The sequence below is a fragment of the Helicobacter muridarum genome, from assembly GCF_000765805.2.
GTDB classification, from domain to species: domain Bacteria; phylum Campylobacterota; class Campylobacteria; order Campylobacterales; family Helicobacteraceae; genus Helicobacter_A; species Helicobacter_A muridarum.
On the sequence record NZ_JRPD02000002.1, the window covers coordinates 1 to 57671 of the forward strand.

At 31.6% G+C, this 57671-nt stretch carries 53 protein-coding genes and 1 pseudogene (1 of these 54 running past the window's edge); 30 read left to right on the top strand and 24 right to left on the bottom strand.

From position 1 onward, the window contains the following. Nucleotides 1-655: 655 nt before the first annotated feature. From LS73_RS00980 to LS73_RS00990, 3 genes are all read right to left on the bottom strand, one after another. Entirely contained in the window at nucleotides 656-1300 is a 645-nt protein-coding gene (locus LS73_RS00980) for a C39 family peptidase (protein WP_233708915.1), read from the bottom strand. A gap of 68 nt (nucleotides 1301-1368) precedes the next feature. Further along, nucleotides 1369-2265, bottom strand: a complete 897-nt coding sequence (locus tag LS73_RS00985) for a hypothetical protein (protein ID WP_034559780.1) — start codon at nucleotides 2263-2265, stop codon at nucleotides 1369-1371. 45 nt (nucleotides 2266-2310) lie between these two features. Continuing rightward, the gene (locus tag LS73_RS00990; protein ID WP_052090016.1) at nucleotides 2311-3021 is read right to left on the bottom strand and encodes a hypothetical protein; all 711 of its coding nucleotides are present in this window, start codon (nucleotides 3019-3021) and stop codon (nucleotides 2311-2313) included. A 689-nt stretch (nucleotides 3022-3710) separates the two neighbouring features. On the opposite strand from LS73_RS00990, the gene LS73_RS00995 reads away from it, so the two are divergent. Continuing rightward, entirely contained in the window at nucleotides 3711-4760 is a 1050-nt protein-coding gene (locus LS73_RS00995) for a dehypoxanthine futalosine cyclase (protein ID WP_034559166.1), read from the top strand. 394 nt (nucleotides 4761-5154) lie between these two features. On the opposite strand, the gene LS73_RS01000 is transcribed toward LS73_RS00995, so the two are convergent. After that, a complete protein-coding gene (locus LS73_RS01000; RefSeq protein ID WP_034559164.1) occupies nucleotides 5155-5781 on the bottom strand; it encodes a hypothetical protein in 627 nt (208 codons plus the stop codon). A 355-nt stretch (nucleotides 5782-6136) separates the two neighbouring features. Then, a complete protein-coding gene (locus LS73_RS01005) occupies nucleotides 6137-7681 on the bottom strand; it encodes a flagellin A (RefSeq protein ID WP_034559162.1) in 1545 nt (514 codons plus the stop codon). A gap of 188 nt (nucleotides 7682-7869) precedes the next feature. Between LS73_RS01005 and tolB the strand changes: the two genes are divergently transcribed. The 4 genes from tolB to LS73_RS01025 all read left to right on the top strand — a co-directional run bounded on the left by tolB (nucleotide 7870) and on the right by LS73_RS01025 (nucleotide 11638). Then, the gene (gene tolB, locus LS73_RS01010) at nucleotides 7870-9159 is read left to right on the top strand and encodes a Tol-Pal system protein TolB (protein ID WP_052089904.1); all 1290 of its coding nucleotides are present in this window, start codon (nucleotides 7870-7872) and stop codon (nucleotides 9157-9159) included. Between the two features lie 49 nt (nucleotides 9160-9208). Continuing rightward, nucleotides 9209-9871: an OmpA family protein gene (locus tag LS73_RS01015; protein WP_034559160.1), complete on the top strand. Its 663-nt coding sequence runs from the start codon at nucleotides 9209-9211 to the stop codon at nucleotides 9869-9871. Between the two features lie 240 nt (nucleotides 9872-10111). Continuing rightward, a complete protein-coding gene (locus tag LS73_RS01020; RefSeq protein ID WP_052089902.1) occupies nucleotides 10112-11077 on the top strand; it encodes a tetratricopeptide repeat protein in 966 nt (321 codons plus the stop codon). A 9-nt stretch (nucleotides 11078-11086) separates the two neighbouring features. Then, the gene (locus LS73_RS01025) at nucleotides 11087-11638 is read left to right on the top strand and encodes an FKBP-type peptidyl-prolyl cis-trans isomerase (RefSeq protein WP_034559158.1); all 552 of its coding nucleotides are present in this window, start codon (nucleotides 11087-11089) and stop codon (nucleotides 11636-11638) included. 371 nt (nucleotides 11639-12009) lie between these two features. On the opposite strand, the gene LS73_RS01030 is transcribed toward LS73_RS01025, so the two are convergent. From LS73_RS01030 to LS73_RS01050, 5 genes are all read right to left on the bottom strand, one after another. After that, nucleotides 12010-13023 (bottom strand): outer membrane beta-barrel protein, encoded by a 1014-nt coding sequence (locus LS73_RS01030; RefSeq protein WP_052089901.1) that lies wholly within the window; start codon nucleotides 13021-13023, stop codon nucleotides 12010-12012. An 8-nt stretch (nucleotides 13024-13031) separates the two neighbouring features. Continuing rightward, nucleotides 13032-13736, bottom strand: a complete 705-nt coding sequence (locus LS73_RS01035) for a hypothetical protein (protein WP_034559156.1) — start codon at nucleotides 13734-13736, stop codon at nucleotides 13032-13034. After that, a complete protein-coding gene (locus tag LS73_RS01040) occupies nucleotides 13726-14520 on the bottom strand; it encodes a hypothetical protein (protein WP_034559154.1) in 795 nt (264 codons plus the stop codon). Before LS73_RS01040 ends, LS73_RS01035 begins: the two co-directional genes overlap by 11 nt. Further along, on the bottom strand, nucleotides 14510-15334 hold the full coding sequence (locus LS73_RS01045; protein ID WP_052089898.1) for a hypothetical protein: 825 nt from the start codon (nucleotides 15332-15334) through the stop codon (nucleotides 14510-14512). Before LS73_RS01045 ends, LS73_RS01040 begins: the two co-directional genes overlap by 11 nt. A gap of 121 nt (nucleotides 15335-15455) precedes the next feature. Beyond that, nucleotides 15456-16223: a TSUP family transporter gene (locus LS73_RS01050; RefSeq protein WP_034559152.1), complete on the bottom strand. Its 768-nt coding sequence runs from the start codon at nucleotides 16221-16223 to the stop codon at nucleotides 15456-15458. Between the two features lie 107 nt (nucleotides 16224-16330). Here LS73_RS01050 and LS73_RS01055 point away from each other — a divergent pair, with 107 nt between their 5' ends. Next, nucleotides 16331-16888, top strand: coding sequence for a hypothetical protein (locus LS73_RS01055; RefSeq protein ID WP_052089896.1), 558 nt, complete (start codon nucleotides 16331-16333; stop codon nucleotides 16886-16888). 162 nt (nucleotides 16889-17050) lie between these two features. Here LS73_RS01055 and LS73_RS01060 read toward each other — a convergent pair whose 3' ends face one another. Both LS73_RS01060 and LS73_RS01065 read right to left on the bottom strand, forming a co-directional pair. Next, entirely contained in the window at nucleotides 17051-18253 is a 1203-nt protein-coding gene (locus LS73_RS01060; RefSeq protein ID WP_034559150.1) for a glycosyltransferase, read from the bottom strand. Further along, nucleotides 18250-18696: a thioesterase gene (locus LS73_RS01065; RefSeq protein ID WP_034559148.1), complete on the bottom strand. Its 447-nt coding sequence runs from the start codon at nucleotides 18694-18696 to the stop codon at nucleotides 18250-18252. Before LS73_RS01065 ends, LS73_RS01060 begins: the two co-directional genes overlap by 4 nt. A 110-nt stretch (nucleotides 18697-18806) precedes the next feature. On the opposite strand from LS73_RS01065, the gene LS73_RS01070 reads away from it, so the two are divergent. The 5 genes from LS73_RS01070 to LS73_RS01090 all read left to right on the top strand — a co-directional run bounded on the left by LS73_RS01070 (nucleotide 18807) and on the right by LS73_RS01090 (nucleotide 22647). Then, the gene (locus tag LS73_RS01070) at nucleotides 18807-19430 is read left to right on the top strand and encodes an IMPACT family protein (protein WP_052089893.1); all 624 of its coding nucleotides are present in this window, start codon (nucleotides 18807-18809) and stop codon (nucleotides 19428-19430) included. A 239-nt stretch (nucleotides 19431-19669) separates the two neighbouring features. Beyond that, complete coding sequence (gene rpsB, locus LS73_RS01075) at nucleotides 19670-20497, top strand: 30S ribosomal protein S2 (RefSeq protein WP_034559146.1); 828 nt, start codon at nucleotides 19670-19672, stop codon at nucleotides 20495-20497. Nucleotides 20498-20512: 15 nt separating this feature from the next. Next, entirely contained in the window at nucleotides 20513-21691 is a 1179-nt protein-coding gene (tsf, locus tag LS73_RS01080; protein WP_081955647.1) for a translation elongation factor Ts, read from the top strand. 152 nt (nucleotides 21692-21843) lie between these two features. Continuing rightward, complete coding sequence (cutA, locus tag LS73_RS01085) at nucleotides 21844-22173, top strand: divalent-cation tolerance protein CutA (RefSeq protein WP_034559144.1); 330 nt, start codon at nucleotides 21844-21846, stop codon at nucleotides 22171-22173. A 213-nt stretch (nucleotides 22174-22386) separates the two neighbouring features. Next, nucleotides 22387-22647, top strand: coding sequence for a hypothetical protein (locus LS73_RS01090; protein ID WP_034559141.1), 261 nt, complete (start codon nucleotides 22387-22389; stop codon nucleotides 22645-22647). A gap of 366 nt (nucleotides 22648-23013) precedes the next feature. On the opposite strand, the gene LS73_RS01095 is transcribed toward LS73_RS01090, so the two are convergent. The 4 genes from LS73_RS01095 to LS73_RS01110 all read right to left on the bottom strand — a co-directional run bounded on the left by LS73_RS01095 (nucleotide 23014) and on the right by LS73_RS01110 (nucleotide 27060). Next, nucleotides 23014-23925, bottom strand: coding sequence for an AEC family transporter (locus LS73_RS01095; protein ID WP_034559139.1), 912 nt, complete (start codon nucleotides 23923-23925; stop codon nucleotides 23014-23016). A 273-nt stretch (nucleotides 23926-24198) separates the two neighbouring features. Further along, nucleotides 24199-25302, bottom strand: coding sequence for a cytochrome-c peroxidase (locus LS73_RS01100; protein WP_233708851.1), 1104 nt, complete (start codon nucleotides 25300-25302; stop codon nucleotides 24199-24201). After that, nucleotides 25299-26513, bottom strand: a complete 1215-nt coding sequence (gene carA, locus LS73_RS01105; RefSeq protein ID WP_052089890.1) for a glutamine-hydrolyzing carbamoyl-phosphate synthase small subunit — start codon at nucleotides 26511-26513, stop codon at nucleotides 25299-25301. The genes LS73_RS01100 and carA overlap by 4 nt, the downstream gene beginning before the upstream one ends. 1 nt (nucleotide 26514) lies before the next feature. Then, a complete protein-coding gene (locus LS73_RS01110; protein ID WP_034559136.1) occupies nucleotides 26515-27060 on the bottom strand; it encodes a DUF507 family protein in 546 nt (181 codons plus the stop codon). Nucleotides 27061-27241: 181 nt separating this feature from the next. On the opposite strand from LS73_RS01110, the gene LS73_RS01115 reads away from it, so the two are divergent. Beyond that, nucleotides 27242-28966 carry a proline--tRNA ligase gene (locus LS73_RS01115; protein WP_034559133.1) on the top strand — a complete coding sequence of 575 codons (1725 nt, stop codon included), beginning with the start codon at nucleotides 27242-27244 and terminating at the stop codon, nucleotides 28964-28966. Nucleotides 28967-29090: 124 nt separating this feature from the next. On the opposite strand, the gene LS73_RS01120 is transcribed toward LS73_RS01115, so the two are convergent. Then, the gene (locus tag LS73_RS01120; protein ID WP_034559131.1) at nucleotides 29091-30611 is read right to left on the bottom strand and encodes an OmpP1/FadL family transporter; all 1521 of its coding nucleotides are present in this window, start codon (nucleotides 30609-30611) and stop codon (nucleotides 29091-29093) included. A 237-nt stretch (nucleotides 30612-30848) separates the two neighbouring features. On the opposite strand from LS73_RS01120, the gene LS73_RS01125 reads away from it, so the two are divergent. The 3 genes from LS73_RS01125 to LS73_RS01135 are packed head-to-tail and all read left to right on the top strand — an operon-like array spanning nucleotide 30849 to nucleotide 33383. Then, complete coding sequence (locus tag LS73_RS01125; protein WP_034559128.1) at nucleotides 30849-32045, top strand: acetyl-CoA C-acetyltransferase; 1197 nt, start codon at nucleotides 30849-30851, stop codon at nucleotides 32043-32045. Between the two features lie 14 nt (nucleotides 32046-32059). Continuing rightward, nucleotides 32060-32749, top strand: a complete 690-nt coding sequence (locus LS73_RS01130; RefSeq protein ID WP_034559126.1) for a CoA transferase subunit A — start codon at nucleotides 32060-32062, stop codon at nucleotides 32747-32749. A 1-nt stretch (nucleotide 32750) separates the two neighbouring features. Continuing rightward, complete coding sequence (locus LS73_RS01135) at nucleotides 32751-33383, top strand: 3-oxoacid CoA-transferase subunit B (RefSeq protein ID WP_034559124.1); 633 nt, start codon at nucleotides 32751-32753, stop codon at nucleotides 33381-33383. A gap of 394 nt (nucleotides 33384-33777) precedes the next feature. Here LS73_RS01135 and LS73_RS01140 read toward each other — a convergent pair whose 3' ends face one another. The 3 genes and pseudogenes from LS73_RS01140 to LS73_RS10490 all read right to left on the bottom strand — a co-directional run. Further along, the gene (locus LS73_RS01140) at nucleotides 33778-34194 is read right to left on the bottom strand and encodes a flagellar FliJ family protein (protein ID WP_034559122.1); all 417 of its coding nucleotides are present in this window, start codon (nucleotides 34192-34194) and stop codon (nucleotides 33778-33780) included. Between the two features lie 57 nt (nucleotides 34195-34251). Continuing rightward, nucleotides 34252-34728 carry a CZB domain-containing protein gene (locus LS73_RS10580; protein WP_407918761.1) on the bottom strand — a complete coding sequence of 159 codons (477 nt, stop codon included), beginning with the start codon at nucleotides 34726-34728 and terminating at the stop codon, nucleotides 34252-34254. Beyond that, nucleotides 34714-35571: pseudogene (locus tag LS73_RS10490) on the bottom strand (methyl-accepting chemotaxis protein); the annotation flags it as partial. The gene LS73_RS10580 and the pseudogene LS73_RS10490, both read right to left, overlap by 15 nt. A gap of 243 nt (nucleotides 35572-35814) precedes the next feature. Here LS73_RS10490 and fur point away from each other — a divergent pair. The 12 genes from fur (at nucleotide 35815) to lptE (ending at nucleotide 46342) form a co-directional block, all read left to right on the top strand. After that, a complete protein-coding gene (gene fur, locus LS73_RS01150) occupies nucleotides 35815-36294 on the top strand; it encodes a ferric iron uptake transcriptional regulator (protein ID WP_034559118.1) in 480 nt (159 codons plus the stop codon). Further along, nucleotides 36287-36874 (top strand): hypothetical protein, encoded by a 588-nt coding sequence (locus LS73_RS01155; RefSeq protein ID WP_034559115.1) that lies wholly within the window; start codon nucleotides 36287-36289, stop codon nucleotides 36872-36874. The genes fur and LS73_RS01155 overlap by 8 nt, the downstream gene beginning before the upstream one ends. Further along, nucleotides 36864-37343 carry a hypothetical protein gene (locus LS73_RS01160; protein WP_034559113.1) on the top strand — a complete coding sequence of 160 codons (480 nt, stop codon included), beginning with the start codon at nucleotides 36864-36866 and terminating at the stop codon, nucleotides 37341-37343. Before LS73_RS01155 ends, LS73_RS01160 begins: the two co-directional genes overlap by 11 nt. A 63-nt stretch (nucleotides 37344-37406) precedes the next feature. Further along, nucleotides 37407-38042, top strand: a complete 636-nt coding sequence (locus LS73_RS01165; protein WP_034559111.1) for a MarC family protein — start codon at nucleotides 37407-37409, stop codon at nucleotides 38040-38042. 125 nt (nucleotides 38043-38167) lie between these two features. Continuing rightward, nucleotides 38168-39484, top strand: a complete 1317-nt coding sequence (gene dnaA / locus LS73_RS01170) for a chromosomal replication initiator protein DnaA (protein ID WP_034559109.1) — start codon at nucleotides 38168-38170, stop codon at nucleotides 39482-39484. Between the two features lie 217 nt (nucleotides 39485-39701). After that, nucleotides 39702-40820, top strand: a complete 1119-nt coding sequence (gene dnaN, locus LS73_RS01175; protein ID WP_034559107.1) for a DNA polymerase III subunit beta — start codon at nucleotides 39702-39704, stop codon at nucleotides 40818-40820. A gap of 41 nt (nucleotides 40821-40861) precedes the next feature. Beyond that, complete coding sequence (gyrB, locus tag LS73_RS01180; RefSeq protein ID WP_034559172.1) at nucleotides 40862-43201, top strand: DNA topoisomerase (ATP-hydrolyzing) subunit B; 2340 nt, start codon at nucleotides 40862-40864, stop codon at nucleotides 43199-43201. Between the two features lie 85 nt (nucleotides 43202-43286). Further along, a complete protein-coding gene (locus LS73_RS01185; protein WP_034559105.1) occupies nucleotides 43287-43751 on the top strand; it encodes a type II secretion system protein in 465 nt (154 codons plus the stop codon). A gap of 40 nt (nucleotides 43752-43791) precedes the next feature. Next, the gene (locus tag LS73_RS01190) at nucleotides 43792-44697 is read left to right on the top strand and encodes an LPP20 family lipoprotein (RefSeq protein WP_138069969.1); all 906 of its coding nucleotides are present in this window, start codon (nucleotides 43792-43794) and stop codon (nucleotides 44695-44697) included. 101 nt (nucleotides 44698-44798) lie between these two features. Continuing rightward, nucleotides 44799-45509, top strand: coding sequence for a 3-deoxy-manno-octulosonate cytidylyltransferase (gene kdsB, locus LS73_RS01195; protein ID WP_034559101.1), 711 nt, complete (start codon nucleotides 44799-44801; stop codon nucleotides 45507-45509). Nucleotides 45510-45540: 31 nt separating this feature from the next. Beyond that, a complete protein-coding gene (locus tag LS73_RS09915) occupies nucleotides 45541-45771 on the top strand; it encodes a hypothetical protein (RefSeq protein ID WP_034559099.1) in 231 nt (76 codons plus the stop codon). Between the two features lie 55 nt (nucleotides 45772-45826). Further along, nucleotides 45827-46342, top strand: coding sequence for an LPS assembly lipoprotein LptE (gene lptE / locus LS73_RS01205; RefSeq protein ID WP_034559170.1), 516 nt, complete (start codon nucleotides 45827-45829; stop codon nucleotides 46340-46342). 116 nt (nucleotides 46343-46458) lie between these two features. Here the strand turns inward: lptE and LS73_RS01210 are convergent, their stop codons facing one another. Next, nucleotides 46459-48174 carry a cation:proton antiporter gene (locus LS73_RS01210; protein WP_034559168.1) on the bottom strand — a complete coding sequence of 572 codons (1716 nt, stop codon included), beginning with the start codon at nucleotides 48172-48174 and terminating at the stop codon, nucleotides 46459-46461. Between the two features lie 292 nt (nucleotides 48175-48466). Beyond that, complete coding sequence (ilvA, locus tag LS73_RS01215) at nucleotides 48467-49702, bottom strand: threonine ammonia-lyase (RefSeq protein ID WP_034559097.1); 1236 nt, start codon at nucleotides 49700-49702, stop codon at nucleotides 48467-48469. Nucleotides 49703-49828: 126 nt separating this feature from the next. On the opposite strand from ilvA, the gene argC reads away from it, so the two are divergent. Next, a complete protein-coding gene (gene argC / locus LS73_RS01220) occupies nucleotides 49829-50884 on the top strand; it encodes an N-acetyl-gamma-glutamyl-phosphate reductase (RefSeq protein WP_233708865.1) in 1056 nt (351 codons plus the stop codon). Between the two features lie 41 nt (nucleotides 50885-50925). Here argC and LS73_RS01225 read toward each other — a convergent pair whose 3' ends face one another. Then, nucleotides 50926-53052: an RNA degradosome polyphosphate kinase gene (locus LS73_RS01225; protein ID WP_034559093.1), complete on the bottom strand. Its 2127-nt coding sequence runs from the start codon at nucleotides 53050-53052 to the stop codon at nucleotides 50926-50928. A 139-nt stretch (nucleotides 53053-53191) separates the two neighbouring features. Here LS73_RS01225 and LS73_RS01230 point away from each other — a divergent pair, with 139 nt between their 5' ends. Then, nucleotides 53192-54706, top strand: coding sequence for a M28 family peptidase (locus LS73_RS01230; RefSeq protein WP_034559091.1), 1515 nt, complete (start codon nucleotides 53192-53194; stop codon nucleotides 54704-54706). 10 nt (nucleotides 54707-54716) lie between these two features. Continuing rightward, nucleotides 54717-56354 carry a phospholipase D family protein gene (locus LS73_RS01235; protein WP_034559090.1) on the top strand — a complete coding sequence of 546 codons (1638 nt, stop codon included), beginning with the start codon at nucleotides 54717-54719 and terminating at the stop codon, nucleotides 56352-56354. A gap of 194 nt (nucleotides 56355-56548) precedes the next feature. On the opposite strand, the gene LS73_RS01240 is transcribed toward LS73_RS01235, so the two are convergent. Continuing rightward, nucleotides 56549-57671, bottom strand: partial view of an N-6 DNA methylase gene (locus LS73_RS01240; protein WP_034559089.1) — the 3' portion only. 563 nt of this gene lie beyond the right edge of the window; 1123 of the gene's 1686 nt are visible here — the last part of the coding sequence; the start codon falls outside the window, past its right edge; its stop codon occupies nucleotides 56549-56551.

Here is a 57671-nt window from a genome sequence, read left to right on the forward strand (position 1 = left end):
TCCTTTTGTCTCTCTCATCTCTTGGCTATCAAGCAAGACTACATTAACCTCATTTGGATTGTTAAATAGAAAGTCCATATCGCTTTGTGAAATAGAGGACACTTTATTTGTAGCAATCTGTGCTTCAAAGCCATCTTATATATTTTTAGCTTGTGCAAAACTTAAACTTAAAATTGAATTAATAATAATTTTCATTCAAATTCTCCTATGTGCTAATATCAAATTAAATAATTTAGATTTAGTGCCTAAAAACGATGTCAATTATTTATGAAACAAATAATTGATTAAGACTTAAAATTATCAAGTCTTACTTTATGCTAACATACGATTTTTTCAGAGTCAAGTATTTTTTAAATTTATATAAAAAAGTTATATTAAATCTAAAAATGTATAGAAATACTTTACATTTTTGTAGTTTTTAATGAATAGATGATAATTTTTTTAAATGGATTCTTAATTATTGGGAATAATGCAAATGAATGATAAAAGAGATATTTAACCCTTGAAAATGCCAAATATAATAAGTTATCAATATGTATTGTTATTGAGATAGTAAAGAATCTATATTTGCTTTACCATTGTTAGGTTTTATATAAGCGCAATTGCGTCAGTAGTAAAATAGCAATTAGTTAATTATTAATCAAGCATAAAAGAGCTATTTCCCTATGGTATCTTTGATGATTTTATAAATAAACTCCACATCGTTTTTGCCTTTCATAAAGCCATCATCTCCTTTTATTCTCATGTCATTTGGCACAATAGCCAAAACCTTGCCCGGATAATTCAAATCTTTTCGTTGGTAAAACATTTCTTTAAACTTCGCAAGACTAACCCTAATATTTCCAAAACTAGGATCAGCAAGATAGACAAAATGCTTATCACTTCCCTTATACACAGTAAAATGCTCATTGTCTCTTATCTTGACATAAATAATAACAGGAGTTTTAAGCATGAATAGAGATTGCATATCTAGGGCTAAGCCTATAGCCCTCATGCCCTTAGTCTTTACAAACTCGTCTATATCAAAAAACGAAAAAACTATTTCTTTTCGCAGTTCTTCATTTTTCTCAATCTCTTCTTTCATATCACTAGTAATACCCTTTGATAAGAATATGGCATCTAGTATTTCTTTCTCGCTTGTTTCTATATGGTAATAATAAGCAAGAATAGTGGCAAGAGACGCACTCCCACAACTATAGTCATATTCTTGTCTGATAAGATTCTTGTCTCTAATTTGTATCCAAGATACTATGGGCTTTTGCACATTTATAGAATCAGTGCTAATAAAAACTTCTGCCAAACATATCCGCAAACCCAATGTGAATATAAAAAGGATAAAAAACATAAAGTGAAAAAAGACAGAATTCATTAGATTCTATATGAGAAAGAAATATTTACTGAATTGCTTATATAGCTACTAGTATCAAGTCTCTCGGCACTGGTAAATAGGATTAGATTCTGCTTTATCTCATAAGCTATGCCAAAATTATATCCAAAGGACGAACCAAGTGCTGCCACTACACGTCCATTTACAAAGTCCTGTGTGTTATATTGATATTTTATACCAAAGTTAAGCGAAATATATGGATTAACAGCAAAGTATATTGTAGGATTAAGAGAAAATATCTCGCCATTATTTATACTCAATGTCTTGAAAGAATTTTGTAGATTGATTCTAATATTGGCTTGAATGAGAAAAACTATCGGATCTACAGTATAAAAACTTGTGAGAAATATAGAATATCCCTTGAAATATTGCAAGGAATTACTAGAGTCGTTAAATGTAGCCACATTCATAATATCTGTGCTAGCACCAACAAGTAGAGCTGGTGCTTTACCCTCTTTCTTAGCTTCTACTAGGAAGCCTAGATTCCAAGCTCCAAAATTACCGCTAGATTCATTAGAAAAACTATCGCTAATATTGCGTCTGCTACGCTGATAAAAGGCATTAAGCGTGCTAAATAACTCCACTCTGTTATACACGCCATAGCGAACCATCAAAGAGAAATCAAAATAATCTTGATTAAGATTATTATAGCCACTTACAACAGGAGCATTAATAACGCTATTATTGGGCAGCATAATAGGAATGGAGGTTAAAAGCGGATTGCTGCTTTTTATATTGATATAGGTTAAAGTTGGCAATAGGCGCAACTGCCCATTCTTGCTTAGAATCTCATCAACGCCTACTGACTTTGACTGCGCTATGCCAAGCATAGCAAGAAGTAATATAAAGATAATACCTAACTTAAAATTCAGACGCATTATAAACCATATCATTAAGCCAGAATGCTATCAAGATAGCTTAAATTAGAAGCTAATTCCAAATTCAAGATTCCCACTCCATACTTTAGACTTTGGAAAGATATCTGCAGCACCTAGCATATAATATTTGCCTATGGCTTTAGTATAAAATGCAATTTTGTCGCTTAGATTTATAAGCATTCCCAAGCTAGCATGAGCGATATGTCCATTACTAAGCTTATATGGTGTATTATCAATATTATAAGAACCGCTAAATACCCAAGAGTATCCACCACCATATGTAAGCTTCATAGAGCCAAGTGGCAGCTTCCCATCTAGCTCTGCCCCAACTGTAGCTAAATGTCTACCTACACCCTTATTTCTTATAGTAAACTGATTGTCATATCCAATTATAATATTTACAAATAATGGGATATTTGTAGATAAGGTGTTAAAACCAAACTTAAATAAAAGATCAAGATAGATTGAGCTAGCATTTGGCTTATTCATAAAGCTATTTTTATTATACCCATATCCAGCTTTGATATCCACACCACCTTGCAATCTATCGAAAAACACATCAACGCCACCAAGCGATAAATATCCCCCCGAATATGATAGCTTGGCATTATCACCATTGCTTGTATTATAAAATCCTCCAATACCAACATAGCTATCTATAGCATAATTTTCAGTTATCTGCATAGCATTGGAACTTGTTATCATAGCTCCTAACAATGCAAGGCTAAAAGATATTTTTAATGGTATTTTAAACATAATGAATCCCTCCTCCTAGTTTATTTAAACCATTTATTAAAAATTCCATTGCTCAACCAATTTCCAAAACCTGCTGCAACAGGAACACCAAAAGCTAAGGCTAAGGCTGGCCAAAACTATCCTTTTGTCTCTCTCATCTCTTGGCTATCAAGCAAGACTACATTAACCTCATTTGGATTGTTAAATAGAAAGTCCATATCGCTTTGTGAAATAGAGGACACTTTATTTGTAGCAATCTGTGCTTCAAAGCCATCTTATATATTTTTAGCTTGTGCAAAACTTAAACTTAAAATTGAATTAATAATAATTTTCATTCAAATTCTCCTATGTGCTAATATCAAATTAAATAATTTAGATTTAGTGCCTAAAAACGATGTCAATTATTTATGAAACAAATAATTGATTAAGACTTAAAATTATCAAGTCTTACTTTATGCTAACATACGATTTTTTCAGAGTCAAGTATTTTTTAAATTTATATAAAAAAGTTATATTAAATCTAAAAATGTATAGAAATACTTTACATTTTTGTAGTTTTTAATGAATAATGATAATTTTTTAAAGGATTTTTAATATCATAGACTTTATATTTTTAGATTAAAGCAAAACATAAATATAGTCCCTAGCAAAATTAAGCAGCTATAATTTATGCCATAAGAATCACACAATACACAATATAAGGGATCTTTATGAAAAGATATAATGATATAGAAATCCTTGACATAATGCAAAATATGCCGCTAAAAGAGCTAGGTAGATTAGCAAATGCCAAAAAAGCCGAGCTTCATCCAGATAAAATTACATCATTTATAGTTGATAGGAATATCAACTATACAAATATTTGCTGGGTTGATTGTAAATTTTGCGCATTCAAGAGGAAACTAGGAGAAGATGGGGAATATATTCTAAGTTTTAACGAAATAGATTCAAAGATTGAGGAATTAATAGCCATTGGAGGCACACAGATTTTATTTCAAGGGGGAGTGCATCCAAAACTAAAAATTGATTATTACGAGAATTTGGTAGCCCATATAGCCAATAAATATCCACAAATAACTATCCACGGGTTTTCTGCTATAGAAATAAATTTCATAGCAAAGATATCAAAACTAGATATAAAGGAAGTTTTATTGCGATTACAAAAAGCTGGATTGTCCTCTATTCCTGGTGCTGGAGCAGAGATATTAAGCGATTCTGTAAGAGATTTGATCGCACCAAAAAAGCTTTCTAGTGATGAGTGGATTAGCATACATAAGCAAGCACATGAAATAGATATGAAAAGCACGGCTACAATGATGTTTGGTAGCCTCGAGAATGACTGCGACATAGTAGAGCATTGGAGAAGAGTAAGAGATCTGCAAGATGAAACAGGGGGATTTAGAGCTTTTATATTATGGAGTTTCCAACCCGATAATACCCCCCTAAAGGCACAATATCCAAATATTCAAAAATCAAGCTCTAATCGTTATCTACGATTATTGGCATGTTCTAGGCTATATCTTGATAATATTAGGAATATTCAAAGTAGCTGGGTTACACAAGGTAGTCATATAGGACAACTAGCACTTTTATTTGGTGCAAATGACTTAGGCAGCACAATGATGGAAGAAAATGTAGTCTCATCTGCTGGAGCTTGCAATTCTATGAATCAAGATGAGATGATAGCACTAATCAAAGATATAAATGAAATCCCAGCAAAACGAAATACAGCATACAATATACTAGAAACTTTTGCTTGAGTGCGCGCTTGTCTATGTTTATGCTCAAATAATTTCATGTATAAAAATAGACAATCTAATAAGATATTTAGTCTTTTCAAAGGCTCAATACAATAAAGCGGATTATCAAGTTTAAATTATATAACCTATTAGTTTGATAATAGTCTGCTTATCAGAGTGATATAGCCAAATATATACTAAATAGATTAGATTAAAAGGATTAATTGCCTCTTTTTCAGCTTCAAATTAACAATGTCTATAGCCTATAACAAAACCCCACTTGTTAGCATAGGCAAAATTAAGACTAAAAACTGATACTAGAACAAGTTAATATTAGAGCAATAGCTATAGCATATTTACGATATATGCTTATCAAAAATATGTAGTAGATATTTATTCTAATTTAAGTATATTACTAGAATACAAAATCTAGATTAATACCAACTTGAGCTGAAGTGCTAGTACTTAAAGATCCATTATATGTAATATTACCAAATGAAAAGCTGCCTTTCAAATCATGGTATTTAGAGGAGAATAGATACTTCCCTGCTAGCTCTATACGAAATCTTTCGTTAATTGTCCATGAAAATCCAAGATTAAGATATGGCGATCCACGCTTTGGATCTTTGGCAGACTTAACAAAGTCTCCAAAGGCATAATTATATCCGCCTCCAATAAAAAGCCCAAACACATTGCCAAAATTATGCAAAAAGTCAAGTCCACCACCTGCTGTCATATGTGAAAAACCACCGTTATTAACTGTAAAAGTACCTCGATTGAAATCAGCATATAATCTAAAGGCATTCTTTGGACTTAGTGCAGCTATATACCCAAGCCTAGCACCATACATATATTGACCCTTAGATTCTGTAGAGCTAGCTTTGCTAGAGGAACTGCCATTGGTTATACTTGCCTCTTGTTTAACTGTATTAAAATTAAAACCACCCGTAACTCCGACAAAAAGCCCACCCTTTTGTCCAGCATAAGCAAGATTAAGCCCTAAGGCTGATACTAGGGCAGCAGATACAATATATTTTTTCATTATATATCCTTCATTAAGGTAAAATTAATATTTAGTGTTTAATAAAACACTAAATATATTTTAATAACTAAATCGGAAACAAAGTCCAAAATTTAATAAATAAAACTATATCAAAAGAATAAAACTATATAAAGTTACAAATTTATAAAGCAATATGGCTAAATATCATTTCGAAATTTAAGGTTTTAAGGCGGATTCTTATTGCAAAAAGCCTATTCAAATTGGCATTAATGCAATTGAAACAATCATTCAGAAATATTTGATACCAAATGTATATAGCATGCTAAGTATTGCACAATCTAGCCATACTTAAGCTAGCTTAAGTATGGTAGGAGGCTTTAAAGATATATTTATATTACTGCAATAATCTCAAGACATTTTGTTGCACAGCATTTGCTTGAGCCATCGCAAAGCTTCCAGATTGAGCTAAAATATTGTGTTTAGAGAATGTTGCAGATTCTTGTGCGAAGTCTACATCTCTAATTTGACTTTCAGCTGCTTTCACATTGACTTGTGTAATAGAGATGTTATTAATTGTAGCTACAAGTTGCATTTGCACAGAACCCATATCAGCTCGGATTTTATCAAGTTGTTTAATAGCTGATTCTGCCATATCCATAACAACCATAGCTCCCCTCAATGATGTAACACCTGCGCCAATGCCAGCTAGATTTTGCTCGGCTTGAGCCACATTTGCATTTGCCCCACTCGCACTTGCAATATTTGCGTCCATATTTCCACGCACAGAACGCAAATTCACTGTGTATTCTGCAATACCTTGTGCAGAATGGAATCCAACATTGCTAAAGTTAATTCCACTTATGATAATATCTCTAGCATCAGTTCTAACAAGACTTAAACGACCCACAATAGCATGATCCTTACCATCTATACCTTTGAAGCTACCGCCACCAAATACATTACCTGTTTTACCATCTGTCTGAATAGAAATTGCACGACCATCTACACTTTTTAAATTTAATCTACCCTCAATATCTACATACGCCTCTACACCTGTCCTTTCTTTTATAGAGTTAAAAGCATTAATTAGCCTACCGTCAGCATCATTTTTACGCACATCATTTATCGTTCCAATGGTAGTTCCATTTACAACTAGCCCATTTACTGTTCCAGACTGAATTGGTATTTCGCCTGTCCCCAATACAGTAGCATAAGCACGCACTCCAAGCTTATCAGAGAATTTATTAATTGTATCAGCCAAAACACCTATGCCTGTCCCAGCACTAGTAGAAACTACAGCTGTTTCTAGTTTATAGTCTTTCTTGCCGTCTACTTGTTTAAACTTTAAGGCTATTTCTTTTAGGTTTTTTGCACCAGCACTAGCCAACATACCCTTTCCAGACACAGAGGAGCTCTCTAACCTAACATGCCCTATCTTGTCGGAGCTTGTTGGACTAATAGAAGCCTTTACCGTTGTATTTGAATAAGCACCAATTTGGAATTCTTTATTTGAAAATGCACCAGAAAGCATTTGCTGTCCATTGTAACTTGTAGTATTGGCTATATTATCTAGTTCCTCCAAAAGTCTTACAATGTCATTTTGCAATGCTCTCCTTGATTCTGTCGTTTGTCCATCTTGCGCTGCTTGAATTGCTTTCACCTTTACGGTGTCAAGAATCTTTAGTTGCTCATCCATTGCTTTATCTGCTATCTGAATCATACCAATAGCATCATTAGCATTTCCTATTGCTTGCCCAAGAGAGCTTGCCTGACTTCGTAAACTATCTGCGATTGACATACCAGAGGCATCATCTGCCGCTTTATTAATACGTAACCCAGAGCTTAATTTCTCTAAAGAATTAGCTATTGCTCTATTGTTCTGCACACCAATAGTATGTGCATTGAGTGCTGCAATATTTGTATTTATCCTAAAACTCATGTTTGCATCCTTTGCGAAAAATTTGAATACATGAGGCTCGAAGCAAAGTTTGTTCCTAAATATAAGATTCTTTGAAAATACAAAGATTACAAATGACTAAATTTTGTTACATTAAGGTACTTGCTTGTAAAATTACTAATATATCGCTATTATTCTAAGGTATTTTTAAGACTAACCAAAGGATTATAATGGAATCAATTTGCTGTGTATTAAGAGTGCTTTTCCTTTATGGCTTATTGCAGCTTATTAGCTTTTCTTACGCAAATGATAAAACCATTACAATTACCGCTCAAATACAAAACACTCCGAATATACAAGTGGTAAGCAGCGATAATAATGAAAACACCATAAAAATATATAAAATGTTAATCCAAGACCTTAGGGTATTGGGGCATTTCAATACGTATTACGATGACACTGTAAAAACTAATGTTTTGAAATATGATATATCAATACAAGATTATAAGGCTAAAAACATACACTTTATAGCACAAGTATCTCATAAGAAAGATGGAAACAAATTTATTGGAATTTTAACTTTAAGAGATTTAGTTACAGATAGAGAAGAGACTACAGAATATATCCAAGAAGACAAAGAGGCTTATCCATTCATATCCCATACTATGGCTGTATATCTAAGCAAATACATTAAAGCAGATAATGCAGATTGGATAAATAGATATGTAATATTTTCAAAGCAAATAGATTCTACAAAAACCGAAATTGCAATAGCCGATTATACATTTACTTACCAAAAGACATTAATCTCTAATGGAATAAATGTCTTTCCAAAATGGGCAAACAAAGAACAAAGTGAGTTTTATTACACGTCCATAAACAACGAAGCAACAATATACAGGTACAATCTAAGCAATAGCAAGAATCAAAGAGTCCTATCTTCTCAAGGCATGGCAATAGTGTCTGACGTATCAAGAGATGGCTCTAAGGTTCTTATGAGTCTTTCTCCCGTTGGGCTAAGTGATATATTTTTGTATGATGTGAAAGCTAGGAAAGTAGTCCAACTTACCACTTATTCTGGAATAGACGTAAATGCTGGTTTTATCAATAACGATAAATCATTTGCTTTTGTTTCAGATAGGCTTGGCTATCCAAATATATTTGTGCAAGATCTATATGATAACGGATATTCTAGGGTATCTCAAGCCGTATTTAGAGGCAGAAATAATAGCATGTTAGCAACATTCCAAGATTATATAGTTTTCTCTAGCAGAGAAACCAACCCAGACACAGGATCAATAGGTTTCAACCTATACCTCATATCATCACAAAGCGATTATATGCGAAAGCTAAGTAAAACAGGAGTAAATCGAATGCCTAGATTCTCTTATGATGGAGATTCAATCATGTTTTTAAAGCAATCGGGCGGAGAAAGTGCAATAGGCATTATCAGACTATCTATTAACAAAAGTTTCTTATTTCCACTAAAAAGCCTAAAAATTCAAGCATTTGATTGGTAAAACACATAATTTTTTGATAGAATCAATACATTAAAATAGAGGAGATTCTATGAAATATCTAATGTTATCAGGTATTTTATTGTCGCTATTTCTTACTGTTGGTTGCGGGTCAAAAAGCGTTGATTCGTCTGGAGGCGGCGGTAGGCAAATAACACAACAAGATTCAGATGGAGAAGTTGCTGACGAATCTGAAAAAATGGCACAAAATGATGGCGGTTTTATGCCCGTTCCAGGTCCAGATTCTCAAGGTTTATCTGGGGTAGAAGTTATAGATCCAAAAGATGTAACAAGAAATGTTGATAACGGAGAAAAAGATGCCTATACAGATAATAAAGAATCAAATATTTATGGAGATGATGATTATGCACAAGTTGTGCCCGCTGATTCTCTATACACCATTTACTTTGACTTTGATAGATATAATATCAGAAACAATATGAAGCCATATATAAAAGCTGATGCTGAATATATAAGAGAAAAAAATATTAAATCTATAGTTTTGCAAGGAAACACGGATGAACTTGGCACAGATGAATATAACTTTGCATTAGGACAAAAAAGGGCATTATCAGTAAGAGATGCTCTAGTGTTACAAGGGATTCCAAAGGATATATTTTCAACCGTCTCATTTGGCTCTAGCAAACCTGTATGTAGAGAAAAGACAGAGCAGTGTCATGCAAAGAATAGGCGCACAGAAGTTATTGAAAAATAAGAAACAAAGCAAAACATAGATTAAATAAATATTGTGCGTATAGGTTGTTGATATAGTTAGGATATCTTTCGGTATGTAAAATGGCTATAAAGTCGGCTATAGATTAATTATCAGCAAGATTAGATATTTATATTAAATTTAAACATTAAAGCAGACTTGTATAAGCATAAATTTATGTTAAGTTATAAAAAGAACCAATCTAAAAACTAACATACTTGAATTGGGGGATATTAAGATTCCATGAGGTTTATACTTATTAGTATTATTAGATTCTGGATTTTTCCTATATTCTCAATACTTGTTTTGCATAAGCTTTATGCAGAGCCATCTGCCTTTGAAATGCAAGGTAGTGCTACAAAAAAGGATATGAGAGACTTAAAAGAACTCGCAGATTTTACTCGCTCAATGATTTCTGATTTCCACTCTAAGATAGCAGATCTTGAGCAAGCAGTAGAGGGGCTAAAGACTGTTTATGATGGGATTGGTCTTACTTCAAGACAAGACACATTACTAATCAAATCCCAAATGGATAAGATATCTAATCTACAAGATGCTATAGAACATATACGCTCTTCCCAGAAATTCGATTTAGATGCTAAACAAAAACTAGAAGCACAAATAGAAGCAAATGCTCAAAATATAGTTCAAATCAATCAAAAAATAGACAAATTGTCTGAAGCATTCTTACAAGCCAATTCAGAGATTTTAAAACAAATAGAAGTATTAAGCCAGCAAGCCATAGCTCTCCAAAGCAGCATTCAATCAATACAAATCCAACCACAAGAAGCTCCAGAGCAAGAAACTGTTATAGAAGATTCTAATGTAAACAAAAAATATAATTTCTCAGACGACAATGAAGAGAACCTTAAAACAGCAAAAAAACTACTTAGAGATAAAAACTATGACGATTCTAAAGCGTATTTTGAATATCTGATTAGTAAAAAATATGCTGTAGCAGAATCAAACTACTATTTAGGTGAAATATATTACGCATATAAGCAATACAATGAAGCCCTACCATATTATAAAATTAGTGTAGGATTAGACAGTAAAGCAAAATATATGTCAGTCTTATTATGGCATACAGCCTGGTCGTTTAAATATTTAGGCGATAATGAAAATTATAGGAAATTTTTACAAACTTTGGTTACCTTGTTCCCAAATAGTGAGCAAGGACGTAAAGCCAAAGATATACTTAGCAAATAGGAGATAATTATGATAGAACATAATAAGGTAGTAGCAATTAACTATGAAGTAATTGACGCCCTAACAAATGAAACAGTAGATAGCAATAAAGATAGCAAGCCTTTAGAATTTATAGTCGGACATTCACAAGTTATAGAGGGGCTAGAAAAACAAATTATAGGTGCTAATGTTGGAGATTCTCTAAATTTTGATGTAGACCCGGAACATGGCTATGGAATAAGAAATCCAGAATTATTACAAGAAGTAGATAGAGAGCAATTTGGCAATATAGAGTTAGAAAGAGGCATGACATTGTTTGGGCAAGCTGAAAATGGTATGCCTGTGCAAGTAATCGTAGCTGACTTCAATGACAATACAGTTATAGTTGACTATAATCATCCACTAGCAGGAAAAACACTAAACTTTAAAGTAGATGTGCTAGATATAAGAGATGCTACACCTGATGAAATTATGGCTGGTATGGGAGGAGGTTGTGGCTGCTCTAGTGGTGGCGGACATAGGCACTCTCATGGAGGTGGGGGCTGCTGCGGTGGAGGTGGTGGAGGTTGTGGCTGTCATTAACTAACATATACAACAGGCTGCCTAAACAAAATTAATGCCACTTTTTCACCTTTTAACTAATCTTTTTATAAAACACTCTTGTTAAATTATCATTCTTCATCTATAGATGAAGAATGTATATTGACACTTTTTCTGTTATATCAAGGGCATTATTGTAATTTCTAAGATAACTTACAAATGAAATGCTAATATTGCTTAAGAATCTTATCACCCTAGAAAAGTATATATGCACTTAAGGAATACTTAGTCTCATATTCGTCCATACAAAAGAATTACAAAACATAACTTTTTAGTAAAATATAAAATTCTAAATAAAGTAAAAATCTAGAATATTTACCAAAGACCTTATTTTTACTTAAATATGGCATAAACTAGAATTTAAACATAAAGTGATAGTTAAGGGACATAAGCGCACTACGCCATAATTCTGCTCGAACTATATTTTTATCCTCAACCGCAAAGCCTGGTAAATCAAGATAGGCAAACGGCACATTCAAGCCTATCTCAAATCTATGAATATTAGCAATTGTTAAGTTTACCCCTAGATTAAATGAGTAATCAACCTTTAAAGCATAATCCCATATATATGGTGAAGCCATTAACTTATTATTAGACGAAAGATATGTGCGATAATACATCATGCCAACATTAATACCTGCAAAACCACCTATGTAATTACGAAACTTACTATCAATAGGGACTTCAAAAAGCAAATCCACGCTTAGATGTCCTAGAGCATAAAAGGCTTTCAAATCACTTCTAGGGGTGCTTGCACCATCACGCAAATCAACATCACCAACAGGAGTAAAAAGCAACAATGGTATAAAGATTCCTCCATATATACGTGCACCTATATGGTGATTAAAAAATCGCTGATACCCACCTCTAAAGGAATATACAAAAGGCGAAGAACGCGTAGCAATGGGGGTTTGAATAATGTCGTTGTTATTTGTTGCTGGATTTCTTATCGTTTGGGTTCTAGTTCCACTTGCGAAAACATCTAGAAATCCTATCCCAGCACCAGCAAAAAAACCCGTTTTTGCAAATCCATCAGCATAAGCTTGAGCAAGAGCATTAAATCTAATGGCACTATCATTGTCACTAATATATTCACCATATGGGAGATTAGTTTGTATATCAACATTCTTGTCTAAAATTTTACTTCGTAAATTAAATACTTCATATCGTAAGTCTTCTAAATATTCTAGCTTTTGCTCATAGGTATTAAGATTGCTAGGAGCAACAAAATCATATAAATCATCAGTATCATCTTCTTGTTCTGCATTGTCTATTTGTTCTTTTTTTGACATACTATTCATCTCATGTATAGCATCCGATCTTGCTAATCCAACAAAAATAAATAAAAATAAGATGACCTTCTTCATATTCCTGCCTAAAATATAAAGGAATAACTTAGCATATAGGAGTTTTTATAATCAAGTTTATTATTGCTTAGCAAAAATATACGTTCAATCTCTATTCTATGCTTATTGTGAATAGTATATGCTACCCCTATATGTGGCACTCCGCCGACTTTTATATCAGAATTAAAAACACTAAGTCCAAAACCAAACCCCAAGAATAAACCAAAGGAATCAGAGCCAAAAACTTCAATATCATGCATGAATGAAAAACGTGAACCAAAGAATATTTGGGTTTGCTTATCTAATATAGGTATAGGCTCTATACCAAATAGTTCAGCTCTAATTCCAAAATTGTTATTAAAATACTTAAGATAACCAAGTCTAAGAAAAAATGCCATATTTATATTATCTATTTTAACTTCACGTCCACTAGAACTATTGACAAAGTCGAGCATATATCCTAAGCCTAGGATTGCCCCACTTCGTTTAGGATTAATTAACCATGTGCTTTTGCGCTTTTGCGCTTCTCTTATCTGTCCTCTTAGAAAATATATTTCCTTAGATAATTCATGAATTCTAGAATCTATATCTTCATATTCTTCTTTATAGTCAAATTCTACACTACCATCTAATATATGTATTTCCTTTTTAAACTCATACTTCTGCTTTGATTTACTTGCACTATAAGCTATAGATATTATAATAATAAATAATGCAAAGATTCTAAAAAACATAATGAAACCCCATTACAATGCTAACAGGTCTAGCAAAATTAGAAGATTCAATTAATGTAGTAATATTGCCTAGCTTGCGTTGCACATATATTCCATAGTGATAGAAGAATGTCTTAAATCCTAACTCTATTTTATATCTTTCTTTATATGAGAAATAATTAGTTAATGATATATTCGTGGAAAATCCATTTAGACTATCCCAAAATAAATCTTCATAAGTCATATAGCCAATGCCATATCCAGCTGAAATTCCATAATTCCACCTACCATTAATTGGCACTTCATACAATAGCGCAGTCCCCACTCCCACAAAGGAAAATGTTGTATCTACAAAATCATCAAAAGCACTTGTCTTTAATGATTTAAGCGCATTTGTTGCAATCAAAGAATCAACAAAGATTCTAAAACCTAATTGATGGGATAAAATTCCAAGAAAATTTTGATAACCAACATTAACGCTTAGGGTCGGAAGCGAATTAATATTGCTATCAACAGCACTAAATGTAACTCCTGCTTGGATTGCTAAGTATAGATGAGACTTATATGCTTTCCTAATCACGATATTGTTAGAATTGTCTATTTCTTCTTGTGTCTTAGCATTATTAAAACCTCTTTGTAGCTCTTCTCTGCTTAGTTTTTGTGGTGCTTGAGTATTTTTCTGCTCCCTTTCATAAATATATTTCGCATGTGCCTTCATGCTGTTTTCTTCTTTGCTATCTATCTCCTCTGCAGGACAAAGATAAAAAGACAACATAGCAACAGATATTATTATCCTAAAAAACATAGTCATATCCTAATATCCATGTAGCACCTATATATCCAGTCTCTAGACCCTGTATAATTTGCATTTTAAGGCTAAAGTTATGATTTTTAGATATGAATAAGTGTAAAAACTCTATATTTAGTTTATATGCTAACTCAAATACGCTATCTTTATCCGATAAGCCTGTAATCCTAGAACTCCCAACCCCAATGCCAAAACCAAAACCAAGCCAAATATTAGGGTTGGTTAATGCAAAATCAAATAATAAATCTACATTTGCGCCTGTAAAAACAACGCCACTTTGCAAAAAACTGCTTAACAAGTCAGTATAAACAGAAAAACCCATAAAATTTACTGGCAACATTGTTGATAAATAGTTTTGATATCCTATGCGACCATAAATTAACGAATAGTTGTAACTAGACATTATTAAAGAACTCTGAATACTAGATGAGCTAAAAAATGATAAGCCTATATTGACATTACCACCATAGCCAAGTCCTATAAAAAAACCCGTTTTATTTTCTGCATTATCTACTGATTTTATAACCTTTGCAATATCCAAGTCATAATACTTCTTGCTAGCTATTATATGAGGATAATATTTTTTATCCAAGCTAAGATAATCTATCTTATCATCTATCAATACAGAATCTTTACTTACAGCCTCTTTAGATATATTGTTCGAATCTGATATGGAATCTTTAGCGATACAAATAACAACAAACAACAAAAATATAATGCCGCAAGAAAGCTTTTTATATTCAATACTTACAATAAATATTCTATAAAAATTCCAGCAAGACAACAAAAAAAAATAATGAAATATCCCCACTCTTTATCCCCACAAGCTAGATACTGCAAAAATGATTCTAACTGAAAAAAGTCTTAATTGTGATATTATTTCAGACATTTATTATAATTTAATACAAACTAAATATAAATATCATCTTAATCTAAGTAAAAAATAATAACTTAACGCACATAACTAAAGAAACAATAACAACTAACGGCTTTATGATTTTAACCCCATAGCGAATAGCAAGTCTTGACCCAATATTTGCCCCTAAGAATTGTCCAACGCCCATAGTAATGCCTAATATCCATAATACTTGTCCACCTAAAGCAAATATTAGCAATGAAGCAAAATTGGATATGAAATTATATAGTTTGGCATGTGCTAGGGAGCTTGTAATATTAAAACCGCCTAGCAAGATTCCAGCTAACATAAAAAATGAACCAGTACCAGGACCAAAAAATCCATCATAAAAACCAATTATGCCAAATACGATTCCAAGCAAAAACCTATTCGACCTAGGCTTACTCTCTTGATTAGAAACTTTGGGAGAAAAAAGAAAGTAAAACGCAAATATAATTAGTAAAAAAGGAATGCACTTAGATAAAAATTCTGCATCAAAGGCTCTAACCAACAATGCCCCAAGAGAAGCAAAAATAAATACAGATATAACGAATGCTAGATTATTCTTAAGATTTAAAAAGCCCTTCTTATAAAAATGCAATGCTGCGCTAAAGCTACCAAAACAGCTTTGTAATTTATTTGTGCCTAAAGCTATATGTGGTGGTATTCCAGCAAGCCATAATGACGGAATAGTAATCATTCCGCCTCCCCCAGCAATAGAATCAATTAGCCCAGCAACAAATGCTACTAATACAAGTATGCCCAATGTATCTATGCTAATATCGCCTATAACTACATCTATCATTTTTTACCCTTATGTATTGGTAAAATAAATTATAAATAATTATTAATAGATAAGACATTAAATCTTATTTGACAAGGCAAAAATAATACTAAAGATAAGGATAAAATATGAAATATATTGTAATAATTGGGATTTGTGCCTTGCAATATATGTTTGCTATAAATGAGACAGATGATTTTATTGAGCTTAGAGAAAAGTTTTTTAAGGAATCTTTTGCTCAACAATATGATCTGGCAAAAATTCAGAAAGATTCTAAGACCAAACTAGAATTCATTGATTTTTGTGCGTACCCACCTGATAGAAGTCTAGTATTTGGAGCATTAGATAATGGCAGATTCAAAGGAGAAAAAATTAAAGACTTACCTTTTGAGTGCAATCAAAATAGTGGTGCAAAGAAATTCTTTATAAAAAATTCCGATATTCAATTAGCTTATAACATCTTCCGTTTAACTATACCGCTTGCTAGCTTTTTGCAAGAAAAAATGCCAACGGGAAATAAGAAAATTGCACTACAAAATGGTTCAATATCATACATTTGGCAGAAAAGTCACAAAGGCATCACAAGATTATGGGTAATCTATGATAGCACTACAGAAATGCGCACCATTATATTTACCCAAAATGGGACAACTACAGAATCTATATTGCAATACTTGACTAGATAATGAACATGTCAATTTATTAAAATACTCAAATGATAAATATAGTTCCATACAAACAAAATAAAATCTTGCAAAGTAGAGCCTTAAGATACTTCTACAATATCAAGTTTTACTCAATATAATTGAGTTAAAGTTATTGATATAACAAAACGAGGATTACATAAACTAACAAAGCGGATTAAATGTATCAAAAAGCTTTGGATTGCTACTAAAATCTTCTATTGCTTCTTTATATACCTCAATAATTTTATCAATGCTCTTATCAAGAGCATAATTTTGTGCAGACTGCTTATATTTAATCTTCATTTCTTCTAGCTGATCTTTATTTTCTATCCAATAATCAATCTTGGCACTCAAATCAGATATATCATTAGTGATAAATAAACTTCGAGAATCAAGGGCAAATTGATTTGTAGCACTAACCTTAGAATCAGCAATAACAGGCACTACCCCAGCAGAAACAGCCTCCAAACAAGCTATAGCCTCGCTTTCAACTTGTGCAGGATGCACATATAAATTCATATACTTTAGCTTATTAATTAACAAAGAATTCTCTATGAATCCAAATTCTGGACTATTATGTAATAGTCTACTACAAAGCTCTTGTAGATATTCTTGCCTTGGACCAATACCATGCAAATGAAGTTTGATAATCTCTGAATATTTACTTCGTGCAATAGCTTTAATCAAAATATCCTGCCTTTTCTCCTTAGAGAATCTACCAACAGAAGCAATATGAAAAAAAGAATCATTAAAGCAATCAGCCTCTAATATTGATTGGCTAACATTAAACTGAAATCCATTGCTTATTACATACTTTTTGCCTCCATAACCCTCTCTTTGTATCTCTGCTTCCATAAGTTTGCTTGGACAATGAATATGATGTATATAGCCATAAAATTGCTTATAAAATCTTCTAAATATAAAACTATTAAACCAATCAAAATTCATATTCATATTGTAGCTAATATGTTGAGGTTGAAGATGAAAAGCCCCTATATAAGGCACTTTCAGCCTTCTGCAAATCTTCACTCCCATAATCTCCAATGCAAAGGGTAAATAAAAATGAACAATATCACAACCCTTAATAGCTAACTCTAAGACTTTAGAATCTGGATAACCAAATATCATATGTTGTTTATGCGAAATCTCTGTAACAAGCGGAATATATCTCTCTTTAACAAAATATAGCTTCTCTCCTTCACTACCTATTACTACATCTTTATCCTGTTCCATATCTGATGGTTTGGTAGCTACTATACGAAGATCATGACCCCTGCGTATTAACTCACGAGCAAAACGAAATGCAGTCATAGAAGTCCCGTTGCTTCTATCATTATAACTATCTACAACAATGGCTATTATCATCTATCAAGTTTTAATTTAAATATTTTCTTGTCAAACACTGCGACAAAGAATATGCCATAAAAAATTTTAATATCCAGCAAAAATCCCTCCACCTTTACCTCGCATTTCTTGGTGTCATCTTGCAGGGCTTCAGCTTGAAAAACAACTTCATGTCCAAGTTCTATTGGAGCTAAAAACTTTATATCTGCTCCAATTATTAGGCTATTTTTTTTATTAAGAGCAGTTAGGGCAGCATGAGCAGCTGCACTAAACACAAATCCGCTATGAATAAGCCTAGAATCAACGCACATTTCTGAAGTAGGAGTAAAGACCACTTTAGATAAATTTCTTGCTAGTCCAACAAGCTCGCCTGAAAGCTTAAAATTCAAATCTCTAGCAATGCTCCTATCTTCCAAGTGATTTGTAAGTTGCGTCTCTTGCGAAATACTTTCATCTGTATCCACAAATCCTCCCTTTTAAGCTAGAATATTTGATAGTGCAAATGCCAATTAGAGTCTAGCACAAAAAATAATATCATATCCATAATAACTATATGTTTTTTAAGGAAATTTTAATGTATTGTTTAACTGCATTGAATAAAGATTTTACATTTCCTATCGCTAAAGCTATATACGAAGTAAAACAATCAAAGTTTATTGCCTATCTTTATGTATTTTCAGAAACAATAAACCATACAGCAGAAACAAAAGATTGTATTATCTCTAACCTACGAACAGAACACAAAAAAGCTAACCATTTTGTGTTTGCATCTCGCATAATCAATGCAAACACACAAATAGTAGAATCTAGCTCTGATGATAAAGAACCAAAGGGAAGCGCAGGAACTCCTATGTTAGTAGTTTTACGTGGAGAAGAAATAATTGATGTTTTATGTATATGCGTACGTTATTTTGGCGGCATAAAGCTTGGTGTTGGAGGGCTTGTACGTGCATATACGCAAGCTTGTTTAGATGTCATAGCAAAAGCTAGAAACGAATCTCTATTAGAATTATATGTTCCTAAACAAACAATTACTATTACAAACTCTATTACACAATGTGATTATATTGGATACTTAATCAGAATCAACAATCTAGAAATCTTACATAAGGAGTTTTTAGGAGATACATTTGAATTTACCCTACATGGAAAAGCACCAGATATAGATAAGCTTCTAGCTACTATTAAAGCTAGGTAAAAGAGCAAAATACTAAAATTACAGAATCTATAGATTAAGCCAAAGCACAACTTGTAGCAGATGACTTTAAAATTATCCAAAAATATCAAAAAATAATATAGAATAAAAGACTGTGAAAATTCACACATGCTAGTCCTTATTTGGTTGCCTTACCGCTTTTATAAATCAAATGGATATTTGTTAGGTAGGGTTAAGGAGCATGGCGGCAAAACCAAAATTAAAAATATCAAGGAGAATTTATGGTTAGTATGAAAGACCTATTAGAATGCGGTGTGCATTTTGGACATCAAACAAGAAGATGGAATCCAAAGATGAAGAAATTTATCTTTGGCGTTAGAAAGAATATTCATATTATTGACTTGCAAAAAACATTGCGTTATTTCCGCTACACATATAGTGTAGTTAGGGACGCGGCAAGCGAGGGAAAAGTTATAATGTTTGTTGGAACAAAGAAACAAGCAAGCGACACACTTAAAGAATTTGCAGAAAAAATAGATGTGCCATATGTGAACTATCGTTGGCTAGGAGGAATGCTTACAAACTTTAGCACCATTAAAAAATCTGTGCGCAAACTAGAAATAATAGAAGAGATGGAAACTAGCGGACAAATGGAGTTATTAACAAAAAAAGAAAAACTAATGCTACTTAGAAAAAAAGAAAAACTAAACAAATATTTAGGCGGCATAAGACATCTAAAAAAAGCTCCAGATATGATATTTGTAATAGACACCCTTAAAGAAAAGATAGCAGTAGGTGAGGCTAGGAGGCTAGGGATTCCAGTTGTAGCACCACTTGATACTAATTGCGACCCAGACCTAATTGACTATCCAATACCAGGCAATGATGATGCGATTCGATCTATACAGCTTTTCTGTAAAGAAATTAGCGATGCCATTATAGAAGGCAGACAAATGAATGGAATCGAAAATGAAAATAATGCAGAGGAGCAAAGCGAACTTGGAGATCAAAAAGAACTTATACAAGAAGAAAAACAAGAGATTTTTGAAGAGTTAAAAAAAGAAATGCTAGCAGATGATAAAAATACAGAATCTACACAAGAAATATAAGTAAAGGAATAAAATATGAGAGATTCAACTAAAGAAGCAATAGATAATGCAAAAAAGGCAGCAAGTATGCTAGGGGAACAATTAAAAGAAGAGGCAAAAGATTTAGCAAAGGAAGTTGGTGCAAAAACTCAAGAAATCTCTGCTAAGCTTGTAAAGCAGCTAAGGGATAAAACTGATGCCGGCATTATGGAATGCAAAAATGCACTTAAGGAATGTGCGGGCAACATTGAAGAAGCAATTGAATATTTACGCAAAAAAGGCTTAAGCAAAGCTGCAAAAAAAGCTGATAGAATAGCAGCAGAAGGTGTAATAGCATTACAGTTATCTAAGGATAATGAGAAAGCTACTTTGGTAGAAGTAAACTCTGAAACAGATTTTGTAGCAAAAAATGAAGCATTCCAAGAACTAGTAGAAAACATACTTGAGCTATCATTTAAACGAGTTTTGAATGATACAGACAGTCTAATGCAGCTAACCATTCAAAATCAAACATTTGAAGAATATTTAAAGCAAAAGATTGCAATTATTGGTGAAAACATTGTCGTTAGACGAGCTAATACCATAGTATGTAAGCCAAATCAAATAGTTGGTGGGTATTTGCACCATAATAAAAAAATTGGCTCTATTGTGCTTATTGAATGTGATGATTCTAAAAATTTAGAAAAGCTTAAAGATTTAGTAAAATCCCTTAGTATGCAAGTAGCTTCAATGAAGCCTAAGGTAGTAAGCTACAAAGATATTAATATCGATTTTGTAACAAAAGAAAAAGTAGCAATCATAGCAGAGTTAGACAAGGAGAATGAAGAATTAAAAAGACTTGGAAAACCACTAAATCGTATTCCCGAATATGTAAGTCAATTAGAACTAAGCGAAAGCGTAATAGAAAAAAAGAAAGATGAGCTCTTAGGGCAACTTAAAAAAGACGGTAAGCCTGAAGCTGTATGGGATAAGATATTATCTGGTCAAATTGATAGATTTATAATGGATAATACTATTCTAGACCAGAGGCTAACTCTCCTAGCGCAACCATATGCGTTTGATGATAAAAAAACAGTGGAGCAAATAATATCCCAAAAAAGCAAAGAAATAGGCGATAGCATAAGGGTTGTAAAGTTTATAAGTTTTGAGCTTGGTGAAGGTATTGAAAAAAAAGTTGATAATTTTGCTGCAGAAGTTGCCGCGCAGATGAAGTAAATTATAAGATTTGTTTGTTGCTTTTTGGTTTCATACTAATTTAGGCAAAAGGCATATAAATAAGAACCATATAGGGTAGAGTTTAAATATTAAATACTAAATATTAAAATATACAAACTCAATCTCTTAGCCCATTCTTAAGGAGCAATATAATGCTAGTGCTTTTGCAAACAACAAACAATAACAAAGAAGAACTTTTAAACATTTCTAATATGCTTTTGGAGAAAAGACTCATTGCTTGCGCGCAAATACATAAGGTTAAGAGCGCGTATATTTGGCTTGATGAAATAATAAAAGAGAAAGAATTTCTGCTTAATTGCAAAACAGATTCAAAAAATCTCAAAAAAATTTATAAAATCATACGAAAAAAGCATAGTTATAATATTCCAGAATTCATTACCATAAAGCTAAAAAACGTAAGTAAACCATATAAAAAATGGTTATTACAGTCTTGTAAAAATAAATATGCCCAACGATTTTAATAAGTATTGTATTGCTTATGTAAAAATTTATGGAATTATTTTAACATAATTAAGAAATTATCAATTAATTTTGAAATATTTATAGGTTATAATTAAAAAATCATTTCTCTTAATCTTAATTATTTTATTATATAAGAGTTATAAAATTTATATATCTAGGTTTAATAACATTATTGCAATAATTAATAATATATTATCATCAAGGGGCACGTAATGACGATTGAAGATTTTGAAAGTCAGCTAAAGATTTTAAAACTAAAAAAGAAAGAATTTGCTAGCATGGTAAATGCTAGCTACACTGGCGTAGTAGGTTGGAATACAAGAGGAGTTACACCAGAGTGGGTAGATAGTTGGCTATTTAATTACGCCAAGGCAAAGAAATATGACGAAATTAGGAGAATTATAGAAGATAAGCTTGAAGCTGATGATAGAGAAGCAGACGTAGCTCAAATCTATGGCGGTATAAATATCTAACAATGTTCTAAAGTAAAAATAGAATGAACTTATAGTCTATTAAAATGTTAATGTTTAGATTTTTGTATTCTCTTGTTAAAAATTATTCCTTGCTTAAAATGCTATAAAACTACAAGCAATTAATAAAACTGTAGTAATGAAAATTAAGTAGATTTATCATTGCTGTATGGATAAAATCAAAATATCAGAGATTAATCAGATTAGCATAGATTTAAGATTTTAACTTATGCAATAATCTTGTAACAATTAAAAATAATTTGGCTTATGAACATCATAATTGTTACTTAAGTGAATTACATAAATATCGATATCTTATTAGATTAAAATCTTAAACATTGCTAAAGTATTATACTAAAGCGGTAAGTCCTACATGATATTCATAAAGTATATCCATATAGGAATAGTTGCAAAGCTTACAAAAAGTCCAAATGTAACACTATTTAATGCCAAACGAACATTTAGCTTTGCCTTTATAGAAAGTGCTACTCCGCTAATAAGCGGTGGCATTGCAACTTCTAGCAAGATCATACGCCATTGATTGCTAAATGCACCTTCCATAACATATATATATAAAAATAAAATTAGTGGAGCAAGAATCATTTTTCCGCTTAAAAGCAAAGCAGTTAGCTTCCAATCCAGTATACCTTTCAAATCAAGTTGTACGCCAATAGCAAATAATGCCACAGGTGTAGCAGTTTGAGCTAAACTCTGCAATGGAACAAATAATTCAGTTGGAATCTTAAATGGAATGAGACGAAAGGCAAAACCACAAATAAGAGACAAAAACAAAGGACTTTTACAAAGTCTAACAATAACAGCATGAAAAGAAAACTTGCCTTTGCCTCCTAAACTTAATATAATTGGAGCAAGAAAAGCAAATGGAATGCCTGTTACAAATTGATCATAGATTACTACCTGATTTGCATAATCGCTACCTAATGCCCCCTTAATAATTGGCAACCCCAAATATAAGGTATTGCCTAACATACCCATAAGACAAAGGACGATAATATTATCCTTGTTTATGCCAAAAATTCGCCCTATTATTAATAAAAAACAAGCAGAAACAATATTGCATAATAGTGCAATTAAACACATGAACAAAAAAGATAAGTTAATTTCAGCATGATATGTCCCATTGAAGACTTGAGCAGGCAAGGCAAAATTTAGCAAAAACCCAAGCAAAATACCACTTTGTTTATTGCCTACCAAACGCAAAACTTTTGCCACATAACCAATTAAAATAAAGACAAATATGCTATACATTGCTAATATCATAGCTAGCCCTTATGCTTAAAATAATAAATTATAGCAGCAATATAAAATGTAGCTAGCCTAAATAATCTATACAAATTCATATACTACATTACATAAGCCAAACAATGATGATAAACCTAGCATATAAGCCATAATTTTATCTCAATTATATTTGCTATAAATGCTTAATAAACGATTTGTGTATAGAGTTTGATAATGTTTTGAAATTTAATATAATGGAAGATTAAAACGAAATTTGCAAATAACTTCTTAAAATCTGCATAATATAGATATTTATTGCATAAATGGCAATATTGGTAATTCTATTGGTTCTAAGCTTCCACGTAATGTCCCAAAGAATAAAATAATCTTTTTTATATCCTTGGCTGATAAATTAATTCCAACTTGGATATATCCCATTTCCTTTATTGCATCATCTATCTTATTGAATGCGCCATTATGAAAATATGGTTGTAAAACTGTTATGTTGCGTAAGGTGGGAACTTTTAGCATATTATTAGAATCTGATTCCAATCCTCCTAATTTCTTAAACTTATATTCTTGCATAATCTCAAATGGCTGCATGCTTCCACCTAAGTTAATTCCATTATGACAAGCTACACAACCATTATCAATAAAGATTCCAAGTCCTTCAGACTCATCTACGCTTAAAGCCCTTATATTTCCAGATAAGAAATCATCATATCTACTAAAGGTATTAAGTGTCATTATAAAACTAGCTACACTATCAGCAATAATTTCTGGAGTAATCTTTACTTTTACACCATATGCACGCATAAAATAAGACATATATTCTTCTGACTTTGTAATGTCATCAATAATTCTAGTTATATTGCTATTCATTTCATTCGGTGCACCAATAGCTCTTAAAACTGCCCTTGACACGATATTGTTTGATGCTAGATTAGTTGTATTCTTATCTGCTCTATCAGTTTTGTTAATATACCCTTGATAATAAAGAGAATCATTAAACATTACATTAAAGATACTAGGCGTTGCTAGATGATTGGCAACATTATCTAGCTTTCTGGCGTTTATGCCATTTAAAGATATATTATGACAAGAATTACAAGAATGCTGTTTATCTCCACTCAAGCGCGGATCGAAATATAAAATCTTGCCTAATTCTATTTGCTCCTTTGTCATTTTTGATATAGAAAGCATTGACTTTTGCATAGATAAAAGCTTAGAATCACTGGGCAATGGTTGTAAACCGCTAGCATTTGCCCTATCCATAACTTCTTTTACACGTAAGGCTACATCAGTAAACCCAGATAAAACATAGAAAAATATAATACACACAACTGTTACAACAACAGTGCATAAAATACTAACACTATATCTATTTAGAATATAAAGCTTGATTTTATTACTCAAGATAATCCTTTAGAATCACTTAAGTCAAGAGTAAAATCTACAATCTTGGCAAAATCAAGAAAAATATTCCTAGCTTCTCTTGGACCAGGGCTTGATTCTGGATGATACTGTAGAGAGAAAATTGGATAATTCTTATATCGAACACCTTCGATTGTATTATCAAATAGGTTTCTATGTGTAATAATTGCTACCTCGGATATAGATTCTGGGACGTTATAATTATGGTTTTGAGCAGTAATTTCTAGGACATTTGTTTGCATATTTTTTACAGGATGATTACCACCATGCTGTCCAAATTTTAACTTATAAGTAGGATAGCCAAAGGCATTGCTTAATAACTGATGTCCTAGACAAATTCCAAATATAGGAATCTTGGCTTCAATTAGAATCTTTATTTTTTCAATCTCATTTTGCAAGAATTGCGGATTGCCTGGACCATTGCTAAGAAATATACCACCAATTTCTTTTGAGATATATCTTCTAACTAAATCATTAGGATCAAAATCATGCGGAATAACCTCAACAAATAACCCGACTTCGCTTAGCTCATTCAAAATATTACGTTTGATTCCAAAGTCAATAGCAACAATTTTTTTGCGTCTTTGGCTATCTTGATTGCCATTTGTCATATTAGAATCAAAATCATCTGCTAAAGCATAATCAAATGTATCAAAGTTAAATACACATTCTTTATGTATATATGTATGCTTAGTGCTCACCTCTTGCAATAAAGCCATCTGATTAATATTTTTCTCACTTTTGAGAATTTTTCTTAGAGATTCTTTATTGCTTATGTTATATGAAACTATCATCATCATTGAGCCATTATCTCGTAGCATTTTTACTATACTTCGAGTGTCTATGTTGCAGATTCCAACTAGATTATACTGCTGACAAAAGGACAATAGATTTTGTTTAGCACGAAAATTAGATTTAATAATATTAATATTTCTAACAATAATACCCCTTGCAAATGTCTGTCTTGATTCCATATCTTGTTCATTACAACCTACAATACCAATCTCTGGCATACAAAAAACAATAAACTGTCCCGCATAACTTGGGTCTGTAATAATTTCTTGATAGCCGGTTAAAGATGTGTTAAAAATAGCCTCACCTACGACATAATCATTTGTAAGATTTTTTGCACCAAAGCCACTTGCCTTAATCAACACATCATTCTCAAAATATACAAAAATATCTTTCAACATGCTAGCCTCTCTTAGCTAGTTCCTCTTCATATAGCCTTGCAAAAACTAGCTCATACTCATCGCTACCTGCTATTAACTTCCTATTATAGTTCTTCAATTTAGCTATCACAACATCATAAGCATCTTCTTGGAATCTCATATAATCTTGCACAGATTGCAACATTATATTTTTCACAGTATTTTCAGGAACATTACAAACAATACATTTTTCTTCTATAAATTCATCTAATATTTTGTGAGCTAACTGGCTATATCTTTCATTATAAGAAAGCAAAAAGCCTTGCTCCTTTGCAACTTGTTTTTTTATCATAGCAAAAAGTTGTTTTTCATTGATGTCACCCTCTTCAATTTCTTCTTGGTATTGTTCTAATATATCTCGAACCTTATTTTCTATATTTGATTCTTGTTGTATATCATCTTTGATGATATTAGTAGCTAACCTATTAAGATTCTCTATAGTGGCAGCTATTTGTATACCTTGTGATTTGCTTAAATTAAGCACGATATGATTAGCAAGAAATTGGGCATGCTGGGGCTTTAATTTCATAAATCACTCCTAAACCTAGAATCTAAATATTAAGTAGCGATTCTACTAAAAAAATCATTAAAAAATTTGAATTCTTCCCAAAAAGCAAAGCCCTAATAGACTATATTTACATGCTTATAACATAATAATGCTCGTTTTGATATAATCAAAAATATGATAAGCCCAACTAATAAGGAAAGTTATGCGATTTTCAAGACTTTTTGCCCCTACAATAAAAGAGATTCCAAAAGATGCTGTGTTAAAGAGCCATATCTATCTACTTAGGGCGGGTTTTATACATCAAATAGGGAGCGGAATCTATAACTTCTTGCCGCTAGGACATATAGTGCTTAATAAAATAAAAACCATAATAAGAGAAGAAATGAATAGAGCCGGAGCAAATGAAATAACTATGGGATTTTTGACACCTGCCGCACTTTGGGAAAAAAGTGGGAGATATGCTCAATACTCTGAACTAGCAATATTTAAGGATAGAAAAGGGACGGAATTCGTGCTAGGACCAACACATGAAGAATGCGTTAGTGAAATTGCAAAAAACTATATAAAAAGCTATAAGCAATTACCTATCAATCTCTATCAAGTGAATTTAAAGTTTCGTGATGAGACTAGACCTAGATTTGGATTGCTTCGAGCTAGAGAATTTGTTATGAAAGATGCATACAGTTTTCATGCTACCAATGAATGTTTGAATAAAGAGTTTATAAACATGTATGAAACATATAGCAGAATCTTTACTAGGCTAGGACTTAATTTTAGAGTCGTAGAGGCTGATTCTGGTGCGATTGGAGGTAGCGGAAGCAAAGAGTTCATGGCTTTGAGTGAGTGTGGCGAAGATACGCTTGTGGTTTGTAAAAGTTGCGAATATTCTTCAAATATTGAAGCGGCAAAAAGACTACCAAAAACTTGTGATGATGTGCCTCCACAAACTAGTAACCCATATCATAAATTCCCAACCCCAAATGTAAAAACCATAGATGATTTAAGTAAATTCTTCAATGTCAATACATTTTATTTAATCAAGGCTGTGGTGAAAAAAGTCTTACTAGAAGATTCAGAAGACATTGCTATATTATTTATGCGAGGTAAAGACAAACTAGAATCAACAAAAGCCCTAAATGCCCTAAAGGCAATAGATACCAATGTGTTAGACATATTAGAAGCAGATAACGAATTCCTAGAAAAATACAATCTGCCTTCTGGTTCTATTGGACCAATACATATACGCAATATCACAAAATCAAGATTTATTGTATTTGACTCCGAGTTAAAAGATGGGGAAGACTTGATATGCGGAGCAAATGAGCATGAGCATCATTATGTAGGAGTGAATCTAAGCGAATTTAAAGATTTATTCTACTATGACTTAGTTGAGGTGCAAGAGGGGGATAAATGTGTGAAATGTGGAGGGAATCTACAATATGTAAAGGGAATTGAAGTTGGACACATATTTAAGTTAGGAACTAAATATTCAACTCCCCTGCAAGCTAACTTTTTAGATTCAAATGGAAAACCATCTCCGTTTATAATGGGTTGCTATGGCATCGGTGCTACTCGTTTGCTATCAGCTATACTAGAGCAAAAAAGCGATGAACTTGGATGTATATGGGGAAATATTGCACCATTTAAGATTGTAATCATTATTTCAAATATAAAAAATGAGCAAGAAGTAAAAAAAGCAGAAGAAATATATAATCATTGTATAGAATCAAATATTGAAGTTTTACTCGATGATAGGGACTTACGATTTGGGACTAAAATAAAGGACTTTGAGCTAATTGGATTTAAATATGCCATTGTTGTAGGCAAAAAGCTTGCAGAAAATAAGATAGAAATCATAAAAAGAGATGGGTTAATAAAAAAAGAGTTTAACTACAATAAAATAATACAAGAAATAGCAGAACTTTAAATAAATAAAAAAATATGTTTATTGCTTTCATGATAAAAATATAAATAGGCGATTTCAAAAAATCTACATGAATTCTTACATTTTATAAATGCCTATAATATATCTTTTTGCTTTTTACTATTTATTACCATATATACTTGGCACCAATAGTAAATAAATGCAGCTGTCCAAATCCATCATGTGAAACTATGAAGCTTTTTCTATTGTCTTTTAGAGCCAAAGAATATGAAATACCCAAATCTAGCGAATCTTTAAATAACTTCTTTCTATATCCAAGACCAAACATATAGGCATTAGCATCTGGGATACCAAATTCTCCTTGTGGGGCTGGTGTCTCATCATAGGCTATACTACCCATTAATTTATGGCTTTTTTTAGAATAAGTATAACCCAAACGATAAGCATTAGAATCTTTCCAACCATTGCCATATGCTACTGCAGAGTAATCTGCCGCTCCTAGCATTTGTTCAGGATTAACAAAACTAGCTCCTGTTCCTTTTAAATTACTCTTATCAAAGACTTGATTAGAATAGCCAAACTCAAATATCTTTGCACTTCCCCAAAATGTCCTCTCATACACAAATTCTAATCTATGATTTCCAAAATCATTTGACACACCAATATTTAGAATCGGTGGTAAATCAGTAGCAAGGACTAAATCAGCATCCATTCTAATAAAACCCTCAACCTTAGTAAGTCCAGTGCCCTGATATACAAAGGAATTAGCTGATAGCCTGCCTTTTATATCCCAATGAACATTAGAGCGATAAGTAATAGCTATGGCTAGATTCTTAAAATAAGAAGATTCGCCCAGATCAAATAAAGCAAATGGCTTTATTGTTGTAGCTAGATTATATCCAAAGCCCCATGCAGATGCTCCAGATGTTTGATCAGCCTTAGTTGTGCCAAAAGAATTAATACTTCCTATTTTACCCATATTAATATTGATATTAAATGGCACATATAAAGTATTATTAAATTGTCCAAAGGTATATATAGCTCTAAACCCAGCTCCAAAAGCTATAAAGTCCTTCCAAGCAATGGATGCTACGGGATTAAGCTCAAGCATAGCGATGCTTACATCTTTTAAAAATCCTCCTCCTTGTCCTCCCCATTGCATAGATAAACCAGATGGTGTAGTAAATGAGAAGCCATAATTTGCCTTAAGATTAAAAGGTAAGGCTAAAGAGCGCGATTTAATAAAAATTTTTGGCACAGGTTGCAATGTTAACTTAGCATTACCAAGCACTCTTGAGTTACCACAAATATTATTGGGATTTGGATTCTTGCCACTCTTTTGAGATTGCCCATTAACTTCACAAAAATGTCCAGTAGCTGCTCCTGCTAAGCCAGAGCCCTTAACATTAATTCCCTTATCTCTATTTTCTGTATCAAAATTAAAGGCTGGGATAAGAATTAATGTTCCATTAATTTCAAATTCACTCTTACTGCTATCTGAAAAACTCATATTTGCAGGATTGTAATATGTAGAATCTGCCCCATAAGCTCCAGCAATGTAAGCAGAATTTAGAGCAGTTCCATTTAAGCTTTGCTCTGTTAAACGAAATCCGGAAGCTTCACACTGACTATATAAAATCAAACAATAACTTAATGGCACTGTTTTATTTTTTAAGAATTCAATCATAAATTACTCTTTTTTAACTAGTTTTATTTAAGAATGCAATATGCAATAATTATGTCTGCAAGCAAATAAATCAAGCAAGGCAGTATTTTATAATAGATTCTCATTAAAATTACATAAATATGACATTTTCATTTTGTTACTAAATTGCAACAAACACAATAGACAAAAAACATCAATGTATAATCTCGCAAGAATAAAATAAATATTTAGTTATGATACGTCTCAAAAGGAGCAATAATGCAAACATTAAAAGAAGTCGTTATAGTAGCAGCAAAGAGAACTCCAATAGGATCATTCTTAGGGAGTTTGAAGGATATTAAGGCATTAATTTTAGCAAGCACAGTGGCAAAAGCCATTATTGAGGAATTAAGGCTTGATCCCACATGTATTAATAGTCTAATATTAGGTCAAGTATTGCAAAGCACTCAAGGGCAAAATCTCGCTAGACAAGTAGCATTACAATGCAATATGAGTGTGCAATCAAATGGATATGTAATTAATGATGTATGTGGGTCTGGACTAAAAGCAGTAGAGTTAGCATACAATAGTATAGCACTAGGAGAAAATGAGATTGTCTTAGCTGGCGGTGTAGAAAATATGTCTCTAGCACCATTTGCATTGGAGAGAATTCGCTCTGGATATAGAATGGGAAATCAAACCTGTATAGATACAATGATACAAGATGGATTATGGTGCGCTATTAATAATTATCATATGGGCATAACTGCAGAAAATATTGCAAAGCAATATAAAATTAGCAGGCAGGAACAAGACAGGTTTTCATTAGATTCTCAAATAAAAGCTGGCAAAGCGATAAATGAAGGGACATTCAAAGATGAGGTTGTTCCATTAAGTATTCAAGAAAAAAAAGAACAAAGAATATTTGCCATTGATGAATTTGTAAAATCAAATACAACAATAGAATCCTTGTCAAAACTAAAGCCAGCCTTTGACAAAGAAGGAAGCGTAACAGCTGGAAATTCCTCCGGAATAAATGATGGGGCAGCTATGCTTTTGCTTATGGATAAAAATAAAGCAAAAGAACTAGGTATGCCTATATTAGCTCAAATTAAAAACTTTGGAAATGTAGGGGTAGAACCAAGTATTATGGGAATTGGAGCTGCTTTTGCAGCAAAAACAGCTCTTCAGAGGGCTAAATTAAATATAAATGACATAGATTTGATAGAAGCAAATGAAGCTTTCGCATCACAAAGCATTGCAACTATTAGAGAGTTAGGACTTGATAACAACTTGGATAAGGTAAATATTCATGGTGGTGCTATTGCACTTGGACATCCAATTGGAGCAAGTGGGGCTAGAATCCTAACTACACTTATTTATGCAATGCGAAGGCAAAAAAAGAACTTAGGATTAGCCACTCTTTGCATAGGTGGTGGGCAAGGAATAAGCACCATTATTGAGATTAATGAATAATTTAAGGAAATACTATGAATAAGATTATTGATTCGCTAGAAATCGCTCTCAAAGATGTAAAAAACGGGGATATATTGCTTGTAGGTGGATTTGGGTTATGTGGAATCCCAGAGCATTGCATTGCAGAAATAAAACGAATTGGAGTAAGAGATCTTACTATTGTTAGCAATAACTGTGGGATTGATGATTGCGGGCTTGGTATTTTGCTTCAAAATAAACAGATTAAAAAGATTGTAGCTTCTTATGTGGGTGAGAATAAACTTTTTGAACAACAATTCATAAACGGCGAAATAGAAGTAATTTTAACACCACAAGGTACATTAGCAGAGCAGCTTAGAGCAGGTGGAGCAGGCATTGCGGCATTCTATACACCAACAGGTATTGGCACTGCCATAGCAGAAGGCAAGGAAACTAAGATATTTGATGGAAAGGAATATCTACTAGAGAAAGCTATAAAAGGCGATTTTGGATTAGTTAAAGCTAAAAAAGGCGATAAATATGGGAATCTAATATTCAATAAAACGGCTAGAAATTTTAATCCCTTATGTGCAATGGCAGCTAATGTAAGCATTGCTGAGGTAGAAGAAATAGTAGATGAAATAGAGCCAGATTCTATACATTTACCCGGTATATACATAGATTTTGTCTATTTGGGCAAGCAATATGAAAAACGCATAGAAAAAACTATTATAAGGGAGGGATAACATGTCAAAAGAAATTATAGTCAAGCGAGCTACAAAAGAAGTTAAAAGCGGAATGTATATCAATCTAGGAATTGGGATTCCAACTCTTATAGCAAATGAAATTGATAAATTAGGATTAAATGTATTTCTGCATTCAGAAAATGGATTGCTAGGCATTGGGGCATATCCTAGTAAAGATGAAGTAGACCCTGATTTAATTAATGCGGGTAAAGAAACAGTTACAGCGATCAGGGGTGCTAGCTTCTTTGATAGTGCTGAATCTTTTGCAATGATTCGAGGCGGGCATATTGATTTGGCAATATTAGGTGGTATGGAAGTTTCACAGTATGGAGATTTAGCAAACTATATGATCCCAAAAAAACTAGTAAAGGGCATGGGTGGAGCCATGGATCTAGTAAATGGCGCAAAAAAAATAGTAGTAGTAATGGAGCATGTTAATAAAAAAGGTGAAAGTAAAGTAAAGAAAAACTGTGGATTGCCTCTAACAGGCAAAAATGTAGTTAATCGATTAATAACCGAGCTTGGCGTTTTTGATTTCAAAAATGGGGAAATGCAGCTTATAGAGTTACAACCAAATGTAACAATAGATGATGTTAAGTCCAATACGGAGGCTGAATTTAGAATCTGCTTGTAGCAAATATATGCCAAGTTGGATTAGATTATAGTCTTCATTACATAAATATATTTCAGCAAATATGGCTCACTGGGATATTAGCTTGGTTATAAGAGGATTATAAGGCTTTTATATATTTTTACATACTTAACAATAGGTGTAAATCTTAGCTATATCCGCTTGTATTGGCAATATCTTAGAAAGTAAAAAAACTTCCAATAAAATAAGCTTTCTGCTAGAATGCCTACATAAAACAAAATATTAGGATTATCTCTTAATAAACAAGATATATTTCTAAGCATACACAACACAGAATCTAACGTTTCATAAATACCAATTTCATAACGAAAAATTGAGGCATAATAAATATATGTCTACACAAACAAATATTATATATAATTAGAAGTAATTGATATTATTTAGCCCTAGCATGCAGCATTATACTAGTTTCATCTAGTTGCTTATCCTCTATGTTTTTTAGATATGCATCTTTTTTGTTCTTGGCTTGATTATATACATAAATCATCTTTTCATGATTAAGGTGCGCTATGCGAATATTTTTCTTTATCGTCTCTTGCTCTTTTAGTAAAGTGGAAATTTGAGAACGTAAATCGTCTATTTTATATAAATAAGCATGTATTCCCGCTCTACTCATCTGATAAGAAGCAAAATTACCAGAAACTGGCATTTCAATCGCTGAAATCTCTACATTGATTTTATCAATTTCTGAATGTAACCTCATAATCAAAGCTTGATTATTTGCAAGACTACGTTCATGCTCTAGTAGCTTTTGCTTGGCTATTTTTATAAGACTAATAAGCTTTATTTCCATTAATTTTTATCCTAATTTACTATTTTGCTAAGTTTGGATTTAGTAAATATACTATACTTATGGTATTTTTTTCTTACCATTTGATTGCATATCTATTAAAGCACTTAACTCTTTGTTCTTCTCACCCAGCATATTATCGATTTCACACACAACACCCCTAGTAGATTCCTCAAATATTTTAATATGATCATCAATAAAGTTTTTATCAATAGGCTTATTCTCTCGTATAATTTTTGCAATAAGATTAGCATTAGAATGAACAGATATATGTTCATTCTCTAATGCCTTATAACCACTAGTATTACGGAAATTAATATATCCATCTCCCTCGTAATACCATTTACCAAGTCGACAACTCTTATGATCTGTTATATCGAATTCATTAGATGTTCCAAGCATGAACAAATAAAGATTGTTCTTATATATAATATGATCTAACTTAGCCAACGAACAGAATACTATATTATTAACTATATCTAATGTTATTTTGGAAGTATCCGAACCAAGCGAGAGACTCTTCATCATTTTAACCATTTCGTTAACATTATCCTTCATACTAACAGTTAATGTATTAATTTCTTCTACATTGTTGTTAATATCATTACTTTCTTGTTGCATTGACTTTATCACTATTGCTATATCTTTTGTAGCCCTTTGAGTTTTTTCTGCAAGCTTTCTAACCTCATCTGCCACAACAGCAAAACCACGTCCATGCTTACCAGCCCTTGCTGCTTCTATTGCTGCATTAAGTGCCAACAAATTTGTCTGCTCTGCTATATCTTCGATAAAAGACACAACACTTACAATTTCGTTACTTCGAACACCTAAAGATTGCGATAAGGATTGTGCTTGTTGCATTTTATCGCACAATTCCTCAATGCTGTGCATAGATTTATCACTAACTTGCAATCCTTTTGACGAAATATATAAATCTTGATTGATATTATCGATAATATTGGTTAGCTTGTTAAAAATATCAATAAAAGATTCACGTGTTGCTCCAAGCCCAACCTTTAGTGAATTATGATGCATAGAAGTAATATCAAATCCTTCTGCATTATTGTCACGTAAATTATATTCAGAGAGAAAATATATATCTAAGGAATCCATTTTTTTATATTCTACGATAAATGTGCTTCCATCGATGTCAATAGTTTTAACAGACTGACTAAGCTTTGAAATGCTATTATTTAGCCTTTGTAATTCTTGTGCTTTGTTGTTTGTAAAGATTACCTCCTGATTATTTAAGACTACAACAGCTTTATCTGTGCAAAAAGAGCTTAATTGTTTATAGAAATTAACTTCTTCTTGTAGTTTTACAATCTCCTTTTCTTTTTTTGCCAATTCTTCTTTGACATTTCCAATTCGACTAAACATTGTAATCCTTATGTAATTCTTGGGTGTAGTAATTATACTATAATTTGAATATTTACAATAATTGCGTTAAAAACATTATTTATTAATAAAAAAATAACGATTTAGCAAAATTCGTAAATAATTACTACTTTTGCCATTAAATTGAGAAAATGCATATTTACTTGGACTTTTTTAACTATAATTTAACTATAATTATTTTATCAATAATAATAATATTTAACTTTAATCTTGGAGATTCGTAATATGGATAAGACAATTGCAAAAAGACTTGAAACCTTAGATTCAATACTTACAAGACTTAGAAATTCTATTAAAAAAAATGGGCTTAAAAACTCTAAGCAAAGAGAAGAAATCATAGGAGTATTATACAAGAGCGGAACACATCTAAGCCCTGAAGAGATCGCCAACCAACTGCGACTAAAAGATAAAAACACTAGTATATCATCTGTATATAGAATCTTAAGCTTTCTAGAAAAAGAAAAATTCATTACAGCACTTGAGGCAGATAAAACAGGAAGACGATATGAAATAGCAGCTAAAGCCCATCATGATCATATTATATGCCTTAATTGCGGTATAATTATTGAATTTGTGGATTCAGATATAGAGCAACTCCAAATTAATATAGCCGAGAAATTTGATACACAGTTAATCAGTCATGATATGAGATTATTTGTACTTTGCAGTAAATGTAAGGATAAAGCTGAAGAAACCAATGGTTAGAATATTAATTCAAAGGCTTGGATATTATTTATTACAAAAAGGCGAAAATGTAGCCTACTTGATTATATTTTTATTCTTTTGTTGTGTTATAACATATATATCACTAATTGAATATCAAGAACAAGAATCTCCTCAGTACTATCACACTAATATAGAAAACACACGTAAAGAAATCCTTGAACTCTTTAGAAAATATGAACTAAAGAGCAAATGCAAAAAAGAATTATGCCTAAGACCAGAAATACAAGAATTAACAAAACTAAATCGACATATAGAAATAAGCCAAAAACTTATACAAAAAATACAAGCAAAACCTAGTAATGCAATATATGCTATGCACTTTATATGTAAAAATATAAACTGCTATAACTTCATAAGAGATATTGAGATAATTCCCAATATATTTATACTTAAAGCACAAAGTTTTGACACTGAAATCATAAAGCAAAGCGATGCAAACCATACAGATTCTAGAACAATGTTAAGCGATAAAATTAACAGTTCTAAACTACAATGGAATCAGCAAATTTTACTTTTATTTGAACTGCAGCAAATAAGTAGAGAGCAGTATGCCAAATAAGAGGCGATATAAGATATCATACCCAACCATCCTAATAGCAATAAGTTTAATACTACTATTTATAGTAACATACTATGAAACAACAGATATTCAAAATATACAGCATAAAATAGACTTTCTACAGCAAGAAAAAACAATTAGTGCTAGACAATTTTCTATTTTAGAACTAGACATAACCAACAATAATATGGAAAATTCTATAAATCAAATAAATAAAATGGAATCTATCTATGACCAAGAAAACAAGCAAGATAATACTACATTAAATCTAAATGCAATATTAAACAATAAAGCATTAATTAATGAAAGGTGGTTTTCTCATAACGAAACATTATTATTTAGCAACGATTCATTTAAATTAATAAAAATACAAAGTGATTATATAACACTAAAAAGCAACTCTAGTTCAAAAATAATAATACTAAACCTTCAAAATGACAATAAAAACGATTCTTTCATATTAGAATGACTTTGTATTCTAGCTATTTAAATAAAATTCTCATCTGCAAATTTATCTCTTAAAGGATTTATCATGTTTAGCGAAATAGAATCAAATATACATAGCATATTAATAACATCAATAGCAATTATAGCTGTGCTTAATCCATTTGGAAATCTTCCACAATTCATCTCTATGACAGAAGGAGTAAAAACCCAATTTAGACAAAAGTTATTTAGAAATATTGTATTTGTAGCTTTTTGTATAGTATTGGTATTCTTGCTTAGTGGTTCGATTATCATGAATTATCTATTTCATGTAAGTATAAATGAACTTCGCATATCTGGGGGGCTAATATTAATAGTAATGAGTTTAAAAAATCTACTTTTCTCATCAGCCTATCAAGATTATTCAAATTACAAAAATTTAAATTTTGATGAGCTATTTAAACAAAGTATTATACCTATGTCATTTCCCATGCTAGTTGGTCCAGGAACACTTGCAACTGTAGTTGTAATATCTGAAGATAAAAATATATTCATTGCCATTGGTGCAATTGTAGTGGCTTTTGCTTTTATGATAATGCTATTTCACTATGCAGCGACAGTAGAGAGAATACTAGGTAAACTAGTTTTATATATATTTTCTAGAATAGCCCTTGTCTTTGTTATAGCAATGGGATTCAAAATGATCATAATAGGATTAAAAAACATGGGGCTAACAAGTTAATTCACATAATTTCAATCATAAAGACACATTAATCTATAATTAATTCACGTAAAATTGATAGATTGCACCCCCATACATGCTAAACTTGTAAAATCAATTCACGTAAATTTACCATAAGGCTTTTTATGAATGGCTATGATATACTTGAAAATCTTAAAACCCAAGTTAGCGAGATTGAATACAAAAAATATATAAGTAAAATTCAATATGACACTCAAAACTCACGTGAAAATATATTTATATTCATAGTAGATAATATTTTCATAGCTAATTGGGCAAAGCGCAAATATCAAAACAAAATGATAGATTTTGTCAAAAGAGAAACTAACGCAAAGCCAGAAATTATATTTAATCTAAAATCAGGCAAACAAGCATTACAAATTGTGCAAAAAAAATATGTTTTTAAAAGCAGCCAATATAGCACCAATCAAGAATATACATTCGAGAAATTTATAGTCGGAAAATGCAATGAATTTGCATACAAAACAGCAAGAGAAGCAGCAAGAAAAAAAATATCAAAATGGAATCCAATACTAATATATGGAAATACTGGACTAGGAAAAACACATCTATTAAATGCAGTATGTCTTGAAGTATATAATCAAAATCCAAATGCTGCAATAATCTATATAACAGCTGAAATTATGTTTAATGAATATAGACATAGGATACAAAATAAAACTATGGATCAATTTAGAGAAAGATTTAGAAAATGCGATTACTTACTAATTGATGATGTGCAATTCCTGACAAACACGCAGAAATTCCAAGAAGAATTCTTCAATACCTTCGAAGAAATACATAGCGCAGGTGGACAAATAATATTAACAAGCGACAAACCACCAAAGAAAATAGAAAAACTAGAAGAAAGGTTAAAATCAAGATTTGAAAAAGGCATGAGCGCAAAGGTAGAATCTCCTGAATTGGACACAAAAATAAATATAATCAAACAAAAATGTAAACTTAACAACATCAATCTAGAAACTGAAATAATTAATATACTAGCCACACAGGTGCATGATAATATAAGGGAGATTGAAGGAATAATACTAAAGTTACACGGACAAATGTCATTACTAAACATACCAATCACAAAAGATATAGTAATTAACGAACTAAAAGATAGGGGAGTGGAAAAAGGAGGTATTGAATTTGAAGATATTATATCATTAATATCAAGAGAACTAAACATAAAACCATCAGAGATAAAAACAAAAACTAGAGGAAAGAACAAAATTGCAAAAGCAAGAAAAATGGTAGCATACATAGCAAGGCAAGAAACAACAACAAATCTGCCAACAATTGCAAATACTTTAAATCTAAAAGATCATAGCGCAGTGAGCAAACAAATAAAAAAAATAACAGAAGAAATGAAAGAAGATAGTAATCTAAAAAATGAAATAAATAACATAATCGCGAAACTAAGGCAAAAAAACAAATAATCAAACAAAAACAAAAGAAAATAATATATCTGATATAATTTAAACATTACTAAAAAGAAAATATGTGAAGCAAATGTGAATAAATAAAGATTTGAAAAAATCTATCAAATATCGATTCCATAAGGATATTTTACAATTAAAAAAAATGTTTCACTTAATTCACGTAACTACTAATAAAACTACTTTAATATATTATGAATCTACGAGGAAAATCAAGATGAATGCAACAACAATTGATAAGGAATCATTAGATAAGGCATTATCAAGTATGCAAAATGTCATATATAGAAAAAATAAAAATGACTTAGCTTCTAATGTGTTTATTGAAACAATAGAAGATAAATTTATTTTGAAATCAACAGATTATGAAATGAGTATAAGAATATCATTAAAAATAAAGGAAAAACAAGGAGAATTAAAATCTGCTATAGATTTTTCATTGTTTAGCAATATTATCAAAGCATTAAACGATGATAATGTAATTATTGAGTTAAAAGACAACTACATTAACTTTAAACAAGGTAAATCAAGATTTAAAATGCCTGTTATGGAATATGGAAATGAACAACTATTCGCAACACTAGATTATAATAAAATGGAAAAGTTGAATATAGATTCAAATCCATTCTTGAGCGCAAGCAAAAAAGCAGTACATGCTTGCAGCGAAAAAGAAATTATAAACATAGCCCTACAAGGCATTTTACTTGAAATTAAAAACAATGAAATGAATCTTGTAGCAACTGATACTAAAAGATTAGCATACATAAAACAAAAATATGAACAAGAAACAAAAGATATATATTGTTTGATTCCTAAAAAAGCAATTAATCATATTTTGAAACATTTTAGTGAAAATTTTGATATTTATCTACAAAGGGGTATATATAATAATGAAGAGCTTATTGAATATATAGCTTTTGTAAGCGAGAACACTGAACTTTATGTTAAGCCTATTAATGCTAAATATCCATCATTTGAATTCTTGCTAAAACCACGTGAAAATGAACATAAGTTATCACTTAATAAAATTGAATTAATGAAAGCTCTAATAAAAATGAACGTAACCAATCGTAACTCTAAAATTACATTTAACAAAGAGTTTATTAAACTTGAAACATTGGATTCTGATGTTGAGCAAATAAATGCAAGTATTGAAATTCCTTGTAATTTAGATTTAAACGAAGATATAACGATAGGTGTAAGCAATAGACATTTAATAGAATGTTTAAGTGCATCTAGTAATGAAAATATAGAGATTAACATTGCTACTTTAGATACTCCAATATTGATAGATATGGGGGATATTAAGGAAGTGATAATGCCACAAATTGTATAATATTGATTTTAATATCAGAGTTTGGAGATTTATTAAAATTTATGCAAGATATGAAAAAAGTATATGATGCGGGCAATATAAAGGTCCTAAAAGGATTAGAAGCTGTTAGAACTAGACCCGGAATGTATATTGGAGATACCAATATTAAAGGTCTTCATCATATGATATATGAAGTAGTAGATAATTCCATTGATGAAGCCATGGCGGGATTTTGCAAAAATATAAAGATAACTATCACAGATAGAGGTAGTGCTATTATAGAAGATGATGGACGCGGAATTCCAGTTGATATGCATCCAACAGAAAATATGCCCGCCGCCACTGTTGTTTTAACAGTTCTGCATGCTGGCGGAAAGTTCGATAAAGATACATATAAGGTATCAGGCGGTTTGCATGGAGTAGGTGTAAGCGTAGTAAATGCTCTATCAAAGCATCTAATAATGACAATCCATAAAAATAATAAAATATATAAACAGGAATTTAAGCAAGGGATTCCAATAACAGAATTAGAAGTAACAGGAAGCACAAAGAAACATGGGACTATTATAGAGTTTTTGCCTGATTCTGATATTATGGAAATCATAGATTTTGATTCTAATATTTTAATAAAACGGTTCAAAGAGATGGCGTATCTAACTCATGGAATAACGATTCATTTTCATGATGAAAGAGATGGAACAAAGGAGACTTTTAGTTTTGAAGGTGGCTTAAGACAATTTATACTTGATATTAACAAACGTAATCTAATCACAGATGTTATATCATTTGAAGCAGAAGAAGATGAAACACAAATAGAGATCGCATTAGCATATAATGAGGGTTATGATGAGAAATTACTAAGTTTTGTAAATAATATCAGAACGCCAGATGGCGGCACCCATGAATCTGGTTTTCGAGCTGGGCTTAGTAGGGTAATATTGAATTATATAGAATCAAATGCTAGTGCTAGAGAAAAAGATGTAAAAGTGCTAGGAGATGATGTTAGGGAGGGGCTTGTTGGAATTATTTCTACAAAGATTATGGAACCACAGTTTGAGGGGCAGACAAAAGGCAAATTGGGCAACTCATTTGTAAGAGGTATAACTCAAAAGTTAACTTATGAAAAAATTAATAAATTCTTCGAAGAAAATCCAACACAAGCAAAACTAATTATGCAAAAAGTGCTAGTTGCTGCAAGAGGTAGAGAAGCTGCAAAAAAGGCGAGGGATTTAACTCGCAAAGATACAAAAATATCAGTTTCTACACTGCCAGGAAAACTAGCAGATTGTCAAAGTAAGGATCCTAGGGAATCTGAGATATATCTTGTTGAAGGAGATTCTGCTGGTGGCTCTGCAAAACAGGGCAGAGATAGACGCAATCAAGCAATATTGCCATTAAGAGGAAAGATTTTAAATGTAGAAAAGTCTCGTATAGATATGATTCTAAAAAGTGAAGAAATAAAGAATATGATTACTGCGTTTGGTTGTGGCATTGGAAGTGAGTTTAATATTGATAAACTTCGTTATCATAAGATTATTATTATGACTGATGCTGATGTAGATGGCAGTCATATTCAAACCCTGCTAATGACATTTTTTTATAGGTATTTTAAGCCATTGATTGAAAACGGTCATATCTACATAGCTCAACCACCATTATATTGCTTTGGCAAAAAAGGCGGAGATAAAAAGAAAAGTAATAATATTTATCTAAAAGATGATAGAGCATTGAGTGATTTTTTAATAGAAAAGGGTATTGAGAATTTTTCTTTTGACGGTGTTGGCAATAATGAGCTAATACAGATTCTAAAAGCTATATCTCATTATCGATTATTGATAAATGATTTAGAAAGACGCTATCCGGTACAATATATCTCTAGATATTTGCTTGAAAATAATATAGATATACATGATTTTGATTCTATTTTAGTTGGCTTGCAAGAGTATATTAATAAAAAGAACTATTCTATTTTAAAGAAAAGCATAGATGAAACTAGTATTACATTAAATATTCAGACAAATTTGGGATTATCAGAGATAAAAATATCCAAAAATTTATTCTACGATAGAACATTTAAAGAATGTAAAAATCTTTTCCAAAAAATTTCAGATAGACAACTTGAATTTTTAGAGGGAAGAGATATTCTCTCTTGCCTGCAAGAAATTGAAGAATCTGCTAAAAAGGGTGCATATATCCAACGTTATAAAGGTTTGGGAGAGATGAATAAAGAGCAGCTTTGGGAAACTACTATGTCCCCACAAAATCGAACATTAGTGCAAGTAAAAATAGAAGATGATGAAAAAGCTGATGAGATGTTTAATATATTTATGGGCGATGAAGTGGAGCCTCGTAGGAAATATATACAAAAAAATGCGAGAGAAGTTAAGAATCTAGATATATAGATCTTATCTAAGATTTATCTTATTATTTTGATAGATTAAGTTTTTTTCTAATAATGTATTATTTATTTAGCGACTTGATTTACTTATGAAAATTTTAATTTTAAGTGAAAATAAGTTTATAACTTCCTTAAGATATGTAAATGCAGATTACAAGCTAGCTTTTTCTCTGTTTGAACTATTAGTTTGTTTGTTTATAATCTCCATTCTTAGCATTCCAGCAGTCAATTACGCTCGTAGTCATCTAATAGCTATAGAAAAAGCAAGGTTGCATATTAGATCTATACAAAATAACCTAGCAAAGCTTCCATACAAACAATTTATTAGTAAGCAAGATGTTACTAAATGTGTAGATAAGATATTAAAAGATTTAGTTGTTGATAATAAATTCTTTTCACTTAAACCAAGAGGAAGAAATCAATTCCGACTTTATATAGGTAAGCAATATGTACAATTCACTCTAAATAAAAGCGATGGAAATAGATTTAATCTCTCTTGTAATCCATCACAGTTTCTATGCAGGAAAATTTATCATAGAAAACATTTAAAATAAGGCTATAATTTAGAGCTACATTGAGAGCTGGAGAGTTTAAGTGGGGTTTTTATGTAGATTTTTATATATGATACGCATTGCATTATTGTGTTGTTTTATATATTTTATTTCATGTAGCAGTAATAATTTAGGAGCATTAGATAATGACTCTAAAAATGCTTCATATCTCTATGGTATAGGCTATGGTAAGGACGCCAATAGCGCAAAAGAGAATGCCATTAAAGATTTAGCAACAAATCTTCAAGTAAGCATTCAAGTTCAAGCGCAAAATACAACCGTTCATAATGATTATTCGCTCAAGACTTCAGGCATTCAACATACTTCTCTTGAGAGTGGGTTTACAGATTTAAGTGGTATAGAACTAGATAAAGTAAGTAAGGCAGGAGATTTAGTAGTTGTTCGCGTTAAAGCTACAAAAGCTATCTTGCGATCCCAGATATTGCAAAGAATGCAAGCTAAACAAGATTTTTTAAAAGCTAGTATTGAGAAATGTGGATATCCTTCACTCAAATCCTATGAAATGTTTAAGATTTATTTAAAAGAATTGCAAAATGATATAAATGTTATTTCTGCATTGGGCGGTAGTATGACTTCATATCAGCTTGAAGTAAAAGACTACGGAGCGATAGCTGCTAGGAAATTAAGTTATGACTTAAATATAGAGCAGTCTATTTATGTTCCAGATGTTTTACCTATTTTGTTGGCTGAATTGAGTAAGTTTATGATAATTAGCAAAGAATCCACAAGAACCATAAATGCAAAAATCACTAGTGATAAATACATAGGCTTAGAACTCGTATTTCTTGATTGTAATGGCGATGTGGAAGATTCTATAAATATTAATAGCTATATCGATAGGCATAAACTTAATTCTGACAACAATAAAACAAGATTGGGTGCATTCATTTATAAGACTCTATATAGCTTTATGTATGATTCAATGTAATTTGAAGGATTGTTATGATTATATAAGTAAATTTAGATATAGTTTATTAGTTTGCTTACATATTGGTATATAAGATAATAATTGAATTAAAGGTTATAAACATGATTATAATCCCAGCAAGACTTCAAAGTAGTAGATTTCCTAAGAAGATTCTATGTGATATTGACGGTATGCCTATGTTTATAAAAAGTGCTATAAATGCTAGTCAAGTAGATGATGTTATATTGGCTCTTGATTGCAATGAAACTTGCGACATTGCAAAAAAATATAAAATTAAATTTGTCCTTACAGACCCTAATATTCCAAATGGAACTCTTCGAGTGCTTGAAGCAAGCAGAATCTTGAATTTAAACGAAAGTGAAAAAATTATTAACCTTCAAGCCGATGAACCATTCTTAGAGAGACATGTTATAGAAACATTAAAGCAAAGTATGGATTATGCGCCATTTATGTCTACTTGTGCAAAATATATTGATTCCAATTTGTCTAGCAATCCAAATATTGTTAAAATTGTCTTAGATAATAAAAACAATGCAATATATTTTTCTAGGGCACAAATTCCATTTTATCGAGATATGGATTTTAATCAAAGATTCTTAGCGCATATTGGAATCTACGCTTATACTAAAGAATCCTTAGAACATTATGCCATGCTTGGAGAATGCAATATAGAGGATATTGAGAAGCTAGAGCAACTAAGAGCATTATATTATAATCTACCAATTCGTGTAAATATTGTAGAGAGTAATAGTATTGGTGTTGATACTCCACATGATTTAGAGCTTTTAAAGCGAAATTTTGGTATATCGTAATGTTGTTATATTTTTTATTAGAGGATAAGCAATGCAAGAGAAAGAATATATTGTAGATGATTCTTCAAGTTTTAAACATGACAAATATATGCAAATATTATTATCTAACAAGATGCAGCTTGAGCAATGTCAAAAATCTAGAGGATTAAAATCCTGTTTACAATGTGAAAGCTTGCTTAAATGTGAATTGCGTGCTAGCTATGTAGATTCTGTATATAGCAGCATGAGTAAGGGGCAAGCCGGGGATTTTGATTTTAATTAAAATATTTAAAATTTTCTTTGAATTTTATGGGAAAATATATGCGAATAGGTTTTTTATGATATTTAGAATTTGTGCTAACTTTTTTTTAATTTTAATAGCTTTATTTTTATTTGCTGCATGTGGATATAGACCTATGTCTTATTATGCTAATAAAGCTTTAGGAGATAAGATTTATGTGAAACTTGAATTAAATTTGGAAAATACCGAAGAATCTGTTTATATAAAAGACTTAATAAACGAAGCTATAGTCTCTAGGTTTCACTCTCAATTATCTAGTCTGGAAAGTAGTGATACTGTGCTTAATGTAAATGTATTAAGGATTCAAGATAGTGTTATTGCCACAAATTCGCAAGGTTTTGCGACATTTTATAGAATCAATATAGATATTAGTTTTAAATTCAGCAAGGACGGCAAAGAATTTACTTTTATTAATCCGGGCTATTATGATTATGCTGGCTCACTTGTTAATACCATTACTACATATAATAGCCGTTCGAATGCTATTTTAGAAGCAAGCAAGCAAAGTATAGATAGGTTTATTTCTCAAATTGGTTATAGTGCCGTATTTTAGCATTTTGATATTAAAACTTTAAGTATTATTTTTTATTTCTATTTTACATCTATTTAAAAAGCATTTTATTATATTTAACAAAGTCATTGTTCTTTAAGTTTATATTAATTAAATCACTATAATTTTCTATTCTCTTTAACTGCTTGAATTGCTAAATCACTTAAAGTTTTAGCTAATTCTCGCCTCTCATGCACCACAGCATATACGCCTTCAGATTTCATGCGAGCTTCAAATGCAGATTTTTTTGTTTTAAGAATAATCTTGCACATAGGTGAAATAGAAACTATCTCGCTATGTAAATGTTCTACTACTTCAATAGAATCTATTGCTATGATTACAACTGCACATTTCTTTATACCCAGCTGTTCAAGCATACTTCTGCGTATAGCATCGCCATAAATAATATTTTCACCCTTTTTTATACCCTCTTCTACTTTGGCATAATTTTTTTCTACTGTAATATAGCTCAGATCGCAACCTTTGAAGTATTCCAAAATCTTGCGACCAAGTTCACCATATCCGCATACTATAACATGCCCTTCAAGTCCTTCTCCCTCCTCTTTTGTCTCTTGTGAGTTTTCATCTTCTTGTGAACTTGCTTTTTTTGTATCGCTTTTTACTTTAGAAAAAAGATTTATAGGTATCATATAACGTAAAGAAAAGCTAGTTACTTTATCTAATCTATCCAAAATAAATGGTGTAGCAATCATTGAAAAAATTACCATTAAAGTAAGGAATTGGTAGATTTCTTCAGGAGTAATGCTTGCAAAGAATGCTTCCCCAAAAATTGCTTTTAAAATCCCACTATCAAGTCTAAGATTTAGAATCTTATGTTGACTTGCAAGGAGGAAAATAGCAAAAGAGAATTCTCCGATCTGCGATAGTGAAAGTGCTATACGCATTCCAATTCTTTGCCCTTGAAAAAATAGTAAAAATATATATACAAGTAATGTTTTTGCAGTCATCATAAGCGCAACAAAGGCAATGATTACAATAAAGTATTTAAACAAAAATATCAAATCAACCTGCATTCCTACGGTGATAAAAAATACTCCCAAGAGCATATCTCTAAAATGCACTAAAACTGAAGTTACTTGATATTTATAAGGTGTACTTGAAATGATCATACCCGCCAAAAATGCACCAAGAGTAAGTGAAAATCCAAAAACTTTACTAATATATGCTGAACCTAAAACGACAAGAAATACCGCACCAACAAAAATTTCATCAGTTTTCATCACGGCAGAAAATTTTAAAAATACCTTTGCTAAAAGTCTTCCAGGAAGCACAAGTACAATTAAAAGAATAGTAGCAGAAACAAGTGTGGTTAGTATTAAAACCCACATATTAGAATCTTTATCACTTAAAAGCTTAATCATTAGTAAAATAGGAATAACTGCTATGTCTTGAAAAATCAAAATACCCACAGAAGCCTTACCATATGGTGTCTTGGTTTGACTACTTTCATTTAAAAATTTTAATACGATAGCAGTAGAAGATAGACTAACCGCACTTGCTATAATGATAGAAGTAGCAAAATTAAAGCCTAAGAAATAAAAACATACGACAAAGAAAAAAGCTATTGAAAGTCCAATCTGTAATCCGCCAAATACAAGCACTTCTTGTTTCATCGCTGTAATACTTTTAAAGCTAAAATCTAGCCCAATCATAAACATCAAAAATACAATACCAAATTCAGCAATTTCATTTAGGGCTTCAGAATCTTCCACACGAAAACCAAAAATATATGCGGTGAGAACACCTGTTAGGATATATCCAATAATCGTTGGAATTTTTAGCCGATTTAGTATAATGCCCGAAACAACAGCCATAGCCAACACGCATAAAATAACTAAATATGTATCTATGACTCACCTCGCATAATGGATTTAGAGACTATCTAGAATCTGCTTACTATAAATACAATCATAAAGCACCCATTGTATAATATTTTTTCGATTTTGCGTTTATAAAAGTAGTAATATTATTAAGGGCTTATATATTGTATATTTGGTTATTTGATTGAATCTTAGATGTGAGCATAAATTTTTAAATAAATTATTATTTATATTTATATAAGACTTGCTTGCGGATGTATTTTTTTGCAATATAAAAAACATCATATCAAAGTATTTCATTCACTGTATAGCCATGCTTCATCATAGTTTTAAAGATGCTTTCCTTATGCTCTTCACCCTTAATTTCTAGTGCTATTTCCACTATAGCATCTCCATATTGCAGTTTTGTGCTAATTCGTGAGTAATTGATAAATACAATATTTGCATTTTGATTTGTTAATAATTCTGTGAGCTTTTGAAGGCTGCCGGGTTTATCTATTAATATAACTTGAAACTTCATTTTTCTGCTACTTTTTAGTAGTGCCCTCTCTATGATTACATTTAACATTGTTATATCTATGTTGCCTCCGCTAATTACTACGCCTACCTTTTGTGTTGTGTTAAGCTTTAATTTATTGTGTAATATAGCCGCAACACCTGCTGCACCAGCTCCCTCTGTTACTAGCTTTTGAAACTCAAGTAAGAATAATATAGCACTTGCTATCTCGTCATCATCTACTTCTACAATATCATCAACGCCTTTAAGTATGCATTCAAATACAGATTCATTTACATCACGTACCGCGATGCCATCGGCTATTGTCCTTACAGAATCTGAATTATGTGCTTTTTTTGCCTCAAAGCTATTTTTCATTGCATTTGCGCCCTTAGCATTGACACCTATAATCTTTGTTTGTGGATTAAGTGCTTTATAGACGCTTGCAATACCGCTTATTAATCCTCCACCTCCAATTGGCACAATTAGAATATCTAGTGGTTCTTCTTTTATCATCTCAAGTGCTATACTGCCTTGTCCAGCAATTACTTCAATATCAGCAAATGGGTGAATAAATGTTAGATTTTGTTCTTTTGCAAGATTCATGGCATGGCTATATGCTTCGTCATAATTATTTCCTACAAGCACCACTTCAGCACCCATAGATCTAGTTCCCATTATCTTTAGTAGAGGGGTTGCCTCTGGCATAACTATTACTGCTCTTGTTTGAAAATGTTGCGCGCTAAATGCTACTCCTTGCGCATGATTGCCTGCGCTAGCGCAAATTACACCTTGTGATAACACTTGTGTGCCATTTTTTAAATCTTTCTCCTTTAGAACCGCTAGCTTATTAAATGCTCCTCTTATTTTAAATGCTCCTGTTGGTTGAAGATTCTCTTTTTTCAAAAAAACCTCCGTGTTTGCTATCTTACTTAATTTTGGCGCATATGCTAGAGGGTGTTTTGCAATTATGCCTTCTAGTCTTTTTGCAGCTTTTGTGATATAGTCTAGTGGGATTAATTGCATGTATAACCTTTGTAAATTGAAATAAAATCAAGAAGTTATTATATCGCTTAATCTACCCAAATTTAAAAGTTGCTCATTGTGTTATAATCACAAGTTATTTTGTTTTTACATTTGCTTTAAGGATGAATAATGCTAAAAGTGGCAGTTCTTGGCGTTGGAGGCTATGGTGGTAGTGAGATATTGAGAATTTTACATGGACACAAAGATGTAAGTATTACGCATTTTGGTGCTAATACTCAAGCAGGAGTTAATTTAAAACAAAGCCTTGGGCAATTTCGTGATATTTATGATAATGTTATGGAAAAAAGCGATTTATCCCAAATTGCCAAAGACAATGATTGTATTATTGCTGCTACACCTCACGAATTTTTAGCTAGGACTCTAACTAAAGAGATTATTAATGATTGTGTTGTTATTGATTTGTCGGCAGATTTTCGATTGAAGAATCCTAAGAAATACGAAGAATATTATCACTTCACTCATCCAAGCCCTGATTTGCTCCAAATCTCTGCATATGGTTTATGTGAGTTAAACAAAGAAAGCATTAAGAATTCAAATTTAATTGCTAATCCGGGTTGCTATCCTACTTGTAGCACATTTAGCGTTTTGCCATTGCTTATGGCTGGGGTTATAGATAATTCTAGTATTATTATTGATGCAAAAAGTGGGGTTTCTGGAGCGGGTAGAAATACAAAACTAGATAGTAGCTTTTGCGAAGTTCATGAAAATATTAAGGCTTATGGATTATTAAATCATAGGCATATAGCTGAAATAGAACAGAATCTTTGCTCATTTTCTAATAACATAAATGAAATCAATATAACATTCACGCCTCATTTAATTCCTATGAATAGAGGAATTTTAATTACAGCGTATGCCAATCTCTCAAGTAAATATAGTTATATTACACAGGCTGATATAGATTCTATTTATGAGGAATTTTGTGCTGATAAATATTTCATCAGATATTTACGAGATAGCGCGCCTGAAACAAGATGGGTTAGAGGTAGCAACTTTGTAGATATTAGTGCGCGACTAGATGCTCGCAATAAGCGAGTAATCATGATGGGGGCTATTGATAATCTGGTAAAAGGTGCTTCAGGGGCAGCTATACAGAATCTTAATATTAGGTTTGGTTTTAGAGAACAGCAATCTTTAGATGAAATTGCTATTTTCCCTTAATGAATTAGTTTAGCCTAGATTCTAAAAGTGAAATAAAAAGCCTATGACTCCCCCATCATTCTGTTAACTAACCTCTTAATTTTTTCGTCAACTTTCTTATTTGCATTGTATATTTTATTTGCAATGTGTTCACATGTTTCTTGTGAATTTATTGCAACATCTTTTGCTGGGACTTTATAGTATTCTCCATCACTTTTTAACTCATATCTTTGTGAAGTATCTTTTAACTGCAAGTTTAAAATCTGCAATAGTTTATCAGCAATTTTTACTTCTGTTGCGGGAGTTAGAAGCTCTATGCGTCGCTCTAAATTCCTTGGCATAATGTCTGCACTTGAAAAATATATTGGCTCTTTAGCATTCTTGAAGTAGTAGATTCTAGCGTGCTCTAGGTATTTGCCTACGATAGAGTAGACATTAATATTTTCACTTATTTCTTTTATACCCGGCTTCAAACAGCAAATGCCACGAATTATCATATCTATCTTTACACCAGCTTGAGACGCTTTATATAGGGCATTGATTATATCTGTATCAACGCATGCATTAGCTTTTATAATGATTCTGCCTTGCTCTTTTAGCATTGTCTCACCTGAAATTAGCTCTAGAAGTTTTTCCTTGATTTGTGTTGGAGCTGTATAGAGAGATTCTAATTTTGCATGTTTGGAGCTTCCTGTAGAGAGAGAATGAAAGAATTTCACAGCATCTTTAGCAAAGTTTCTATTTGCGCTTAAAAAGCTTATATCTGTATATATTTTTGCGGTTTGAGCATTGTAGTTTCCTGTCCCAAGATGGACATATTCATGCAATTTATCACCTTTTTTACGAATGACTAAAGCTATTTTTGCATGCACCTTTAGATTTGGTATACCATATATTACATGCGCCCCTGCAGATTCCAAAGACTTTGCCCAATGTAAATTATTTTCCTCATCGAATCTAGCTTTTAGCTCTACTAATACTGTTACTTGTTTGTTTTCTGTGGCTTCCATTAGGGCTTTTACAATTGGTGAATTTTTTCCAACTCTATATAATGTCATTCGAATAGATAAAACGTCTGGATCTTTTGCTGCTTGCTGTATGAAGTTAATTATAGAATCAAAGCTTTCATAAGGGTGAAATAATAATACATCGCCTTCATCAATACAATCAAAGATATTTATAGCATCATCTAGTGGAGGTAGAACTTTGGCTACATATTGGTATAATGCTAGATGGGTATATTCTTTTAATCCAATAATCTCCCAAAAAGAATTAAATCCTACAGGCGTTTGATGTTCATATACATCTTCTTTTGAGATTTTTATTTGTGCTTTCACGAATTCTAGTAGTTTTTTATGTTCTGCTTGTTTTTGTGAAATACTTACTTCAAGTCGGACTATTTCACCCTTTTTACGAGATTTTAGCCCCTCACTCATTAACACGATAAAATCATCTGCCTCATCTTCTTCAATTTCCATATCAGCATTCCTTGTAACGCGAAAGGGCATATATGCAATGGTTTCGTATCCTTCAAATAACTCATCTGCGAATTCCCCAACAATGCTCTCTGTAAAAACAAATGAGTTTTTATTTACTCTTACAAATCGTTTTAACACTCGTGGAATTCTTACCATGCCATATTTGATTTCCCTAGTTTCCTTATTTTTTAGCATAACTGCAATGGCAAAGCTAAGGTTATTTAGGTGTGGGAATGGGTGGACAGAATCTACAACAATAGGAACTATAATTTGATATAGGTAATTTGTAAAATATTGATGTATATCTTGTTTGGTTTTTGTGTCTAAGTCTGCAAAATTTCGAAGTATTAACTTTTCTTTTGCTAGAGACTTTTTTATTTCATCATAAAGCATTGATATTTCTTGCTTTTCTCTATTGATATAGCTTCGAATCTCGCTTAGTTGCTCTAGTGGCGTTAGTTTATCAGCCCCACTCTCTCTTGTTCCATTGGCAAATAGTCTTTGTAATCCTGCTACTCGAATCATGTAAAATTCATCAAGATTTGTGCTGTAAATTGCAAGGAATTTTAGCCTCTCTAAAAGTGGTAACTTTGTATTTCTAGCCTCATTTAGCACTCTTGTATTAAATCGAAGCCAGCTTAACTCTCTATTAAAATAATGCCCATTTTGATATGCTTCGTTTAATACATTTGATGTTTTCTCTTTTTGCATGTTTTGTTCCTTGTTACTATTAAACTTTGTATAATTTTACATTATTTCGACTTATCGAACTATTCTAAAACTTATAGCTTTGATTTAATCAATCACATTTAAGTATAATGTGAAGAATTTTGAATAAATAGGATTCATTATGCTAAATGAAATACTTCCAATATTTTATAAGCTAACTACAATTCCGCATGGCAGTGGTGATACGGCTCAAATGCAGTCATTTATAGAATCATTTGCTAAGAAGCATGGTTATGCGTTTAAGCATGATAAAGCTAGAAATCTCTTGGTATATAAGGAGGATAAAAAGCCTTTCATATGCTTACAAAGCCATTATGATATGGTTTGTGTTGGAGTGGCTATGAATAAATCTCCGCTTACATTGATTAGCAATAAAACTATCGATAATGGTATAGAGAAAACTTGGCTAAAGGCTCAAGATTCAAGTCTTGGTGCTGATAATGGTATGGGTATAGCAATTATGATGTATTTCATGACGCAAGGAGCAAATATTGAATTTCTATTTACCAATGATGAAGAAATTGGTATGATAGGAGCAAAAAATCTTGAAATACCAATACAATCTAAGATATTAATCAATCTTGATTCTGAAGTGTTGGGCGAAATTACGGTTGGTTGTGCTGGTGGATTTGACTTCTCTTTTACAAGTGATTTTGAGACACAAGAAATAAATCCAGATTATTATTATTATGTATTACAAACATGTGGTTTTGCTGGAGGACATAGCGGGCTAGACATCAATAACACAAAGCCAGAATATCAAAATGCAATTTTATCTAGTACTGATTTTTTATATGAGATTGTACAATCTTATAAACAAACAGAATCTAATATTGCTAATGCTCAAGAATTTTATATTATTAATTGGGAAGGAGGAGAGAAGCGAAATTCAATTCCTATTAACTCTAAGATTATCTTAGCTACATCAAAGCAATTAGATTTAGGGTTATTAAATGATAAATGTCCGCAGTTTTTTGGTGTGCAAGAGCTTGAAGAATATAGGAGCAATGATAAGCTTCATTCTGTTAATGATACATTTCTAGATACCTTATACGCAGTTCCATTTGAGACTTTATATAGTGTAATTAAGAGTCTTAATATTGGTGTATTAGAATCCAAAGGAGAGTATGTTCAGAATTCTTTAAGTTTGTCTCATATATTTTTTGCAAATGGGCATCTTAAATTATCTTTTATGGGTAGGGCTAATACAAAAGCACTTTTGGATTCTAATTTAGAGAATCTAAAGATAACTCTTGCTCAATCCTATAAAAATCAGATTCCAAATAGTGCTACATTTAAAATGAGTGAATACTATGTCCCTTGGGAGAAGCAAGAATCTAGCCTACTTGAATCTAGGGAATGTAATGATTCTAAGGAAATAATTGATTCTATGTTACATAGCATGCAAACAAATCTAGCTAGTATGGGAATAAAGCCTAAAGTAGTTGAACTACATGCTGGGCTTGAATGTGGTGTGTTGCTTGCTTGCTTGCAGGAGATGGGGTTAAAGGATATTGTGGCGTTAAGCATTGGTCCTACTATTAATTCACCACATTCGTTAAATGAATGTGTTTGGATAGAAAGTGTTGAGGTTATACTCTTAATACTAAGGGACTTTATATCTAAGTATAAATAAGATTTATAATATGAATCAACTCTATTTTATCTCTGGTATGGTTCTAGCTTGCCTTAATTCTATACTTCTTTTTACATTAATTATTTTAATTTTTACAGCATGCTCTCCGCTGACTTCTATGAATCACAGCATAAAATCAGAATATATGCCCGACTATAATACTTTTACAAGTCCTATAGCTACACCATATAAAGAGGAGTTGAAAGGCGATAAAGATGGAGCATTAATTATATCTGATGGCACTAGCGCATTGCTTCATAGATTGGCATTTGTGCAAATGGCAAAAACTAGCATTGATATTCAAACCTATATCTATAAAAATGAACTTACATCAAAGCTTTTGCTCTATGAGCTATATAATGCGGCTAATCGAGGCGTTAAGATTCGAATCTTAATTGATGATAATGGCATTTCATCTGATTTCTACGACATTATGAGATTAGATTCTCATGAAAATATTGAGGTTAGAATCTTTAATCCATATTTTTTTCGTTTTGGAATATTTCGTGTGTTTGAGGCATTGTTTGATTTTAGTCGCATTAATAAGCGCATGCACAATAAAATTTTTGTTTTTGATGATACGGCTCTTATTACAGGTGGTAGGAATATTGGCGATGAATATTTTGATAATGCTAAGGTGAATTTTACAGATACAGATTTGTTATTTATTGGAAATATTGCTAAAGATGCTAAGGTGAATTTTGAGAAGTTTTGGAATTACAAGCGCAGCATTCCTGCAAATCTTTTTCCAAGCAAATTTGCTAAGTTAAGATACACAAAAAGAGCACAGAATCCAAAAGAACATGAGAAATTTCATATTGATGATTTTAATAGATTTTTGCAAGATATTGAGGATTTCAAGGCTAGGTATTATAACAAGGAATTTCATATTGCATGGGGAGATGGAATCTTTCTAGCTGATTTGCCACATAAGGTTGATATGGACTATGACATGATTAAGACTCCAATCTTAGATACGCTTGTATATAACCTAAATAAAGCAAGACAATCTATAATCATTACCTCATCATATTTAGTCCCTGGTGCAGCAGCCCTTGATTCTTGGCAGAGATTTATAGAGCGCGGTGTAGATATTGAGATTCTTACTAATTCTCTTGCTGCAATTGATGTAATACCTGTATATTCTCATTGGGAAAAATATCGAGATAAGTTAGTATTAATGGGGGTAAAAGTATATGAATATCCAAATTTAACCAACCAAAAAGCAAAGCTAAAGAATAAATCCAAATTCTACAATATTCAAAAAAGTAAAGTTAGTTTGCATTCTAAGAGCATGATAATTGATGAGAGCATAATAGCAGTTGGAAGTTTTAATCTTGATTATAGATCAGCTCTGTTAAATACAGAGAGTATTGTATTTTTTAAGAGCACGGAGCTAGCAAAAGAGCTTAAACAGATTACACAAACCCAAATGTCAGAATCCTATGCTATTGTGTGCAATTTAGATAAAAATAAATGTCATTGGGAGCTAAAAGTTAATTTAGATTCTAATAATACTTTAGAATCTAATTCAAATAATTCATTTGGTGCTAGACACGTGCAGAAATTCTATAGTCCACCAAATACAAGTTTGTTTCTTAGAATTTATAAGACATTAGCAAAGATAATGCCCGAAAAGTTATTATAGTAATATATTTGCTTTATTTCAAATTATTATTGTAAGATTTTTCTTATTTTTTTTTAAATATTTTATATTGTTGTTTTAGCAAAAAGTCAGAGTCATTAATATGATAAGAAATATTACTAAATCCTTAGAATTATGAAAATAATCTATAATATAAAATTAGTTTATAATTGTTTTTAATAAAACCTATGAATGAACTAACTTTGTTTAAGCCTCTCTAATTTTGCTTCTAGCACCTCGAAATCCGACTTTAGTTCCTCTATTTTTTGCATTTTTGCGACACTGCCAGCTAGATAGTTAGATGGAATTTGTATATCTAACAGTTCATTGGTATAGATAATGTTTTCTCCACTTTTTTTGTAAATTTCTGATAGATGTTCAAAACCCTTTATTGAGAAGAAATAACAATATAGTCCAATTGCTTCATTTTTGCTTTTTAGCCTTAAGGTTAATATTCCAGCATTTGCTACAGCTATAAAGTTGCTTACATTTTCGCCTAGAATGGTCATCTTAGGCATTATTCCGCGAAGTGATAGCAATATATCATAGGGTTGTAAGCGATATTTGTAAATCTTTTGCGTATCTCCACTAGTCTTTTTATTTTGGAAATGTGCACTAAATCCACATGGGGAAAAATCTGCAATCCCAATGTCATAATACTCAATATTACTATCTTTATTGCTACCATAAACCCTCTGACCTCTAAATACCTTTATTCCTATATCACCAAGTCGCAATGAATCTACATCTCTTTGTGAATTAGAGAGATAATAGCTAGCGCGCAAATCGTTGATTTTTATCTCTTCTATGCTAGTTAACTTAGAGTATTGTGTCTCTCTTTTATTTTTAAAAAGTTCTGATATCTCTTGGATTCTTACTAATTGATTATATTTGCCATCTTTAATAAAAAAATGCGGATTATTAGCATTAATATGAAATATGTTTTTATTGTTATGCGATATGATTAATATTGAAAAGTCGTGAGATTGATGTGGAAAAATATTTTTTGGCAGTTCTATAACTGCTTCTAACATCTGGTCTTGGACTAATCGCTCTCTTAACTTCTCTTCTAAAAAGCTTTTTTGTAGAGTTTGATTTCTTACAATGAAAACTCCGCGATGCTTTAGATGAGATAAGGCATGGGTTAAGAATGCTAGCTCTGGATAGTTTTTTGCTAGCATGCCTGTTTTACTAAATCTTTCATCTTCTTTTAATTGTTCTATGCCCATGTGAATATATAGTGGAGGGTTACATATTACTTTATCAAATACTCTTAACTTGTCTTGATCCTTAAAAAGCGGCTTGCGCAATATATCATTT

Excerpts from the sequence above, each read along its gene's own strand:
- tolB (WP_052089904.1), top strand. The coding sequence starts at position 7,870 with ATGGAATCAATTTGCTGTGTATTAAGAGTGCTTTTCCTTTATGGCTTA.
- LS73_RS01035 (WP_034559156.1), bottom strand. The coding sequence starts at position 13,736 with ATGTTTTTTAGAATCTTTGCATTATTTATTATTATAATATCTATAGCT.
- carA (WP_052089890.1), bottom strand. The coding sequence starts at position 26,513 with ATGTTGAAAGATATTTTTGTATATTTTGAGAATGATGTGTTGATTAAG.
- rpsB (WP_034559146.1), top strand. The coding sequence starts at position 19,670 with ATGGTTAGTATGAAAGACCTATTAGAATGCGGTGTGCATTTTGGACAT.
- dnaN (WP_034559107.1), top strand. The coding sequence starts at position 39,702 with ATGAATGCAACAACAATTGATAAGGAATCATTAGATAAGGCATTATCA.
- tsf (WP_081955647.1), top strand. The coding sequence starts at position 20,513 with ATGAGAGATTCAACTAAAGAAGCAATAGATAATGCAAAAAAGGCAGCA.
- LS73_RS01235 (WP_034559090.1), top strand. The coding sequence starts at position 54,717 with ATGAATCAACTCTATTTTATCTCTGGTATGGTTCTAGCTTGCCTTAAT.
- LS73_RS01040 (WP_034559154.1), bottom strand. The coding sequence starts at position 14,520 with ATGTTTTTTAGGATAATAATATCTGTTGCTATGTTGTCTTTTTATCTT.
- LS73_RS01115 (WP_034559133.1), top strand. The coding sequence starts at position 27,242 with ATGCGATTTTCAAGACTTTTTGCCCCTACAATAAAAGAGATTCCAAAA.
- LS73_RS01185 (WP_034559105.1), top strand. The coding sequence starts at position 43,287 with ATGAAAATTTTAATTTTAAGTGAAAATAAGTTTATAACTTCCTTAAGA.
- LS73_RS01135 (WP_034559124.1), top strand. The coding sequence starts at position 32,751 with ATGTCAAAAGAAATTATAGTCAAGCGAGCTACAAAAGAAGTTAAAAGC.
- LS73_RS01155 (WP_034559115.1), top strand. The coding sequence starts at position 36,287 with ATGGTTAGAATATTAATTCAAAGGCTTGGATATTATTTATTACAAAAA.
- LS73_RS01060 (WP_034559150.1), bottom strand. The coding sequence starts at position 18,253 with ATGATAATAGCCATTGTTGTAGATAGTTATAATGATAGAAGCAACGGG.
- LS73_RS01210 (WP_034559168.1), bottom strand. The coding sequence starts at position 48,174 with ATGGCTGTTGTTTCGGGCATTATACTAAATCGGCTAAAAATTCCAACG.
- LS73_RS10580 (WP_407918761.1), bottom strand. The coding sequence starts at position 34,728 with ATGGTTAAAATGATGAAGAGTCTCTCGCTTGGTTCGGATACTTCCAAA.
- cutA (WP_034559144.1), top strand. The coding sequence starts at position 21,844 with ATGCTAGTGCTTTTGCAAACAACAAACAATAACAAAGAAGAACTTTTA.
- LS73_RS09915 (WP_034559099.1), top strand. The coding sequence starts at position 45,541 with ATGCAAGAGAAAGAATATATTGTAGATGATTCTTCAAGTTTTAAACAT.
- LS73_RS01000 (WP_034559164.1), bottom strand. The coding sequence starts at position 5,781 with ATGAAAAAATATATTGTATCTGCTGCCCTAGTATCAGCCTTAGGGCTT.
- LS73_RS01050 (WP_034559152.1), bottom strand. The coding sequence starts at position 16,223 with ATGATAGATGTAGTTATAGGCGATATTAGCATAGATACATTGGGCATA.
- LS73_RS01020 (WP_052089902.1), top strand. The coding sequence starts at position 10,112 with ATGAGGTTTATACTTATTAGTATTATTAGATTCTGGATTTTTCCTATA.
- fur (WP_034559118.1), top strand. The coding sequence starts at position 35,815 with ATGGATAAGACAATTGCAAAAAGACTTGAAACCTTAGATTCAATACTT.
- LS73_RS01055 (WP_052089896.1), top strand. The coding sequence starts at position 16,331 with ATGAAATATATTGTAATAATTGGGATTTGTGCCTTGCAATATATGTTT.
- LS73_RS01005 (WP_034559162.1), bottom strand. The coding sequence starts at position 7,681 with ATGAGTTTTAGGATAAATACAAATATTGCAGCACTCAATGCACATACT.
- LS73_RS01160 (WP_034559113.1), top strand. The coding sequence starts at position 36,864 with ATGCCAAATAAGAGGCGATATAAGATATCATACCCAACCATCCTAATA.
- ilvA (WP_034559097.1), bottom strand. The coding sequence starts at position 49,702 with ATGCAATTAATCCCACTAGACTATATCACAAAAGCTGCAAAAAGACTA.
- LS73_RS01030 (WP_052089901.1), bottom strand. The coding sequence starts at position 13,023 with ATGAAGAAGGTCATCTTATTTTTATTTATTTTTGTTGGATTAGCAAGA.
- gyrB (WP_034559172.1), top strand. The coding sequence starts at position 40,862 with ATGCAAGATATGAAAAAAGTATATGATGCGGGCAATATAAAGGTCCTA.
- LS73_RS01125 (WP_034559128.1), top strand. The coding sequence starts at position 30,849 with ATGCAAACATTAAAAGAAGTCGTTATAGTAGCAGCAAAGAGAACTCCA.
- LS73_RS01225 (WP_034559093.1), bottom strand. The coding sequence starts at position 53,052 with ATGCAAAAAGAGAAAACATCAAATGTATTAAACGAAGCATATCAAAAT.
- LS73_RS01110 (WP_034559136.1), bottom strand. The coding sequence starts at position 27,060 with ATGAAATTAAAGCCCCAGCATGCCCAATTTCTTGCTAATCATATCGTG.
- LS73_RS00995 (WP_034559166.1), top strand. The coding sequence starts at position 3,711 with ATGAAAAGATATAATGATATAGAAATCCTTGACATAATGCAAAATATG.
- dnaA (WP_034559109.1), top strand. The coding sequence starts at position 38,168 with ATGAATGGCTATGATATACTTGAAAATCTTAAAACCCAAGTTAGCGAG.
- LS73_RS01025 (WP_034559158.1), top strand. The coding sequence starts at position 11,087 with ATGATAGAACATAATAAGGTAGTAGCAATTAACTATGAAGTAATTGAC.
- LS73_RS00990 (WP_052090016.1), bottom strand. The coding sequence starts at position 3,021 with ATGTTTAAAATACCATTAAAAATATCTTTTAGCCTTGCATTGTTAGGA.
- LS73_RS01015 (WP_034559160.1), top strand. The coding sequence starts at position 9,209 with ATGAAATATCTAATGTTATCAGGTATTTTATTGTCGCTATTTCTTACT.
- LS73_RS01095 (WP_034559139.1), bottom strand. The coding sequence starts at position 23,925 with ATGATATTAGCAATGTATAGCATATTTGTCTTTATTTTAATTGGTTAT.
- LS73_RS00985 (WP_034559780.1), bottom strand. The coding sequence starts at position 2,265 with ATGCGTCTGAATTTTAAGTTAGGTATTATCTTTATATTACTTCTTGCT.
- LS73_RS01165 (WP_034559111.1), top strand. The coding sequence starts at position 37,407 with ATGTTTAGCGAAATAGAATCAAATATACATAGCATATTAATAACATCA.
- LS73_RS01230 (WP_034559091.1), top strand. The coding sequence starts at position 53,192 with ATGCTAAATGAAATACTTCCAATATTTTATAAGCTAACTACAATTCCG.
- LS73_RS01130 (WP_034559126.1), top strand. The coding sequence starts at position 32,060 with ATGAATAAGATTATTGATTCGCTAGAAATCGCTCTCAAAGATGTAAAA.
- LS73_RS01070 (WP_052089893.1), top strand. The coding sequence starts at position 18,807 with ATGTATTGTTTAACTGCATTGAATAAAGATTTTACATTTCCTATCGCT.
- LS73_RS01120 (WP_034559131.1), bottom strand. The coding sequence starts at position 30,611 with ATGATTGAATTCTTAAAAAATAAAACAGTGCCATTAAGTTATTGTTTG.
- lptE (WP_034559170.1), top strand. The coding sequence starts at position 45,827 with ATGATATTTAGAATTTGTGCTAACTTTTTTTTAATTTTAATAGCTTTA.
- kdsB (WP_034559101.1), top strand. The coding sequence starts at position 44,799 with ATGATTATAATCCCAGCAAGACTTCAAAGTAGTAGATTTCCTAAGAAG.
- LS73_RS01140 (WP_034559122.1), bottom strand. The coding sequence starts at position 34,194 with ATGGAAATAAAGCTTATTAGTCTTATAAAAATAGCCAAGCAAAAGCTA.
- LS73_RS01090 (WP_034559141.1), top strand. The coding sequence starts at position 22,387 with ATGACGATTGAAGATTTTGAAAGTCAGCTAAAGATTTTAAAACTAAAA.